The organism is Pseudonocardia xishanensis (genome assembly GCF_039541715.1).
In the GTDB taxonomy this organism is placed as follows: Bacteria; Actinomycetota; Actinomycetes; order Mycobacteriales; family Pseudonocardiaceae; genus Pseudonocardia; species Pseudonocardia xishanensis.
Map to the genome: position 1 here is coordinate 1 of NZ_BAABGT010000008.1, position 47240 is coordinate 47240.

Below are 47240 nucleotides of genomic sequence, written 5' to 3' on the forward strand. Positions count from 1 at the left end.
TCCCACAGCTCCAGTCTCCTTGCTAGATCAGGAGCCTCTCCACCGGCCAGGACGGTTCATGCCGACGTAGAGGGCCGAGGGGGCGGTGCGTGGGGTGACCACTGTGTGGCTGGTGTCGACCGTGGCCCCCTGGGCGGAGTGCACGGTCGACGCGTACGCGAGCGCAACGTTCTCCGCGACGTAGTCGGCAGGCAGCACTATTGGCTGCCCGTCTCGAGTGGTGACTTCGAGTGCGCCGTCGTCGCGGACGGCGGTGACTTGGTAGGTCTCGCGGTTGATCGGGCCGCGGCGGTTGCCCTCGACCCCGGCCAGGTGCCAGCCGTTCGCCCTCGCCTCGACCAGGTCCCCGACACCGGCGTAGGTGCCATGCAGCCCCAGCGGGACACCCTGCTCGGCGACCCGGCCCAGCCGGACCAGCTCGGCACGCAGCTGCGCCGACAGCCGGGCCGCTCGTTCATTTGTGTCGACCAGCAGCAGCGACCTTCGGCCAGCGAGGGTGTCGGCCAGCCAAGCTCGCGAGGCCGAGGCCTCGGCTTGCTCCGGGTTTCCAGAGTCCAGCAGCCTCCCGTGGCGGTGGTAGTCGGCCAGCACCCGCTCATCTCCAGCCCGCAGTCGCAGGGATGCGGCGCGTTCCCAGTCGGCGGTGAACCGGCGGGCGTCGGCGAGCTCGTAGCGCGCCCCGGCGCCAGCGAGGAGCTCCATCCCGCCGCCAGCGCCGACGGCGGCGAGCTGCTTGTGGTCCCCGACCAGCAGCAGCTTCGCCCCGGCGTTGTCCACATGGGTGTGGATCGCGGCCATCGCGGCGGTGTCGGTCATCGCGGACTCGTCCACCACGACCATGTCCCCGGCCCGCAGCCGCCACGCCGAGTCCTCAGAGTGAGCGCCAGCTTCGGCGGTGGGTGCGGCGAGCCGGCCCTGGGTGGCGAGCCAGCGGGCGACGTTGCGGGAGGTCAGACCTTCACCGGCGAGCACGTCGGTCGCCACCTGGGAGGTCGCCAGCCCGAACACCCGCCGCTCCCCCGCCTCCCCGTGCAGAGCGGGGTCGGTCCATGCCTTGGCAAGGGTGCCGACCACGAACGACTTCCCCGTCCCCGCCGGACCCACTAGGGACTCCAGCCGCGCCCCGGAGGTGAGGACTCCGCGGACGGCGGCGGCCTGGTCCACACCGAGCTCGATCCCCGACTCGCGCAGCCCCTCGAGGAAGCGGGCCGCCTGGTGCGGCGCGAGGGCAGGGCCGTCGCGATCTGCGGTGGCGGCGACAAGGATGCGTTCGGTGCGCAGCTGGTCCGGTGTCGCGAACAATTGCCCGCCGGGGGCCTGGTAGGCGGAGTCGCCGTTGGCGAGCTGCAGCTCGGCGGGGAGCGCCGAGGCGCCAGGGCGTTCGGCGTCGAGTGCGACGGCGTAGCGCAGGCCCTCGTCGGCCAGCTCGTCGAGCAGCTTCGCGACATCGCCACCGTCGGCGAGGCCGAGATGGTCGGGCAGGGCGGCGTTGATCGTCCTGGTGAGGTCTGAGCGGGTCCACCCCGACTTGCGGGACTGGACGTCGGCGAGCGCGGTCTCGATGACCGCCTGCGGCGACCACGACTCCGCCGACGGTCCCGGACCCCGCGCGTCCAGGGCCGAGCGGGCGACACCGGCAAGCCCATCGGCGACCTCCGACCTGAGGGTGATGTCGATGCGATCGAGGAGCTGGGCACGGGTCTCGCCGTCGTGGGTCTTCAGCCGCCGGGTCGCAAAGGTGGCCTGCCTCGACAGCCGGTCACGCTCCAGCCCGTTCGGGGCGCGCCCGAACCGTTCCTCGAACGCCGTGATCAGCTCGGCGGCCTTCGCGGTGACATCGCGGCGGCGTGACGAAATCAGGGCGGTCGCCTCCGGTGCCACCCCGACCACCTCTCGGGAGCGGCCGTCGGGGCGGGTGGCGAACCGAACCCCCAATGCGTGGCTGAGCCGTTCCTCGGTGGTGCGCTCGGCGACCGCCCCGGCGGCGCCACGCCATCGGAAGATCGAGCGGCCGTCGAGGGTCCGCCACTGCCCGTCCGGACCCTGGGCCCGGTTGAGGATCGGGTTGTGGATGTGCAGCTGCGGATCGTGATCGCGGGAGTCGTGCTGGAAGAACGACGCCCCGACCCAGTCATGCGCGTCCACGTAGCGGCCCGCGGCGCCGCCGTGATGCCCGATGCGGGAGTACCCGGCCTTCTTGGACAGGTACTCCAGCGCGGCGTTGTTGCCCGCCCAGATCGCATCCTCCACTGCACCGCGGAACCTGCCCCAGGCCTCGGCCGTCTCGACGTCGCCCGCTGTACGGGCCTTCTGCTCTTCGGCGTTGAACGCGGTGTGCAGCAGGGTCACCGACTTCTGAACGCTGAACGTCACGTCCAGGAACGCCACGTTCTGCCGCACCTTCTTGCCCGCCTCCACCCTCAGCTCGGCCCGGCGTTCAGGGGAGGCGTTCGGCTCCTGTTCAAGGGCCAGGCTGTACAGCTCCTCCTCGGTCTTGAACCTCCGGCCGGTGTGGCCCAGCGTGGCTACCTCGTCCCAGCGGGCCGGGTCGCGGAAGCCCTCGGCGCGGGGGTCGAGGAACCGCTCGAACACCGCCCGCATGTCCTGCGCGTCGACGAGCCCGGTCAAGCCGAGTTGCTCGGCGCCGCGACCCCACCAACGGCCCGGCGGCTCGCCGTCGGTGACCGCGCCGGTGTAGTAGTTCTCGCGTCCGGTGGCGACCTCCTTGAGCAGGTAGTCGGGGCTATAGCCGGGACCGATGGTCAGCACGCGAACCACCTCGAAACGATCATGAAGGGGGCGGCCAGAAGATCGACAATGACTGCTGCACCGACGCTCGCCCGTCCCGCGCGGCCAGAGGTCGGACGGCCCCTTCGGATCGTGATGCATAGGTGTGAGTCATTCGATCTTGGTCGTTGAGTAGTTCGTTTGGAGTAGTTGTGGTTGCTGTTGAGGTCGTTGGTCGTGGTCGTCATCGGTTGCTCTTCTTCTGGGAATCGGAGGAGCTGGAGTCGGGGTCGTGGAGGTGTTGGTCGCTCGTGGTGGTGATCAGGTGCAGGGCGATCGGCGTGGTTTCCGGGCCGCTGTGGTCGTCGCGCAGCGCCTTGAGCGCCGCGGAGGCGGTGCCGCGCGAGACCCCCGCGGTGTCCTGGAGCTCGGAGACCGTGGGCCACTCCCGATGTGCCGCCCGGTGGGCCAGCGCGACCTCTTGGGCGCGGTCCCGCGCAGGGGACGGAGCCGCCGCTGCTCGCTCAGCCGGGTCGCGTCCCTCGACGTGTTCACCGCCGCCGTCCAGGACAGCCGGAACCCCTGAACGCTCGACCTCGGCCACCGGCTCAACGCTGGGCCCGGGCACGTAGCCCAGCCCGCTGTTCAGCCCGGGCGAGACCGCCTGAACACCTGGTGCTGAACGCTGAACACTCGGCACCGCTGAACGCCCTCCCGCGGTGTCCGGGCGCTGTACGTGTTCAGGGGCGGCGAGCAGGTAGAGCAGGTGCGCGACGACCGCGGCGGCGATCGCGGGCCACGCGCCGATGGCGAACCGCAGCCACGGCGGCGCCGCCAACGCCCCCGCCTCACCAGCGAGGAACACGGCCTGCGCGAGCCCGGACATCCCGGCGGCGACCACGACGACGGTCCACGCGTAGCGGGCCGCCGAACCCTGCAGCCTGGCGGTGGCGGTGTAGGCCACGAGCGCGAGCCCGTCTGTGATCAACGGGTAGAGCCAGGCGATCGGGCCTGGCACCCGCGAGGCCATCGCGACCTCGTAGAGACCGTGGGCGGTCGCGACCGCGGCGCCGATCGCGACGGCGAGGCCGGGCAGCCACACGACTGATCGCTTCCAGCTCATCGCGCACCTCCCCGCAGCGCCGCGCCGACGCGGGCCTCCGGGGACGGCGGGGGCTCGGGAGCGGGTTCCTCGCGAGCCTCGGCCCACCACTGCCCGAGGCGGTCCAGGTCGGCCTCGGAGGGGACGCTGGGGGCGCCGGTGACTTGGTTCGGCCAGCCGGGGCGGGTCTGGTGGTTCTCCCGCGAGCACACCCCCGCCGCGGCCTTGATCCTCCGGACCACTCCGGGGCGTTGGCGGTCGTGCCAGTCCCCCGCCAACGCCACCGACGCCGCCGGGCCCTGATAGGCCGCGGCCCAGGCGTGCATCAGCCAGAGCAGCTCCTCCACGACGTGCGGGTGCCAGCACCAACAGTCCGGGAACGACTCGACCGCGTCCGGGTACCGCAGGTACACCTGTCCGAGCCAGCCCGCGAGCTCGTCGAGTAGCCGCCCGGTGACCTCGACATCGGTCGGGGCCATCAGCCACGACGGCGCCGGAGTCGACGGCTTCCGCGCAGCCAACGCGGCGACGGTCTCCCCAAGCTCGGCGACCAGGCCCGAGAGGGTGTCAACCCGCGCCGGGAGCGGGGTGACCAGTCGTCGGAGGCCGTCGACCTCGCGGGCGAGCCCGGCCGTCGCGGCGTCGGGCTTGGTGGGGTTGGGCGGGATCATGCCGACCGTCCGTCCTCGGCGCGCTCGGCCCACATCGCCGCCTGCTGGTCGGCGCGCGCGGTGTAGCCAGGGCTGTGCTCGCGATCGACCCCGGCCGCGGTCGCCGCCCATCCGGCGGCGTTGACCGCGGCCCGGGCGCGGGCGTCGGCGGGGTTCTCTCCGACCTCGTAGTCGATCCACTCGTAGTCGCGGCGGATCTCCGCGACGTCTCCGGAGTCGAGGCCCCAGCGGTGCACCGAGTAGCCCAGGCGGGCGCTGGTGTCGGCGAGGTAGTCGCGGACCATGGTCTCGGCGACCTCCCGGGAACGGCCGGTCTGCTCGGCGAGCAGCTCGACTGCCTCGCCGCGGGTCAGCGGCACCAAGTCCTGGCCGGGCTCGGGCCAGCCCTGCATCGAGAACGCGTTGTCGGACATGGGCTACTCCTCTCTCGCGGGGGTCGGGACGATCTCGCCGTCGACGACCAGCACGTCACCCGGAAGCGCGGGCGAGGCGGGTCGGGTGAACTGCGGGCCCGGCCAACCGGGCACGCAGCGCCGCAGCACCCAGCGGGCCGCGGGGACCTTGTCGACGCCCCGGACGACCAGGCCCGCGGTGCTCGGGCGGCGACGGGCGAGACGGGTCCAGCGCACGTCGCGGCGCCGCCACGCCATCTGGGCCCACCCGACCACCGGCGGCATGCCACGGCGGATCACCAGCACCTTCCCGGCGGGCAGGTTCGCGATCTGCGCCGGCGACAGCACCGAGGTCTTGCGGGTGCCGCGCGCGACGGTGTTCCCGCGCGGGTCGAGGGTGTCGGCAGGCTCGTCCCGCTCCCCGGTCAACGTGGACCAGAACTGCAGATCGTCGCGGTCTCGGGTCCCGCCGAACACCATCACCGCGCCGGCGTTGTTCAGGATCGTCGCCGCCCCATGGGCGCCGTAGCGGGCCAGCAGCTGGGCGCGGGACTGGACGACGACGAGGATCGTCACCCCACGCCCGCCCATGTCCGCAGTCCACGACTCCAGCGGAACGGGGCAGATCAAGGCGGCCTCGTCGAGCGCGAGCCGCAAACCCGGGTCAAGACGCCCGCCCGACCTGGTCGCGGCGATCCGGCGAGCCTCGCGGGCGATGAACCCGGTCAACGCACACACCAGTGGCGCGGTCGGAGACTCCTCCCCGCCGAGCAGGAACACCGTCCCTCGCACCGCGAGGAGGTCACCGACATCGAGGGGGCGCGCACCCTCGGGGCCGAGCGCGGCCGCGGCCCTGGCGGGTGCGGAGGTGAGCCAGCCGAGCGCGGGCATGATCGTCGAGGTGATCGAGGTCCGGGTGCGGTCGTTGGTGGTCACGAACTGCTCGAACGACACCCCGAACCCCGGCTCCGGCGACCGACGCAGCAACGCCGTCACCTCCTTACGCGCCGTTTCGGGGTCGGCGGTCCAGTCCATGACCTCCCGCATCGACCGATGCCCCAACGCCGCGGCGTGCAGCAGCGCCTCCAGCACCCGGCGGCCCTGCAACTCCCAGTACTCCCGATCCCCACCCCCCGACGACGAGACAGCCGAGAGCAGGTCCGCCGCGCGCTCGGCGGCGGAGACGGGGTCCTGGCAGCCGGTCAGCGGGTCGAAGGTGACCGTCGAGGCGAGCTCGCCGAGTCCGGCCGGGTTGAACACCAGGACCGGGCCCTTGCGCTCCCGGTACGGGGTGCACAGTTCGAGGAGGTCCAGGCGAGTACTCGTCGCGAGGACGGCGCCGGGGGCGTCGATGATCTGCCCGGCCAGCCACCCGGACTTCCCCGACCGCGGCCCACCCACCGAGACGACGACGTCCTCGTTGGACGCCCACACCCACTGCCCACCCGAGCGGCACAGCCGCACCGCCACCTCAGGCACTGGGAGGGTCATCAGCTCCCACCGAGACAACGTCTCCAGAGACGGGCGCACGGTGGGAGCGCGGCGCAACATCGCTGCGGACCCACCGAACCGCACGATGTCGACCGAGGAGGCCACCCCGGACTTCCGCCGGGACCGGGCTCCCCACCGGGAGACGACCGACGCCGATCGCGTCCAGCGATACCGCAGGAAGATCAGCAGCCCGAGGGCGGGCACGAGCAGCAGCGGCCACGGCAGCGCCCGCAGGATCGTCAACGCGGGCAGCAATGCGAACAGGCCTATTACGAGGGCGATGCCTCGAGCTCGGCGTGTCCAAGCCAGTGCGGCGGCTGCGACCAAACCAATCAGCAGGACCGCGGTCGGGCTCCACAACATGTCCATCGGTCAGTCCCATCCTGTGTCTGCGCGCCATCTCGCGAGCGCTGCTTGATGACGGGTGCAGGTCGTCGCGTGTCCGGATTCCTGGTCATCTGGGTGCGAGCTACCGATCGGCCCGTAGTCGGTCACGAGCTCGCCGCAGGATCTGCAGCGCCAGTAGGTCGATGGGGTCCGAAACGAGTGCCAAGTGGGCTCGGCTCGTCGACCCTCGACGACCTCGGCGAACGCCGCCTCGGCACGCGGGTCGTCGGTCGTACCGTCCGACAGCTCCAACGCCTCCCCGACCTCGTCCCACGAACGGCCAGCGGCGCGGGCGTCCCGGACCTGCTCGACGAGCAGACCGCGGGCGGCGCTCGCCAACGCCCGCGCGGCACGCACCCCAGGTAGCGGATCCACAAGGCGCTGACGTGTCAGCATCTGGTAGCCGGGAATCGGTTCGACCACGATCTCGCCGTCGAACTCTTCGGCTGCAATCTCGAAGGCCAGAGATTCCAGCCGACGGCCGACACCAATGGGCGCCATCACCGACCACTCCTCACGCAGCTCGCCCGCTCGTGGTTCTCGGCCCCTCGCTCCTTGTCCGACTGGGCGCGAACCTGCGCAGCCCACCGGGTCGCAGTCCGCCGTGTGACGGCGAACTGGGCGGCGACCTCGGCGGGACGCGCGCCACGCTGAATGGCTAGTCGTCCTGCGGCCGCAACCTCGCGCCGATCACCCAGGACGGGCGGCCCGAGCCGCCCACTCGGCTTCAGAACCTCCGCGGGAACCGGCAGCTCCCGTCGCTCGTCGGCGGTCAGACCGCCAGCGATGCCGTATGGAAGCGAGCGACGCGCCCAGGCCCTGCACCTCATGAGCACCGGGCACCGAGCGCAGACTTCCTTGGCCGCAGCGATCTCGGTGACCGCGTGTTCTCCCCGTTCGATCACGGGGAAGAAGAGCTCAGGGTCTTCATCGGCGCATGCGGCACTGTCGCGCCAGTCGACTTCGCTCACGGCTGCTCACCTCCGGGCTGATTGAGCACCGGAGTCGAGGCGCCGTCGAGCGTTGAGAAGAACGTGGCCGCAGCGTCAGGAATGGCCTGTCCGAGCGGCGTCGCGACGAGGACGAGGAAGGCGATGAGCGAGAAGGCGATCGCGGCTCCTGCCAGCCTCGCCCTGGCGCATAGGAAGGCTCCAAGGACCGCGAGGAAGATCAGCACCCCGGGGCTAGGCATGACGCTCCTCGCGCATCGCGGTGGCCTCGGCCGCCCACGCGGCGGCGTACTCCTCGACGACAACGGTTCTCCCAGCCAGCGCGTCGGCGATCAGCCGCTCAACGAAGGCCCGCGGCACCAATGCCTTCGAGCCGATCTTCACTGCGGGGAAGGCGCGCGCCTCGACCTTCCTGCGGATCGTCATGTCCGAGCAGCCGAGGGCGAGCGCGGCGGCATGGATCGTCATCAACGGGTGGGCGGTCGGTTCGTTCACGAGGTCGCCTCCTGGTTCTGGGAGGACCGTCGGGGCGGCGAGAGTCCGTTGCCCGTGAAGTCCTGGGAGTGACATCAGGAAACGACGGAACGTGAGTGCGAAACACCCTGCGTAGGCGCCAGCTTGATGGGCAGAATTTCCCCGCCAAACAGGGAAGGATCGTCTAGACTGACCTCAACCGCCGAGAGGGGGCAGGCGAGATGGCGGCACGGCCCCGAAGTCAGCGACAGCTTCAGATCCAGCGGTCGCGCGAGATGCGCAACGACGGCCACACGTGGACCGAGGTTGCCGCCGAGTTCCGCGAGACCTACCGGGTCAACGCGCGCGTAGCGCTGCGCGTCGCGCACGGATGGAGCCAGGGGGACGTCGCGGATCGTTGGAACGAGCTGTGGCCGGACGATCCCAAGACCTTCAAAAACATCTCGTATTGGGAGCGGTGGCCTGCGGAGTCTGGCTACGAGCCGTCGCTCGAAGTGCTCGCGAGGCTCGCGGAGATCTACGCCTGCCACCTCACAGACCTGCTCGTCGACGTCGGCGACCATCGCGCGGCCGACCCCGTGCAGCGGGCCCGAACCGAGCTGGCACGCTTGCCAGCAGTGGTGACCACAGGTGAGCAGGAGCTATCACAGGACACCAGCGACGACGTTGGTGCAGGCCGCGCTGCGCTCCGCGAACTCGCCGAGCGGCTTGAGCGCGCCCCCGCGCAGGACGTCGCCGAACAGCTCGCGATCTGGGTGAGCCAGCTCGATCCGGCCTTCGACCGGCGGTCTCTGCTGGTGAAGCTGGGATTCGCCTTCACCCTGGCCGCGGCTACGCCCACTGTCGATGCCCCACGGCCCGCCACAGCGGCCGTTCCCGGGACGCTCGACCTTTCCGGGGTCTGGAAGAGCGAGTACAGTTTCTACAGCGATGGGCGCGGGCAGGAGCTCGCGTCGACTCACTACGTCGTCATCCGGCAGCAGGGCAACGCGTTGAGCGTCGAGAGCCTGCCGCACAGCACCGGCTCGGAGCTGCGCATGGAACTCGCCCTCGACGGCATCAGCGCGACCGGTACGTGGGAGGAGAAGACCTCACCCACGGGCTACTACAAGGGCGCGGTCTACCGAGGCGCGATGCAACTGCTGATTGAGTCCGGTGGACAGATGACAGGCCGGTGGCTCGGCTTCGGAAAAAGGTTCCAGATCAACAACGGCACCTGGGAGCTTCGCCTCGAATCCAGGTCGCTCACCTCGGACAGCGTTGCCGAGTTAGTTCGCATCGCGCGCCTGACCAGGCGAACGTCTCCTAGTTCAGGCCTCTGGTGGACCGGTGACCACCGCGACGATGACTGACCCAGACGGGAACTGCCGCATCGAGACCATGTCGACGATGCCCGCCAACATCTTCGCGACATACGTCAGCTCAAGGTCTACGCCGTGCCTGACCTCGAAGTCCTGTGCGAACTCCCGCAGTTCGGCCGGGCGTCGAGCGAAGCCGCCGAAGTGATAGTCCAACTGCAGATCCCAGTTGTCGGTGACCTGCCCCGCTACTCCCTGAAGCCCACGCACATCATCGGCGAGAAACGCGCCGCCCTTGAGCGAGGAGAAGCCGAGCACCCGCACTCCGCTCGGGACAGCACACGCGAGGCCGGCCAATGTCCCTCCCGTACCGACCGGCGCGCAGAGGACGTCGTAGGGAAAGTCGATCTCAGCCGGCAGCTCAGCCACACCGCGTACAGCTGCTGCGTTGCTTCCACCCTCAGGGACGAGGAAGAACTCCCCGAACCGCTCGTGCAGCGGGCCGAGGACTTCGTCCGACGTCTTGATCCGGTATCGGTCCCTGTCGATGTAGGCCAGCGTCATGCCGCGGGTGGCGGCATAGGCCAGAATCGGATTGTGGGGCAGGTGCTCCTCGCCCCGGATGACGCCCACGGTCTCGAAGCCGAAGTAGTAGCCCGCGGCTGCAACTGCGCGGATGTGGTTGGAGTAGGCGCCGCCGAAGGTCAGGAGCTTGGTCTGGCCGGCTGCCTCGGCGTCTTTCAGGTTGTACTTGAGCTTGCGCCACTTGTTGCCGGGGATGTCGGTGTGAATGAGGTCGTCCCGCTTGAGAAGCAGCCGCACACCGTGGCGTTCGAGGCGCTCGTCGTGGATCTCCTGGACGGGAGAGGGCACGACGAGCTTCAGCTCGTCGAGGTGGCTCTCGACCGTCATGACGCCTCCGGACGTGCTCCCTTCGCGACGACCCAGCGGCTGCCGCTGCGTTCGATGATGCCCTCTTGGCCCAGGGACGTGACGGCGCGCTGGGCTGTGGAGCGGGCAAGGCCGAAGTGGGCGGCGATGTCGGGGACCGTTGGGAGCAGATCGCCCGGCGCGAGCTCATTGGCGCGGACGGCCATCCGGAGGGCCGAGGCAATCTCCAGGTACGTCGTCGCGTCGGGTCGGACGTAGTCGGCGAGGGGACGGCTCGTGCTGGCGAGACGACGACCCGCCCTGAGGCGCGCGACAGGTTCCGCGGCTGCTGCTTTCGCTCGCAGCGTCGTGAGGTCACCTGCCAAGAGCTCCGCAGCCCTCTGGTCGGCCGGCTTGGTCCAGCTCGCATAGACCCGCAGCGTGGTGGCGCCGCCGTCGCTGTGGCCGAGCCGGCCCGCAGTCGTCCTCAGGTCCACGCCTGCTGCGAGGAGCTGCGTCGCGTTGAAGTGCCGCAGGTTCTTCAGAGGCTCGGTGATGCCGAGTCCGTTCGCGACGTCCCGATAGGCGTGAGTGAAGTGGTCCGGGTGCCACGGGTTGGCACCCGCGGGATCCGGCGAGAAGAGGAAGGCGTCCGCGGCGAGTGTCAGCCCGACCGGTGCGAGGCCGGCCTCTCGCGTGACCCTGAACTGAGTCAGCAGCTCGACCGAGACCGAGTCGAGAGACAGCAGTCGCTCCTCGCCGGTCTTGGTCCCCTTGAGCCGGCGCTCCCCGGAACGGACGACGTAGCTCGAGCCGACACGCAACAGCCCGCGCTCCAGCTCGAAGTCCGACCAACGCAGCGCAACGAGCTCGCCACGGCGGGCTCCCGTGGTGACCGCGAGCCACAGGAAGACTCCGAGCTCCTCGTCAGCGGAACCCGCTGCGTTCAGAAGTGCAGCGACCTGTTCCGGACGCGGTGGGAGGGCCTGACGACGGGCGAGCTTGGGCGGGTGCGCGTGGTCAGCTGGGTTGCGCTCTATCCAGCCCCAGGACACGCCGTAGTTCAGAGAAGCCGAGAGGATCGCGTGCACACGGCGAACCGCCCCCGCGGACATCGGCTTGCACACATGGCCGGGCAACGGGCTCTTGCAGAGCTGGTTGCACCGGCGGAGGTGGGTGTAGAGCTTGTCAAGGATGTCCACCCGATGCTGGAGCTTCCGGATTGGCATGTCGCCGAGCGCGGGCTTGATCGTGCGCCGGATGTAGCCGGCGGACGTCTCAGCGGTGCTCAGCTCGTGATCGACGGTCTCCATCCAGCGATCCAAGAGAGTCGCGACGGTGCGCTTGAGTTCCACCTTCTCGCCCGTGTCGGCTAGCGCGAGGAGGCGCTCAATGTCCGCCTCGGCCTCCGCTCGGGTTCGTCGGTTCTCGCCCCGCAGGTATGTCTGCTGGTGCGTGACAGGGTCCTTGCCCGCGTAGACACGCGCGCGAAAACCGGACCTCCGCGTCTCGACTGAGCCCCTCGCCATGAGCAGAAGCTAAGCCAGAAACCCTCGGACATGCCCCTACTCATGCCCCGGGCGGATCAGATGTGGATCTTCTAGCGAGAGAAACAGGCTGCTGACCTGCTCCTTCTATGGAGCCGCCTTGGGGAGTCGAACCCCAGACCTACGCATTACGAGTGCGTCGCTCTAACCGACTGAGCTAAGGCGGCGTGGTGCGTTGCAAGGATACCTACCGGCTCCGCCACCACGACCGGCCCCCCTCCCGTCACCCGGATGGGTCCTCTTTAGCTGGTCCCGGCGTGTCGGTCTGGACCGTCGCGGCGATGCTTCGATCATGACGGTCGCCTCGGATCCGCGGATCGGTGACGTGCTGGTCGCCGAGGGGCTGGTCACCGCGGAGCGGCGGGACTGGGCGGTGGAGGTGGCCGCGCGGAACGGGGTGCGGGTGGGGTCCGTGCTGGTCGCGGCCGGGCTCGTCAAGCGGACCGAGCTGTACCGGTTGTTGGCGCGGACCTGGGAGAGCGGGTACGTCGACCTGGCCGCCACCTCGGTGGAGCGGGGTCTGTCCGAGGGGCTGGACCCGCAGGTGCTCGGGGCGGAGGGGTGGTTCCCGGTCCACACGGAGCCTGCGCCAGGCACGGTCGGGAGACCGTGCTCGTCGCGACCTCCGAGCGGCCCACCGAGGAGCGGCGCCACATCGAAGGCGTGCTGGGCAGGCCGGTCACCCTCGCCGTCACCACCGACTGGGACGTCCTGCAGGCCCTGCACGCAACTACCGGGAGGCGGTTGTCGAGCAGGCGACGCTGGGGTTGTGGGCACGGGACAGGGCACAGTCGGCGCGGCAGGTGCTGTTCCCGGCGCAGCACGTCGTGCTGTGGATCGTGGTCGCGGTGCTGGTCGGCGGGCTGGTGCAGGCGCCGCGGGCCACGCTGATCGCGCTGCTCGCGGTCGTCTCGCTCGCATTCCTGGTCAGCGTGACGTTCAAGTTCGTCGTCTGCATGGTCGGGGTGCGGCAGGAGAACCACGTCCAGGTCACCGACGACGAGGTCACCGCGCTCCGCGACCAGGACCTGCCGGTCTACACCGTGCTCGTGCCGGTGTTCCGGGAGGCGAACATCGTCGCGCAGCTGATCGACAACCTCGGCGGGCTGGACTACCCCCGCCGAGAAGCTGGAGATCCTGCTGCTGCTCGAGGAGTCCGACACCGAGACCATCGAAGCGGCGAAGGCTGCGAACCCGCCCCGCAACGTCACCTTCCTGATCATCCCGCCGGGCCACCCGCAGACGAAGCCCAAGGCCTGCAACGTCGGGTTGTTCCTGGCCCGCGGCGACTACCTCGTCATCCACGACGCCGAGGACAAGCCGGACGCCGACCAGCCCAAGAAGGCCGTGGTCGCCTTCGGACGCGGCGGCGAGCGGCTGGTCTGCGTCCAGGCCGCGCTGAACTAGTGGAACGCCGCGGACAACTGGCTGACCCGGATGTTCACCACCGAGTACTCGTTCTGGTCGACTTCATGCTGCCCGGGCTGGACCGGCTGGGCCTGCCCATCCCGCTCGGCGGCACGTCCAACCACTTCCGGACCGCCGCCCTACGACGGCTGGGTGGCTGGGACCCGTTCAACGTCACCGAGGACGCCGACCTCGGCATCCGGGCGGCGGCGCTCGGACACACCGTCGGCGTCATCAACTCGACGACGTTCGAGGAGGCCAACCGCGCCCCCGGCAACTGGGTCCGGCAGCGCTCCCGCTGGATCAAGGGCTACCTGCAGACGCTGCTGGTGCACCTGCGGCACCCGGTCCGGCGCGTGCGGACGGCGAGCCTGAAGCAGACCCTCGTGACCACCAACCCGGACGTCTTCGCCTTCCGTGACGGCGTGTGGCCCGGCCTGCTCGCGGCGGCCGGGACCGTCGACGAGACGCTGTGGCACGTCCTGCTCTTCCTGGCCGTAGCCATGCTCTACGCGATCCGCTTCCCGGCGGCGCTGATCGGCTACCTGGTGTCCGTCGTGGCGGTATGGATCGGCTGCGGTTCACGCCGGTGTCGGCGTACGTGCTGTTCACGCTGGTGGCGCTGATGTCGATCCCGCGGAACACGGACCGTCGGACGGGCCGGGTGCTCGCCGCCGTCGGGATGGTGCAGCTCGTGATCGCCTGGGTCCCGCCGCCGACGAGCCCCGGGTTCGAGCAGCGGTCGGCAGCCGTGCTGAGCTGACGGGTCAGTCCAGCAACAGCCGGTCGACGAGCTCCACCACCCAGTCCGCGTAGGCCTCGATGGTCCAGCCCCGGCCGCGGAGCAGCTTGTCGACGGCCTCGAAGCTCGCCAGCGCCCAGTAGAGGTCCACGGCGCGGGCGAGGTCCATGCGCAGCCACGGGCCGAACGACTCGACGACCGCGCGGTAGTCGGTGAACCGGCGGCGTTCGTACTCCGTCCACGCCTCGGCGATCTCCGGGTCCGCGCCGGCGGCCTCGCGGAAGACCCACATCATCGGGGCCGCCATCGGCAGCACCTCCAGCGCCACGCGACGCAGCTGCTCGAGCTTGGCCTCCCGGTCGGACTCCTCGACCAGCCTGCTGAAGCCCTCGCGGCGGGCGAGGGGCACCTCCACGTCGTCCCCGACGAGGCTGCGGTCGACGGCGGCGAGCAGCAGCGCGGACTTCGCGCCCTGGCTGAACACGGTCTGGACCGAGACGCCGGCCTCGGCGGCGATCGCCTTCATGGTGGTGGCCGCGTAGCCCTCGCGCAGGAAGCAGCGGCCCGCCGCGTCCAGCACCGCGGAGCGCGTCTGCCGGGCCTGCTCCTCGCGCAGTGCCGAGCGGTACGTCCTCACCACGGGGATTGACTCTACCACTGCTCAATTCATAATATCGGCGCTACAGCGAAAAGGAGACGCCATGACCACCCTGACCAAGAAGGACCAGCGCCTGACCGCGCTCATGCGGAGAATCGGCTCACTCCACACCGCCCTGCTGCGGAAGACGCGCGGGCGCGGACTGTGGCGGTTCCGGGGCGGAGACCTCGTCCTGCTCACCCACACCGGCCGCCGGAGCGGTCGCCGGTTCACCACACCCCTGCTGCACCTGCGGGACGGGGAGGACGTGCTGGTCGCGGCGTCGAACGGCGGAGTGGACGCGGAGCCGCAGTGGTGGCTCAACCTGCAGACCACGCCGTACGCGGAGGTCGAGATCCGCGGCGAGCGGTGGGCGGTCGTGGCCGAGGCGATCCCGGACGCCGAGCGGGCCGCGGTGTGGGAGCGGTTCCGGCAGGTCGGCGGCTACTTCGACGGCTACCAGGCCACCGTGTCCCGCACGATCACCCTGGTTCGGCTGCGTCCCTGGGGGCGCTGATCAACCCTGCTGGAGGCGGGTCATCATCGCCTCCACCGCGATCCGCGGCTTGACGTTGAGCTCCAGGGCCTCGCGGCAGGCGAGGACGGCCTCGAGCCTGCGCAGCGCGGACTCCGGGCTCCACTCGCGGGCGGCCTGCGCGACCTCCGACTCCCGGTCCGGGTTCATCAGCGCGACCGGCGACCCGCTGACCAGGACGTCCCGGTAGAAGCCCGCGAGATCGACCAGTGCGCGGTCCAGCGCGTCCCGCTGAGTGCGGGTGTTGCGGGACTTCTGGCGCTTCTCCAGCTCGCGCTCGGCGGCCTTCGCGCCCCGGGCGGCCTGGGCAGCGCCCTTCCCGGTGCCGCCGGCCCCCATCGCGACGGCGAGCTCCTCGCGCTCCGAGGCGTCTCGCGCCCCGCTCATGTCCGAGGCCTCGCTCTCGGCCTCGCGGACCAGGTCGTCCGCGAAGGCGAACGCGTCCCCGAGGTGCCGCAGCCGCAGCGGGACGCCGAGGATCCGCTCCCGGCGCTGCCGGGCATCCGCGTCTCGGGCCAGCCTGCGGGCGCGGCCGACGTGCCCGCCGGAGACCGACGCGGCCCAGTGCGCGGTCTCGGGCTCGATGCCGTCCCGCTCGACGAGTACCTCCGCGATGGCCTCCGGGGCCGGCGCGCGCAGGTAGACGACCCGGCAGCGGGAGCGGATGGTGACGGGCACGTCCTCCGGATGGTCCGACGGCGCGCACAGCAGGAAGACGGTCTGGTCCGCGGGCTCCTCCACCGCCTTGAGCAGCGCGTTCGAGGCGCCCTCGGTGAGCCGGTCCGCGTCGGTGATCACGAGGATCTGCCACTTGCCGGTGGAGGGCCTGCGCGCGGCGAGCTGCACGAGGTTGCGCATCTCCGCCACCGAGATGGACAGTCCCTCGGGCACGATCTCGCGGACGTCCGCGTGGGTGCCCGCCAACACGGTGTGGCAGGCGGTGCACTCGCCGCAGCCGCCGAACTCGCACTCCAGCGCGGCGGCGAAGGCCCGGGCGGCGTTGGATCGGCCGGAGCCGGGCGGGCCGGTGAACAGCCACGCGTGCGTCATCGAGGTGTCCAGTGCGGCCGCGCGGCTCAGCTCGGCGACCGCCTCGGGCTGCCCGACGACGTCTCCCCAGACGGTCATGTCCCGGAGACCCGCGGGAGGTCGGCGGGCTGCTCGGGGGCGGGCGGCAGGGACGGCTCGACGCCGGCGAAGACCCGCCCCGCGACCTCCTCCGGCGCTCCCTCGGCCTCGACGACGACGTAGGAGTGCGGCTCGGCCGCGACCAACCCGGCCAGCAGCCGCTGCACCCGCACGTGCTCCTCGCCCGCGATCGCGCCCGACCCGGCGGCGGCCTCCCGGTCCAGCAGGACCGAGACGTCCGGTCGCAGGCCGCCGGTGGACCACGCGGCCAGCCGCTCGAGCTCGCCGGGCTCCAGCTCGGCGTCCATCCGGTCCGCCGCGACCCCGAACTGCGCGATCGGGCTGGCCATGAACCGGTCCACGACGACGACCGCGCCCTCGGCGAGCGCGGGCCGGATGATCCGCTCCACGATGTCCGCGCGGATCGCCGCCGCCGCGAGGGCCTTGGCCCGTGCCCCGGACAGGTTCGCCTCGCGGGTGGCCGCGGCCCAGCGGGACGCGTCCCGCTCGCTGTCCTCCGACTCGACGACGACGTGTCCCTGCCCGCGCAGCGAGGCCGCCAGCCGGGCGGCCTGGTCCGCCGTCTCGGCCGGGGTGGCGCCCTCGACCGCGATCAGCGTGCCCGAGCCGCGCCGCGGCTTGCCCTGGCGCAGCACGGACAGCATGTCCCGCAGCAGCGGCTCGAACCGGCGCTCGTCCATCTGCCGGTAGGCCAGCGTGCCGACCACCGCCGCGACGAGCCCGCCGCCCGCCAGCACGAACCGCGTGCCGTCCACCGTGAAGGTGTGCGCGAACAGGGTGATCGAGCGGGTGCTGACCAGCCCGACCAGCACCGGGACCAGCGACATCGAGCCGAGCAGCACCAGCCGCACCAGCGACTGCACGAACGCGACGATCCGGCCGCGGATGTCGTCCGCCACCTGGGAGCCGATGATCGTGAGCCCGGTGAGGAACGCGATGCCCGCGAAGCCGCCGACCAGGGCCACGGCCAGGATCGCCATGAACAGGTACCCGGACACCGCCACGATGAGCAGCGCCGCGCCCGCCCCGACGATCGCGGTGCCGAACAGCCGGTTGTGCGGCAGCTTGTGCGCGAGCTTGGGCGCCACCGCCATGCCGCCCGCGAGCCCGACGAACACGGCCGTGAACAGCACGGAGTACGCCGCGTCCCCGCCGCCGAGGCTGGCCGCGTAGAGCTTGGCCGACGCGATCACCGCGCCACCGGCGGCGAACGCCCCGATGATGCCGAGCACCAGGCCGCGGATCAGCGGGGTGGTCGCCACGTACTGGAAGCCCTCGCGCAGCAGCGTGAGCAGCTTCGGCGGGGCCTCGGCGTCCTTGCGGTCGGTGTGCCCGGAGATCTCCGGGATGCGGAACCAGACGATGATCGCGCAGAGCAGGAAGGCGCAGCCGTCCAGCACCAGGGCGATGTAGACCGTGGTCAGCGCGGCGGAGCCGTCCTCCCCCGGCAGCAGGTGCCCGATGCTGGAGACCACGGTGAACAGCCCGGCCGCGATCAGCACGGACACGCCGTAGGTGACCACCAGCGCGAGCTGGTTCGCCGTCTCCACCTGGTCCTTGCGGCGGAGCAGGTTCGGGACCGACGCGTCCTTCGCCGGGATCCAGAACATCGCGCACATCTCGATCAGGAAGGTGGCGGCGAACAGCCACCACAGCGACCCGACGAGCGGGATGGAGACGAACAGGCAGAAGCGCAGGACGTCGCAGGTCACCATGACCTTGCGCCGGTCGAAGCGGTCGGCGAGGGCGCCCGCGAGGGGGCCGAGCAGCAGCGCGGGCAGCAGCTTGGTGGCCACGACCCCGCCGAGTGCGAAGCTCTGGGCCGCGTAGCCGGTGGTCAGCTGCGTGGCCAGCGAGGTCAGCGCGAGCAGCGACAGCCACTCGCCGGTCGCGGTGACGGCGGTGACGCCCCACAGCCTGCGGAAGGCCGGAATGGCCAGCACGCTGCGGACACGGTGCGCGGTGGGGGCCGGGTTGCTCGCGGCAGGGCCCACCCCCGGGATCTCGGCGCCGATCGAGGACCACCTCCACTCCCCGTGCGGCAACAGGCTGCGGACCGGGCCGAGGCTGCGGGGAGAGCGCCCGGACCGTCGACCAGGGTAGACGGGCGCACCGACACTCCGGTTCCGGTACCGGTCCGCGGCTCTCAGCCGTTCATCAGCACGTAGATCAGCTGCAGGACGATGAGCAGGTAGACGCCCAGGAAGAACAGCGCGAAGGCCCGTGAGCCGAGCCGCCCGCGCAGCCGCCGGGACAGCCCCAGCCCCTCGTCCGTCGTGATCGGCGGCCGGTGCTCGATCCCGTCGACGACCGCGCCGCGCGGCTCGGCGGCCCTGCCCCGCCGGGCGCCCCGCCCGACGAGCGTGGGTGCGGGGGTGATCCGGCCCAGGTCGGGGGCCCGGGGCGGCAGCGGTGGGGGCGCGGGGACGAGCGGGGGGAGCACCTCGACCGGCGGCGGTACGACGACCGCGGCCGACTCGACCACCGCGGCCGACCCGACGTCCTCGGCCGGACCGGCGGGCTCGACCGGCTGCTCCCGCGCCGGATCGTGTCGGCCCGTCTCCCACGGCCCGCCCTTCGGGCCCCGCGGGAACGGGAGCAGCCCGATCCACCGCGTGAGCACGTCGGCGCGGGGGACCTCGGACATGGTCAGCGATGGTAGGCCGCGAGGCGGTGCCCGGCCCGTCACGGACGCGGCGCGTCAGCCGCCGTCTCCGCCGTCCCCACCCTCGGCGGGCGGGGCTCCCTCGGCGGGCGGGGCGCCCTCGCCACCCTCACCCGGCGGGGCGGGCGGAGCGGGCACGGTGCCGCTGCTGACCTGCAGCACGATCTGCTCGCCGGGCAGCGCGGTGCCTCGCGGGCTCTGCCCCACGACGGTCCCCGCGGCGGCCAGGTTGTCCACCGTGGTGGTGCTGACCTGCCAGTTCGCCCGTTGCAGGATGGCGCGCGCGTCGTTCACCCCGCGCCCGACGACGTCCGGCACGCGGGTCTCGGCACCCCCGGTCAGGTACCGGTCCTCGGTCGGCGGGAGCGGCAGGACGGGCGTGCCCTCGACCATCGGCTTGACCGCGCCGAACCACGTCTCGGCCGGCGTCTTGCCGCCGAAGATGTTGCCGCTACGGCAGGCGAAGGGGGCACCCGCGCCGTCGCACAGCGGCTTGGGCGAGTTGGAGTTGTCGAAGGTGATCACCGAGCCCGACAGGTTCGGCAGGAACCCGACGAACGCCGCCGACTTGTGCTGCTGCGTGGTCCCGGTCTTGCCCCCCATCGGCCGGTTCCAGCCCACCTGCCGGGCGGCACCCGCGGCCGTGCCGGAGATGTCGTCCTTGGACAGGCCGGTGAACAGGGTGTTGGCCAGCCCGGGCTCGACGACCTGCTCGCACGGGGCGTCGGTGATCGCGACCGGCAGGCCCGCGGCGTCCGTGATCGACTCGATCGGGCTCGGCGGGCACCACTTGCCCGCGCTCGCGATGGTGGCGCCGACGTTGGCCAGCTCGAGCACCGACGTCGGGGTGACCCCGAGGGTGAACGACGCCTGCCGCTGCGCCTTGGTCACCTCGGCGATGGACCGGTCCGTGCGCCGCCCGGTGTTCGGGTCGACGAAGGGCGTCGTGGCCAGCGACTTCATCCCGAGCCGGACGGCCATGTCGACGACGTCCGGAACGCCGGTGAACTCCTCCAGCTTGACGAACGCGGTGTTCGGCGAGGTGGCGAGCGCGTCCTGCAGGCTCATCCGCTCCGGGTAGTTGCCGGCGTTCTGCACCGGGATCGGGCGCCCGCCGCCGTCGACGTAGATCGGCGACGCGTAGCCGCTGGGCGGGACCGACATCTGGTAGTTGATGCCGAGCCCCTTCTCCATCGCCGTGGCCGCGGTGAAGATCTTGTAGACCGAGCCCGCACCCAGGTTGACCGGCTCGTACGGCAGGCCGTAGCTGGTCTCCAGCGCCTCGGCGTCCAGCCCGAAGGTGCGGCTGGAGGCCATCGCCAGCACCCGGTGCTTGTCCTGACCGGGCTCGACGAGCGACATCACGTTGGCGACGGCGGGCTGGCTGGGCGGGACCTCGCCGTCCAGCGAGGCCTTGACCTGGGCGAGCTTCTGGCGGTCCAGCGTGGTCTTGATGGTGTAGCCGCCACGGGCGACCTGTTCGGGAGAGAACCCGTGCTCGGCCAGGTAGGTGCTGACGTACTTGCAGAAGAAGCCCGCGTCCCCGGCGCCGATGCAGCCGTTGGGCTGGGTGTTCAGCGGGGTGGCCAGGCCGAGCGGCTGGGCGGTCGCGGACCGGGCCTGGGCCTCGTCGATCATGCCCTGGTCCTCCATCTGGGCGATCACGACGTTGCGCCGGTCCAGCGCGGCCTGCGGGTTGTTGACCGGGTCGGTGGCCGAGATGTTGCGGACCATGCCCGCGAGCAGCGCGGCCTGCGCGACGGTGAGGTCCTTCGCCTGCACGCCGAAGTACGTGCGCGCGGCGCTCTCGATCCCGTACGCGCCGTTGCCCCAGAACACGATGTTGAGGTAGCGGGCGAGGATCTCGTCCTTCGGCAGCTGCCGCTCGAGCTGCAGCGCGACCCGCGCCTCGCGCAGCTTGCGGGCGGGGGTCTGCTCGGTGGCCTTGAGTCGCTCCGCCTCGGTCTGCGCCTCGACGTAGAGCGTGTAGTTCTTGACGTACTGCTGGGTCAGCGTGGACGCGCCCTGCACGACGTCCCCGGACGCCGAGTTGGCGATCACCGCGCGGATCGTGCCCTGCCAGTCCACGCCCTGGTGCTCGTAGAAGCGGCGGTCCTCGATGGCGACCATCGCGGCCTTCATGGCCGGGGAGATCTGCTCCGCACCGACCTGCTGCCGGTTCTGGTCGAAGATCCACGCGATGGGCAGGCCCTGGTTGTCCGTGAGCGTGGTGGTCAGCGGCAGGCCGCCCTCCACCAGGCTGGACGACGCCGAGTTGACGCTGTCCCCGGCGTCGTTGCTGACCAGCCCGATCCCCGCCGCGAACGGGAACGCCATCCCCGCCGCGACGACGCCGGCGAGCAGGCACAGGCCCAGCAGCAGACCGATCGGGCGCGCCAGATGACGGGGAGGAGCCACGGTGGGAGGGTACCGACCCGTTGGTGAAGCTTGAGTAGTTTCGCCGGGTGTCGGGCGGAACCGCCCGCTCCCAGAATCCGTCTCAGTTGCCGAACGCGGACCGCCCGGGTCCGCGCGGGGTGGAGGAGACGAAGCGTGACCACACCGCTGACCAGCTGGAACTGGCGGGCCGCGGCCCGCTGCCGGACCACGGACGCCGAGGGGCTGTTCGTCCGGGGCGCGGAGCAGCGCGAGGCCAGGGGCTTCTGCCGGGCCTGCCCGGTACGGACCGAGTGCCTCGCCCACGCCCTGGACCAGCGCGTGGAGTTCGGGATCTGGGGCGGGATGACCGAGCGGGAGCGCCGGGCGCTGCTGCGCTCCCGGCCGGACGTCGAGAACTGGGCGGACCTGCTGGGTGCCGCACGGCAGGCCTTCTATGAGGAGGAAGCCGCGGCGGGATAGGTAGATCGGCCCTGTAGGACGAGTACCCGTTGCCCATGTGCCGCCGGTCACGCCGCGGGACTCTTGCGGAGCACCGATGAATCAGGGCCGGGCCCCCGGTCTCCTCATCAGTGACCCACACCACACAGGAGGCCCGAGATGTTCACCCCGATCTGCTGCCCCGGTTGCACCGCCATCGTCATCGTCCCCGACTTCAGTGAGACGTTCGGCGCGCTCGGCCGCCAGTGCCCGTGCTGCGGCATCGACGTGACCGAGACACAGGACGCCGATCTGGTCCGAGTCCCCGCCAGGAGGAAGGAGGCGGCGTGATCAGGGCCGTGATCAGCGCAGGGAGCGCACGGTCCCGACCGGCGGCACGGGCGGGGCCTGGTCCGCCAGCCGCTCGCCCACCGCACGCAGCCCGTCCAGGTCGGAGATGTCCCCTGCCACCGCGGGGACCCGCACCACCGGCACGGACGGATGGGCACCGGTGAAGCGGGCCAGCAGCCGCTCCTCGCGCTCGGCCAGGTCCACCCGGTCGGCGTGCAGCCGCAGCACCGCGCTCGCCAGCCGCGAGGACCCCGCGTTCTCCGCCGCCGTGCGTGCCTTCGCCGCGGACAGCGGCGCGAGCACCGGATGGGTGCGGTTGAGCACCAGCCCGGCCAACGGCATCCCCTCGCCCGCCAGCCGGTCGACGAAGTAGGCGGCCTCGCGCAGGGCGTCCGGCTCCGGCGTCGCGACGACGAGGAACGCCGTGCCCCCCGACCGCAGCAGCTCGTAGGTCCGGGTCGCCCGCTCGCGGAACCCGCCGAACATGGTGTCGAACGCCGAGACGAAGGCCGACGCGTCGGTGAGCAGCTGGCCGCCGACGATCGTCGAGACCGCCTTGGCGAACAGCCCGAAACCCGCCCCGACGATCTTCCGCAGACCCTTGCCGCCCGCCCGCGCAGGCGAGCTGAGCAGCCGGATCATCCGGCCGTCGAGGAAGGTGGACATGCGCTGCGGTGCGTCGAGGAAGTCCAGCGCCGACCGCGACGGCGGGGTGTCGACCACGATCAGGTCCCACTCGCCGCGGGCGTGCAGCTGCCCCAGCTTCTCCATCGCCATGTACTCCTGCGTGCCGGAGAACGAGCTGGAGACGGTCTGGTAGAAGGGGTTGGCGATGATCTTCTCGGCCCGGTCCGGGGTCGAGTGCGCGTAGACCATGTCGTCGAACGTGCGGCGCATGTCCAGCATCATCGCGTCGAGCTCGCCCCCCTCCAGGGGGACCGCGCTCGGCTCGTTGGACAGCTCGTCCAGCCCCAGTGCCTGGGCCAGCCTGCGGGCCGGGTCGATGGTCAGCACGACGACTCGACGACCGCGCTCGGCCGCCCGGAGGGCCACCGCGGCCGCGGTGGTGGTCTTGCCGACCCCGCCGGAACCGCAGCAGACCAGGATCCGGGTCGCCGGGTCGTCGATCAGCGCGTCGATGTCGAAGTCGATGTCGATGTCGATGGTCGCACCCCCTGCTCGGTCAGCTCCGCGGCGAGCTCGTAGAGCCCACCGAGGTCCACGCCCGCGAGCAGCTGGGTCAGCTCCAGACGCGGCACGTCCGTCTCGGCGGACAGCCGCTCGCTCGCGGCGGCCTCGGCGGCCACCCGCACGGCGTGCTCGACGGTCTCGGCCACCAGCCCGTCCAGCACCAGCGGCGGGAGGTCGAGACCCGCGGCGGCGAGCCCGGTCCGGATCCGGCCCGCGTCCACCCGGCCGTGCGCGGCGGAGGCCACGGAGCGGTCCGGCAGCCACTGCTCGCGCACCCGGTTCACGATCACGGACCCGACGGGCAGGTTCGCCGCCTCGAGCTCCCGGATCGCGTCCAGCGTCTCGGTGACCGGGAGGTCCTCCAACAGCGTGACCAGGTGCACAGCCGTGCGCGGCGAGTGCAGCAACGCCACGACCCCCTCCGCCTGGCTGTGGATCGGCCCGGTGCGGGCGAGCTCGGCCATGGCCTTGGTGACGTCCAGGAACGTGACCAGCCTGCCGGTGGGCGGGGCGTCCAGCACGACGGCGTCGTACACCGGGCGGCCGTTCTCGGTGCGCGTCACGCACTCCTTGACCTTGCCGGTGAGCAGCACGTCCCGCAGACCGGGGGCGAGGGTGGTGGCGAACTCGACCGCGCCCATCCGCTTCAGGGTCCGCCCGGCCATGCCGAGCTTGTAGAACATCTCGAAGTACTCGAGCAGCGCGGCCTCGGCGTCCACGGCCAGGGCCCGGACCTCGCCGCCGCCGGGTGCGACGGCGATCCGGCGCTCCTCGTAGGGCAGCGGCGCGGTGTCGAACACCTGGGCGATGCCCTGCCTGCCCTCCACCTCGACGAGCAGGGTGCGCCGACCGCCCGCCGCGAGGGCGAGGGCCAGCGCGGCGGCGACGGTCGTCTTGCCGGTGCCGCCCTTGCCGGAGACCACGTGCAGACGCGCCGCCCACGGATCAGCAGAGGACGTCACCCCACCAGCGTACGGAGAGTCCGTCCGGCCGACCGCGTGCAGCCCGCCACTCGTCGCACGCTCCGCCCACCGGCCCACGTTCACGGGTCACCCCTTGGCTACAGTCCGACGCATGAGCTCCCCGGTCCCGACCAGGTGGGAATACCTGAACGCCCCCCTCCTGATCCACAACACCAAGGCGATCCTGGACAACTTCGGCCGTGACGGCTGGGAGCTGGTCTCGGTCGTGCCCGGCGCCACACCGGAGAACCTGATCGCGTTCTTCAAGCGGCCGGTGCAGTCGTGACGACCCCCTCGCAGCGGCTCGCGGAGCTGGGGCTGACCCTGCCCGCCGTCGCCGCGCCCGCCGGGTCGTACATCCCGGCCAAGGTCTCCGGGTCGCTGGTCTTCACGGCGGGTCAGGTGCCGTTCGTCGACGGGAAGCTCCCGCGGACCGGGAAGGTCGGCGCCGAGGTCACGCCCGAGGAGGCCGAGGACCTCGCGCGCATCTGCGTGCTGAACGCCCTCGCCGCGATCGACGCGCTGGTCGGGATCGACAACGTCAAGGGTGTCGTGAAGGTCGTCGGGTTCGTGGCGTCCGCGCCCGGGTTCGGCGGTCAGCCCGGTGTGGTGAACGGCGCGTCGGACCTGCTGGCCGAGGTGTTCGGGGAGTCCGGCGCGCACGCCCGGTCCGCGGTGGGCGTCGCGGAGCTGCCGATCGACGCCCCGGTGGAGGTCGAGCTGATCGTCGAGGTCGCGTAGTGGACGTCGCGGCGGCACACGAGCTGCTCGTCCGGCTGGCCGGGCGGCTGCCGGACGACGTCCTCTGGAGGCTCCGGGACTGGGTCGCGGCGGACGCCGCGGCGCCGGTCGGGGCGCTGCTGCCGCGGGCCCTGCTGCGCAACCGGGTCGGCCTCACGGACGGCGAGCGGTCCCTGCTGGCCGCCGCGGCCGGGGACTCCCGGCTGGTCGACGCCGTGCTCCCGCTCTCCGTCGACACCCCCGTGCCGGCCTTCACCCCCGGCCCCGAGCTGCCGGACCCGGCACTGATGGGCGCCATGGCGGTCGTCGCAGGCCACCCGGGTGTCGAGGAGCTGCGTGACTCCCGGCGGGGCCCGCAGCGGGTGCTCATCGTCTCCGGGGCCGATCGGCCCTGGGCCCTGACCGGCACGCTGCAGCGGCTGCTGCGCGTGCACGGCGACCGGACCCCCTGCGTCGAGGTGCTGCCCGCGGAGACGGAGCTTGCGAAGTCGACCATGGGCACCGGGACGGAGCTTGCGAAGTCGACCATGGGCACCGGGACCGAGCTCGCCGAGTCGACCGGCCGCCGCGGCTTCGAGCCGCCCGCCTACCACCAGGCCGCGATCGTCGGCTCCCGTCCGGTATGGACCGCTCCGACGCGACCGCGCGTGCTGTCCCCCACGAGCTGAGGAGGGCCGAGATGGCCCACACCCACCACCTTCTGCTGTCCCTCGCGGGCCGGGTCGACGACGACCTGCTGGCCACCGCGCGCGAGCTCGTCGCCGTCGGTGAGGAGCCGCAGGCCCTCGAGCTCCTGGTCGCGACGCTGATCGCCGACCGCACCACGCTGCCCGCCGAGGTGCGCGCGCAGGTGGTGGAGCTCGCCGCCGCACGGCAGATCGCACCGTCCGCCGAGGGCCTCGCCCCCGCGGGCGAGGGGATCGCGCCCGTGTTCGGCGCGGGGCCCGTCGAGGCCTCCGCGGCGCTGTCCGAGCGGGCATCCGGGGCGTTGCCGCCCGGGTCGTCGATGCGGCTCGCGTGGCGGTACACCCCCGCGGGCGGGGCACCGGGGCCGGTGCCGCACCCGGTGCTGCTGGTGGAGCTGGGCGAGTCCACGTTCGCGCCGGAGGTGGTGTCGTACCGGTTGGGGGCGCACCTGGGGCGCGGTGGGTCGCCGGTGTCGGTGGAGGCCTACGTGGCCTCTGACGACCTGCCCGCCTACCAGCGGGCCGCCCTCGCCGCGGCGGGGGTGAAACCCAGCCCGGTCCCGCGGATTCGGCAGGACGAGACGAGCCCGTCCGCGCCGGTGGGCGGAGTCGAGCCCAGGCCGATCCACGCTTCTGGGCAGGCGTTCGAGTCGGCGCAGGAGCTCGAGTCCGCCCAGACGACGCCCGCCGGGCTGGCGACGGTCGGGGTGGACGGATCGCACGATGCCGGGTCGGAGAACGGGACCGCGGCGGTCGACCGGCCCCGCGGCCCGGGCTCGGGGCTGGTCCCCGGGCAGCACCACGCCGCTGCCACCGAGGGTTCCGCGCCGGTGGTCGACCCCGGATCCGCCCGCCCGAGCTCCGCCCCGGAGCCGACGGCGGGGCCCGCCGTGTCCACCGAGCCCGAGTCCGGTAAGCCCGAGCACCGTCGTCCCGAGCGCCCGTCCGAGGCGGTCGGGATACCCGGGTCCGAACCGAGGGGACCCGTACCCGCGCCACCGCACGGCCCCGCGGGGGGACCCTCGCGACCGGCTCCGTCCCCGCGGCCCGTCATGCCGGCACTCGGGACCCCGGTGGCGCACGGCGAGCCCGTCGCGGGCCGTCCGCTGCGTCCGATGCCCTCCCCCGCCCGCGCGGAGTCCGGGCTGCCGGGCGCGGGCCACGCCGCGCCCGGATCGGCGGAGGCACCCACCTCGCCGCAGGGCAGGCGCCGATCGGGTCGGTCGCTCAGCGTCGTCCCGCCCGTGCCCGGCCAGGAGCAGGCATCCGGTCCCCGCCCGGCGCCGGTGACCCGCCCGACGCCCGTCGTGCCGCCTGCGGCCCGGCCCGCCCCGGTCCGTCCGTGGGAGGCCGCCACCGCGGACGCCGACACACCCGTCCTGGCCTCGATGCACGACCCCCTCAGCGGACCCCTCAGCCAGCCCCTGCTCGACGCGCAGCTGGACCGTGCCGACACCGGCCCGATCGCCGTCGTCGAGACCGACCGCGCCCCGGCCGCGCGCGAGGACGCCACCGAGGAGCGGGCCGCCGACACCGCCGCGCTCCCGGCCGGGCCCGAGGCTTCCTCCTCCGCGCCGCCGCCCCCGCACGCCGACCCGCGGTCCGACGTGGCGACGACGGCACCCGCGATGGCGCAGGTCACCCCCGCGATCCCCGATGCGGACATCGAGCGGGGAGAGCCCGAGCCGTCGTCGGACGACCCCACCGCGAACGTGTCCGGGGAGGACGCCGTCGCGTCGTCGGCCACCGTGGACGCACCGACCGACGCCGAGCCGGAGAGCACGGACTCCACCACACCGGTCACCACTCTCCGCGCACCGGACCAGGCATGGACGCGGGACTGGGCCTCGGGGGCCTGGGCCATGCCTGCCGGCGGTGTCGGCACCCGGCCGGAGCACGCCTCGGGCTCGCCGGGCGAGGCGCCCGACGCCCCCGCCGCGGTCGAGGACGACCCCTTCGCCGCCGACTTCCCGGCCCGCCTAGGCGATCTCCTCTCGGAGTGGCGCCCGGCGTCGGACACCGAACCTGCGGCGGACCTCGGCGAGCCTCATCAGGGCCCCGGGGACGAGCACGAGCCGTCCGACGCGGACGAGCCCTCTGCGCCTGCGGTTCCCGAGGCCTCGGACCCGACGGAGCGCGAGTCCCAGGCGTCCGCGCCGGAGACGCACGAGGACCGCGTCGCCGCGCGGATCGGGGACCCGTCCTCCGACATCTCGGTCGAGCCCGAGGAGACGCCGGTCCAGGCGGAGGTGCCGCCCACCGCCGGGCTCGTCGACGAGCCCGGCGCCTCGACGCTGCTCGCTCCCGAGGACGACGCGGACACCACGCCTGCCGAGGCGCTCGGGTCGCCGGGAACCGCGGACGACGAACCCCGCGTCGACGGCCCCGCGGAGGATCCGGCCGCGCTGCTCGGCGGGCTCGCCCCAGGTCGCCCGCGGGAAGGGGGCCGTCGACGGCGTGCCGAGCCGGACGAGACGGCGACGGACGGGCACGAGGACCGGATGCCCGGGCCCGGGCGGTCCGAGCCGGGGCCGTCGATCACCGAGGACCGGACCCACCCCGCCGCGGACGGGGAGCACGCGGATCCCGACCCGAGCGTCGCGGCCGACGACCCGCCGACCGGCCGTCGGGCGGCGGTGGACGGCGCCCCGACGGTCCGCCCCGTTGTCGGCGGTCGACGCCGCTCCCGGCACCGCCCGGACGAGCCCGGGCAGGACCCGTGGAGCTTCGCCTCCGAGCTGCCCCGCCCGTCCGGGGAGGACGGCCTCCCCTCGCCCCGCCCGGTCCCCCGCACGATCCCGCGTGTGCGGCGCGCCTCCGCGGAGGACGGCCCCGGCGGTCTGTTCGGCCCCGGCGAGGTGCCGCCCGCCCGTCCGGACGGGCCCTTCGGCATGGGGCCCCGCCCCGGGAACCCGGCGCCGGACGACGGGCCCGCCGGACAGCCGGATGTCTCCTCCCCCGAGGCGGTGTCCTCGCTGTCGAACCGGGAGCAGGAGCTCCTCCGGAGGCTGCACGAGGAACTGGCGGTCCGCGAGGACCTCCCGGACCGCCGCCGCAACGGCTCCTAGACCCGCGCCTCCACCTCGGCCAGCACCCGCTGCACGTGCAGGCTGCGGGCGGCCGAGTAGGGGCCGTCGAGACGGCGGGCGCGGATGTCGGCGAGGAGCTCGTCGAGCATCGCGCCGTAGCCCGCGCGCGGGTCGTCCGGGCGGGAGGTGAGGCGGTGGCTGCCCACCGAGCCGTAGGCCGTCACCTCCATGACGGTCGGGTCCACCGGGATGCCGCGGGAGAGCACGAGCGTGCTGCTCGCGCCGCCGACGTGCCGCAGCCCGATCCGCCACAGGTCCGGGTCGCCGCGATGGGCGAAGTCGACGGCGACGATCTCGCCCAGCGCCGCGTCGAGCAGGTCGACGAGGTGCGGGCCGACGTCCAGCAGCGCGCCCCGCTCCGCCCGCCACCGCGAGGCCGCGTACGGCCCGCCCAGGGCCGCGCCGGACAGCCAGCGCGCGGAGGCCGTCGTCGCGGCGTCGGCGGGCCCGGAGAACCCGGCCAGGAACTCCCGGACCGGCGGGTGGAAGCGGAGGGTGAACACCGTCGTCGAGGCGACGGCGGCCGCGGCGACCGCCGCGGCCACCCGCTCCCCCGCGGGCAGCGCGTCCGCCAGCGGCTTGTCGAGGATCAGGTGCCGCCCGGCCTCCGCCGCCTCCACGGCCAGCACCCCCTGCACCGACGGCGGCACCGCGAGCGCGACGGCGTCCACCTCCGCGAGCAGTGCGGCGAAGGTCGGGAAGGCGGTGGTCCCGTGCGCGTCGGCGAGGTCCGTCGGCCGCCGGGTCCACACCCCCGCGAAGTCGACGCCGGCGTGCGCGGCCAGCGCCGGTGCATGCACCGTGCGCGCCCACGGTCCCGCTCCGACCAGCCCGACGCGCAGTGCATCCACCGGCTCATCCTGCCCCGGTGGCGTGCTTCACCCTCACACCCCCACGGTGACGACGTAGGGTCCGAGCGTGAGTGTCGACGCCGACAAGCCGATCAGATCGGCCGCCACCGTCCTGTTGCTGCGGGACGACCCGGCCCCGCCCGCCGGCGTCGCGCCCCTGCAGGTCTTCCTGCAACGCCGGGTCAGGCAGATGGCCTTCGCGGGCGGGATGACCGTGTTCCCCGGGGGTAGCGTCGATCCGTCGGACGTCCCGGACACCGAGCGGTGGGCGGGCCCGGACCCCGCGGAGTGGGCGCAGCGGTTCGGCGTGACGCCGGAGGTGGCCGGTCAGGCGGTGTCCGCGGCCGTCCGGGAGGTGTTCGAGGAGTCCGGCGTGCTGCTCGCCGGGCCGCCCGGGGGCCAGCCCGGCTCGCTCACGGCGCAGGCCCCGCTGTGGCGCAAGCAGCTCACGGACCACTCGGTCTCGCTCACCGAGATCCTGGTCGAATCCGGGTACGTGCTGCGCTCCGACCTGCTCGCGCCCTGGGCGCACTGGGTCACCCCGCCGCACGAGCCGCGCCGCTACGACACGATGTTCTTCGTCGCCGCGCTGCCCGCGGGCCAGGCTGCGGACGCCCACACCACCGAGGCCGTCGAGGCCGACTGGTGGCACCCGTCGACCGCGCTCGCCGCCTTCGACGCGGGCGAGATGACCCTGATGCCGCCCACGCTGCTCTCGTTGCGGGACCTCAGCACGTTCGAGACGACCGCCGAGGTCCAGGCCTCCTGCGGCGCCCGCGACCTCACCGCCATCCACCCGCGCTTCCGGGACGAGGACGGGCGCACGCACGTGATACTGCCGGACGGCTCGACGCACCCGATCACCCGGGCGGCGTCGTGACGCCTGCGTACGGCGTCCTGCGCGAGGTCCATCCCGTCGTCTCGGTGCTGCTGCAGGAGAACCCGGGCCCGATGACCCTGCAGGGCACCAACACCTGGGTGCTGCGGGCGCCCGGCGAGCGCGAGTGCGTGATCGTCGACCCGGGCGAGGAGGCGGACGACGCGCACCTCGAGCGGATCACCGCGCACGGACCGGTCGCGCGCATCCTGATCACCCACCGGCACCGCGACCACGCCGGGTCCGCCCGGACGCTCGCCGCGCTGACCGGGGCCCCGGTCCATGCGCTGGACCCGACCGTGGGGTCGGAGACCCTGCGGGGCGGCGAGGTGGTCGCGGCCGCCGGACTGGAGTTCCACGTCGTCGAGACGCCGGGGCACACCACGGACTCGACGTCCTTCCTGGTCCACGGCGCGGACGGGCCGCCGCCGCTGCTCGCGGGGGACATGATCCTCGGCCACGGCACCACAGTGATCGCCCATCCGGACGGCGCGCTGGCGCCCTACCTGTCCAGCCTGGACTGGTACGCCGACCTGCCCCCCGCCACGCTGTGCCTCACCGGCCACGGTCCCGAGCTGCCGGACGCCGCGGAGATCGCCCGGCACTACCGCACCCACCGCCACCAGCGGCTCGAGCAGGTCCGCGAGGCGCTGCGGACCCTGCCCGAGGGCGCGACCCCGCGCCAGGTCGTCGAGACGGTGTACGCGGACGTCGACCAGACGCTCTGGGACGCCGCCGAGCTGTCAGTGAAGGCTCAGCTGGACTACATCCGGGGGTGACTCGATCGTGCGGCGGCGCAGCCACAGCACGATCCCGACCAGCACCCCGGCGAACCCGCCGACGGCGAAGGCGCCCGAGGCACCCCACGCCTCCACGACCGTGCCGGCGAGGGACTGCCCCACCGCGGCGCCGACCGTGATCGCGGTGACCACCCAGCCGAAGGCCTCGGTGGCGGTCCCCGGCTCCGCGACGGCGTCCACGACCAGGGACTGCCCGGTCGTCTGCGGCGTGATCAGCCCGCCCGCCAGCAGCATCGCGACGATCAGCAGCGGCAACGACGACGCCGTGGCCCACATGAGCAGGACCAGCACCCCGAACCCGGTGACCAGCACCGGCATCCGCAGGTGCAGGGCTCGGGGCCAGGGCCGCATCCCGTACAGCACGCCGACCAGCACGGACGTGACCGACCACGCGGACAGCAGCGCCCCGCCGAGCCACGGCTCACCGTGCTGGGTGGCCACCGCGGGCACGCCGAGCTCGACCGCCCCGACGACCAGGCCGAACCCGAGACCGGTGAGGGCGGCGGTGCGGATCCCGGGCGTGCCGATCGCGCCGAGCAGGGTGGGACGCCCGGCGGGCCGCATGGGCGGGGTGGCCCGCACGGCCGCCGTCAGGGCGAACCCGACGGCACCGACGACCGTCGCCAGCACGGCCACCGCGGTGCCCGTCCCCGGCCACGGACCGGAGGCCAGCAGCGCGGCCAGCCCGGGGCCGAGGATGAAGAACACCTCGAGGCTGATCGCCTCGTAGCTCAGCGCGGCCTCACGCAACCGCCCGGAGGGCACGAGGCGTTCCCAGAGCGCCCGGGTGGCGGCGGGCATCGCGGGCATGACGAGCCCGCTGAAGAACGCCAGCCCGACGATCAGCGGCAACGGCGCGCCGCTCTCGATCCCCGCGACCAGGGCCGCCGCAGCCACGGTGAACAGCGTGGACACGACGAGCAGGACGCCCGACGGACCGCGCCGGTCCATCAGCCTGCCCTGCGCCACCGACCCGATCGCGGCCCCGACCAACGATCCCGCCGACACCAGACCCGCCGTGGCGAACGAGCCCTCGACACGCTGCACGTAGAGCAGCGTGGCGAAGCTGTACATGGCGATCGGCAGGCGGCCGATGCCGGAGAAGACCACGGGCAGCGTGGCGCCGGGCACGGTCAGTGCGGAGCGGTAGTCGGCGAGCGAAACGGACACGCCGACCAGGATCGCACAGTCTGGTACGCCCGTACCAGTTTATTCGGGGAGACCCGGCTTACCGTGCGCGGCGGGCGAGCCGCTCGGGCTCCAGGATCAGCACGCTCTTGCCCTCCAGCCGCAGCCAGCCACGGTGGGCGAAGTCCGCCAGCGCCTTGTTCACGGTCTCCCGGGAGGCACCCACGAGCTGGGCGATCTCCTCCTGGGTGAGGTCGTGGGTGACCCGCAGCAGCCCGGACTCCTGGGAGCCGAACTGGCGCGCGAGCTGCAGCAGCGACTTGGCGACCCGGCCGGGGACGTCGGTGAAGATCAGGTCCGCGAGCATGTTGTTGGTCCGGCGCAGCCTGCGCGCCAGCACCCGCAGCAGCTGCTCCGCGATCTCGGGGCGCTTGCCGATCCACTCGCGCAGCGCGGCGCGGTCCATGCTGAACGCCCGCACCTCGGTGACGGTGGTGGCCGACGACGTGCGCGGGCCCGGGTCGAAGATGGACAGCTCACCGAACATGTCGGAGGGACCGGCCACCATCAGCAGGTTCTCCCGGCCGTCGGGGGACTTCCGGCCGATCTTCACCTTGCCGCTCGCGATGATGTAGAGCCGGTCGCCCGGCTCCCCCTCGCTGAAGATGACGTGCCCACGCGGGAAGTCGACGGGCTCCAGGGCCTGGGCAAGCACCTCGGCGGCGTGCGGCTCCACACCCTGGAAGATCCCAGCCCGAATCAGAACATCGTCCACAACACCTGCTCCTCGTCCACATCCCTCGCGGCGTCAGCGGGGATCATCGGCGCGCCAGTCTAGGGGGTCGATCCGCACAGTGTGACGCGAACATCATGCTCGAACGGAGCATTCGAGGTGCGGGGACGACCCTTCGGGCCCCCCACCCGGACGACCTGCGCAGGCCGAACGGGGTATTACGAGGACACCTTACTCCGCCGGGCGGAACGCCTCCCGCCCCGGTTGCGCAGCCGGAACAGCTCGAGGGCGCGACCCGTGCCCTGTCGGAACAACGCCCGCACCTCGTCCGGCCGGGGCCGTTCGAGCAGCTCGTCCAGCTCGTCCTGACGCAGCGTGGACTCCCGCAGCCGGGACTCGACGCGCTCCATGCCCAGCGCGAAGAACATCACCAGAAGCGGTACGAGAACAGCCAGCCACGCAGTCATATCGGGGTCGATGATGGCCTACCCGCGGCCCGCGGGTGGCACCGGGGTCCCGGCGTGTCGCAATCGTGATCGAGTGAGGTCCGCAGCCGGCTGCTCACTCTCCGTGGGTACCTCTCGGGTCGTCGGTGGCCGGACGTAGTCTCGCGGGCGTGACCACCACACTCCGGCGCCCCACGAGCCGCGAGGTCGCGAAGCTGTCCGCGCGGATCGCCGCCGGGGAGAGCAGCATCGGCCGCGCGCGCCGGGTCGGGCGCATCCTGCGGTCCCTCGCCGTCGCCTACCCCGAGGCGCACTGCGAGCTGGACTTCACGACCCCGCTCGAGCTCGCCGTCGCCACCATCCTGTCCGCGCAGTCCACGGACAAGAAGGTCAACGAGATCAGCCCGCCGCTGTTCGCCCGCTACCGCACCGCGGCGGACTACGCCGGGGCGGACCGCACGGAGCTGGAGGAGTACGTCCGCCAGACGGGCTTCTACCGCAACAAGGCGAACGCGCTGATGGGCCTGGGCGCAGCCCTGGTCGAGCGGTTCGGCGGCGAGGTCCCCGGCAACCTGGACGATCTCGTCACGCTGCCCGGAATCGGCCGGAAGACGGCCAACGTCATCCTGGGGAACGCGTTCGGCGTCCCCGGCATCACGGTGGACACCCACTTCGGGCGGCTGGTCCGGCGGTGGGGCTGGACCACCGAGGAGGACCCGGTCAAGGTCGAGCACGAGGTCGGGGCCCTGATCCCCAAGCGGGACTGGACGATGGCCTCGCACTACGTGATCTTCCACGGCCGCCGGGTCTGCCACGCCAAGAAGCCGGCTTGCGGGGCGTGCACGCTGGCGATGGAGTGCCCGTCGTTCGGGCTCGGCCCGGAGGACCCGGTCGCGGCGGCCAAGCTGGTCAAGGGTCCGGAGGCGCCGCACCTGCTCGCGTTGGCGGGGCTGGGCGAGGAGTGAGCGCACCGGATCCGGGTCGGGCGGGGCCGAGCGCGTGAGGGAGACCCTGCGGGGGCGGCGCGCGGAGATCGTCAGCTCGCTCGTGGTGCTGGTGCTCGTCGTCGTCGGCGTCGTCGCGCTGTGGCCGCGGGATTCGGCGCCCCGCGAACCCTCGCCCGCGCCGCCCACGGTCGCGGCGGACCTCGCCGGGCTCCGTGCGGCGGCCGCCCTGCCGCCCTGTCCGGCGGGACCCGGGCCCGCCGCGGGTCCGCTGGCCGGGCTGACGGTGCCGTGCCTGGGGGACGGCACCCCCGCGGACGTCGGCGCCGGGCTGGCGGGCGCGCCCGCGCTGGTCAACGTCTGGGCCTCGTGGTGCTTCCCCTGCCGCGCGGAGCTGCCCGCGCTCGCCGAGTACGCGGCACGCCCCGGCGCCGTCCCGGTCCTGCTGGTGGACATCCAGGACACCGATGCCGCCGCGCTGCGGATGCTCGCCGAGCTCGGCGTGCGGCTGCCCTCGGTCACCGATCCGGACGGGGCGGTCCGCGCCGCCCTCCAGGTCCCGCCCGCGATCCCGGCCAGCTACGTCGTCCGGGCGGACGGCTCGGTCGCCCGGGTCGACCCGCCGGTCCCGTTCGCGTCGGCGGACGAGGTGGCCGCCGCCGTCGGGCGGTCGGTCGGATGAGCGAGGTCCTGCGCCCCGACGCGGCGCCGCCGTTCCTCGAGGCCCTGTTGGAGGGCGTCTCGCGCGCGACGACCGGCGAGCTGAGCGGGCACCGGATGGCGCCCCCGCCGGACGCGACCCGCCGCGCCGCCGTGCTGATGCTGTTCGCCGAGCGGGGGGCCGGCCCGGAGGTGCTGCTCGTCGAGCGGGCGTCCACCCTGCGCAACCACGCGGGCCAGGTCGCGTTCCCCGGCGGCCGCCTGGACCCGGGCGACACCGGGCCGGTCGGCGCCGCGCTGCGCGAGGCGGAGGAGGAGACCGGGCTCGATCCCGCGGGCGTCGTGCCGCTGGCGCTGCTGCCCGAGCTGTTCATCCCGCCGTCGGGGTTCGTGGTCACGCCGGTGCTCGCGCACTGGGCGCGCCCGACCCCGGTCCGGGCCGTCGACAAGGCCGAGACCGCGCAGGTCCTGCGCGTGCCGCTGGCGGACCTCGCCGAGCCCGCCCACCGCATCACCACGGTGCACCCGAGCGGGCACCGCGGCGCGGCGTTCCTGGTGGCGGGGGTGCTCGTGTGGGGCTTCACCGGGGGCCTATTGTCCGCCCTGTTGGATCGTGGGGGATGGACACGACCCTGGGCCGAGGACCGCGTCCTCGAGCTGGGCGCGGCCTGGGCGGCCGCCCGGTCGGGGGACACCGGGCAGGAGGCCTCGGGCACGTGAGGGCGGGTTCAGTGGACGAGCGGCACGGCGCGGAGCGCGGCCGATGAGCTGGGTGGACGTCGTCGTGGTCGTCCTGGCCCTGGTCGCGGCCGTGTCCGGCTGGCGGCACGGGCTGGCGGTGGCGCTGCTGTCGTTCGTCGGAGTGCTGGGCGGCGCGATCCTCGGGGTGCGGCTCGCCCCGCTGCTCGTGGGCGGCATCCAGGCGCCCACCACCCGGATCATCGTGAGCATCGTCGTCGTGGTGCTGCTGGTGGCGCTCGGGGAGACGATCGGGGTGTTCTTCGGCCGCAAGATCCGGGACCGGATCCGCGGCGAGAGCGTGCTGACCATCGACTCCACGCTCGGCGCGGTCGTGCAGGCGATCACGGTCGTGGTGGCCGCGTGGCTGGTGGCGCTGCCGCTGGCGTCGGCGAGCTTCCCGGGGCTGGCGGCCAGCGTGCGCAGCTCCCAGGTGCTCAAGGGCGTGGACTCCGTGATGCCCGAGCAGGCCCGGACGCTGCCCGCCGAGCTGCGCACCCTGCTGGACCGCTCCGGCTTCCCGGACGTGCTCAGCCCGTTCCAGGCCACCCCGATCCAGCAGGTCGGCCCGCCGGACCCGGCGCTGCTCAACCTGCCGATCGTCGCGGAGGTGCGGGACCGGGTGCTCAAGGTGCACGGCCGCGCTCCGTCGTGTCAGCGGCAGCTGGAGGGCACCGGCTTCGTGGTCGCGCCGCAGCGGGTCATGACCAACGCGCACGTCGTCGCCGGGACGGACGACACCACCGTCGAGGTCCAGACCTCCCGCGGCATCCGGCAGCTGGACGCGCGGGTGGTCAGCTACGACCCCGAGGTGGACGTCGCGGTGCTCGCCGTCCCGGACCTGGACGTGGAGCCGCTGCGGTTCGCGCAGGCCCCGGCCTCGGCGGGGGACGACGCGATCATCCTCGGCTACCCCCTCGACGGGCCCTACACGATCTCGGCGGGCAAGGTGCGAGACCGCATCCAGCTCCGCGGCCCGGACATCTACGACGCCAACACGGTCACCCGGGACGTCTACACGGTCCGGGCGAAGGTCCAGTCCGGCAACTCCGGCGGCCCGATGATCGCGCCGGACGGCCAGGTCCTCGGCGTGGTCTTCGGCGCGGCGCTGGACGACTCCGAGACCGGCTTCGTCCTCACCGCGCCCCAGGTGGCGGCCGCACTCGCCCAGGCCCCCGCCGCGACCAGGGCCGCCGACACCGGCGTCTGCGCCGCGTGACGGGTCCTGCCGTGGCCGACGAGGTGCCCGCGGGCTTCGAGCCCATGGAGATGGCGCCGTTCATGACGTTCGTCGGCCCGCTGTACCGCGGGCCCGGGATCGGCCGCTTCGGGATGCGCGTGCTCCCCGAGCACGCGAACACCCACGGCAAGGCGCACGGCGGGTTCCTGGCCACGGTCGTGGACGTCGCCGTGTCGCGAGGCACCCGCATGAGCCTCGCCGACGGGTCCACCGTCAGCACGATCTCGATGACGCTGGACTACCTCGAGCCCGCGGACATCGGCGCGTGGCTCGAGATCGCGGCGACCGTGGACCGGGTCGGCGGGCGGACGGTCTTCACCTCGGCCCGGGTCACCGTCGGCGACCTGTGGGTCGCCAAGGCCTCGGCGATCCTCGCCCGCCACCGGCCCCGGTCCTGAGCCCTGCGGTCCGACTCGCGGGCTGGGGTGTCGGACACGCGGGCGGGGGTGGGGACTCGCGGGGCGCTCAGACCTCGCGGGTGATGGTCTGGTCGCGGCCCGGGCCGACGCCGATCGCCGAGACCGGGGCGCCCGTGAGCTCCTCGATGCGGTGGACGTAGGCCTGGGCGTTCGCCGGGAGGTCGTCGAAGGACCGGACGTGCGAGATGTCCTCGAACCAGCCCGGGAGCTCCTCGTAGACCGGGACGGCGTGGTGGACGTCCGTCTGCGTCATCGGCATGTCCTCCACCCGCTTGCCGTCCACCTCGTACGCGACGCACACCGGCACCCGCTCGAGCGAGGACAGCACGTCCAGCTTGGTGAGGAAGAAGTCCGTGATGCCGTTGACCCGCTGCGCGTAGCGGCCGATGACCGCGTCGAACCAGCCGCAGCGGCGCGGGCGGCCCGTGGTCACGCCCACCTCGCCGCCGGTCTTGCGCAGGTACTCACCCGAGGCGTCGAACAGCTCGGTCGGGAAGGGGCCGGAACCGACGCGCGTGGTGTACGCCTTGAGGATCCCGATGACCCTGTCGATCTTGTTCGGCCCGATGCCGGAGCCCACCGCGGCACCGCCTGCGGTGGGGTTCGAGCTGGTCACGTAGGGGTAGGTGCCGTGGTCGACGTCCAGCAGCGTGCCCTGCGACCCCTCGAGCAGGATCGTCTCGCCCGCCTCGAGGGCCTGGTTGAGCAGCAGCCGGGTGTCCGCGATCCGGTGCTTGAAGCCCTCGGCCTGCCGCAGGACCGTGTCGACGACCTCGACCGGGTCCAGCGCCCGCCGGTTGTAGACCTTGACCAGCACCTGGTTCTTGAAGTCGAGGGCCGCCTCGACCTTCTGGTGCAGGATCTTCTCGTCCAGCACGTCCGCCACCCGGACGCCGACGCGCGCCACCTTGTCCTGGTAGGCCGGGCCGATGCCGCGGCCCGTCGTGCCGATCTTGGACTTGCCCAGGAAGCGCTCGGTCACCTTGTCGATGGCCACGTGGTACGGCATGATCAAGTGTGCGTCCGCGCTGATCAGCAGGCCGGTGGTTTCCACGTCGCGCCTCTCGAGGCCCTCGAGCTCCTCGAGCAGCACCCCGGGGTCCACGACCACGCCGTTGCCGATCACGTTCTTGGCGCCCGGGGTCAGGATGCCGCTCGGGATGAGGTGCAGCGCGAAGTCCTGCCCGTCGGGCAGGACTACGGTGTGGCCGGCGTTGTTGCCGCCCTGGTAGCGCACCACCCACTGCACGGACCCGCCGAGCAGGTCGGTGGCCTTGCCCTTGCCCTCGTCGCCCCACTGGGCACCGATCAGCACGATCGCCGGCATGTGAAACTCCAGTCCTGGCTTGCGGCGGGAGGGTAACCGATCTAGTGGCTTCGATCGATCAGGAACTGGTGCTGTTGACCTGTGGCGACAGGCCGGTGCGCCGTTTCCCGTTCCACGGTAGCCGCCCGGCGGCGCGGCTCGGACGGGTGCCCGGCGTCCTGGCCCACGTACCCGCGGTCTCCCTGCCCGCGCGACCGGGCAGGGACGACGTCGACCCCGTGCTCAAGGAGCGCGAACCGACCCGCGTGATCGTGCACGGCGAGGACGCCGATCTGGCGTCCGTGCTGGTCAGACTATTGCGCCGGGACCGGCTGGACATCGAGGTGGCCTTCGTCCCCGCGACCCGGCGGTCCGCCGTCGCGCAGGCCTGGAACCTCCCGCGAGACGCCGCCGCGCTCGCGTTGGACGCCCCGGCGCGGCCCACCCCGTTGATCAGGGACGACTCCGGCGGCGTGCTGGTGGGCCGCGGTGTGGTCCGGGACGTCGAGGGCGAGGCCTACTGCGACGACGAGCTGGTCCTGCGGGGCCGGACCAGACAGCTCGTCGCCGTCCCCGGGCCGGACGGCGTCTCGTCCCTGCCGGGCAGGAACGTCCGTGCGGCCACCGGGCGGGCCCTGCAGATCGGTTGTGTGGAGGCGTTCGTCGAGGTCGAGGGCGTGCCGCACCCGCGACCGGTGCCCCGCTGGACCTGGTACCGGCACACCGCGGACTGGCTGTTCGTGCGCCCCTGACCTGCAGCGATGTGACTACGCAGGGTGAGCGGATATATGACCCCGCGAAACGGGGGCGAAACATGCGGGCCGTAGAACTGTCGCCATGCACCTGAGCCCTCAGGAGCGGGACAAGTTGCTCGTGCACGTCGCGGCCGACGTCGCCCGCGCCCGTCAGTCCCGTGGCCTGCGCCTGAACTACCCCGAGGCCGTGGCGTTGATCACCGATCACGTCGTGGAGGGCGCGCGGGACGGGCGCTCCGTCGTGGAGCTGATGAACTCCGGCCGCACCGTCCTCACCCGCGAGCAAGTGCTGGACGGCGTGCCCGAGATGATCGACTCCGTCCAGGTCGAGGCCACCTTCCCGGACGGGACGAAGCTCGTCACCGTCCACTCCCCGATCACGTGAGCGAGCGCGTGCGAGCGAACCATCGGACACAGGGCTTCCGCGAATGCGGCCGACGAGCGTCAGCGGGGAGGCGGCGGTGAGCGGCGGCAGCAGGTCCGGCGGCTGGGCGCCGGGACAGATCATCCCGGGGGACGAACCCGTGGAGCTCAACCCCGGCCGTCCCCGGACCACCCTCGTGGTGACCAACACCGCCGACCGGCCCGTGCAGGTCGGCTCGCACTACCACTTCGCGGCCGTGAACCCGGGCCTCGAGTTCGACCGCGAGGCGGCCTGGGGGACCCATCTCGACATCCCGGCGGGGACGTCGGTGCGGTTCGAGCCGGGCGTCGAGAAGGAGGTCGTGCTCGTGCCGCTGGCCGGCGCCCGCCGCGTGCCCGGCCTGCGCGCCGAGTGGGCGGGCGACCTCGACTCCAGGAGCAGCGAGTGACGAGCATCCAGCGCGGCCGCTACGCCGACCTCTTCGGCCCCACCACGGGCGACCGGATCCGGCTGGCGGACACCAACCTCCTGATCGAGGTCACCGAGGACCGCAGCCGCGGCGCCGCGTCCGGGGACGAGGTGATGTTCGGCGGCGGCAAGGTCATCCGCGAGTCGATGGGCCAGTCCACGGTGACCTCGGCCGAGGGCGCCCCGGACCTGGTCATCACCGGCGCGGTGATCCTGGACCACTGGGGCGTGGTCAAGGCGGACATCGGCATCACGGATGGCCGCATCACCGGGATCGGCAAGGCGGGCAACCCGGACACGATGGACGGCGTGGACTTCCCCATCGGCCCGTCCACCGAGGTCATCGCCGGGAACGGCAGGATCCTCACCGCGGGCGGGATCGACGTCCACGTCCACTTCATCACCCCCGGTCTCGTCGACACCGCGCTCGCCGCGGGGCTGACCACGCTGGGCGGCGGCGGGACGGGACCGGCGGACGGCACCAAGGCCACGACCGTCACGCCCGGCCCGCGCAACCTCCACCGGATGTTCCAGGCGCTCGACCACCTGCCGATCAACGTCCTGCTCATGGGCAAGGGCAACACCGTCTCCGCGGACGCGCTGTGGGAGCAGCTGCGCGCGGGCGCCGGTGGCTTCAAGCTGCACGAGGACTGGGGCACCACCCCCGCCGCGATCGACGCCTGCCTGCGGGTCTGCGAGGAATCCGGCGTCCAGGCCGCGATCCACACGGACACGCTGAACGAGGCCGGGTTCCTGGAGTCCACGCTGGCCGCGATCGCCGGGCGCTCGATCAACGCCTTCCACACCGAGGGCGCGGGCGGCGGGCACGCGCCGGACATCATCGAGGTGGTCGGGAAGGCGAACATCCTGCCGTCGTCGACCAACCCGACGCGCCCGCACACCGTCAACACGCTCGACGAGCACCTCGACATGCTGATGGTCTGCCACCACCTCAACGCCTCGGTCCCCGAGGACCTGGCGTTCGCCGAGAGCCGCATCCGGCCTACGACGATCGCGGCGGAGGACATCCTCCACGACCTGGGCGCCATCTCGATGATGAGCTCGGACAGCCAGGCGATGGGCCGCATCGGCGAGGTGATCATCCGGACGTGGCAGACCGCGCACGTGATGAAGTCCGCCCGCGGCGCCCTCCCCGGGGACGGCGCGGCCGACAACGCCCGAGCCCAGCGGTACGTCGCGAAGTACACGATCAACCCCGCGCTGGCCCACGGCATGGCCTCGCAGATCGGGTCGGTCGAGGTGGGCAAGCTGGCCGACCTGGTGCTGTGGGAGCCGAAGTTCTTCGGCGTGCGCCCGGACGTCGTGCTCAAGGGCGGGTTCATCGCCTGGTCCCAGATGGGGGACGCGAACGCCTCCATCCCGACGCCCCAGCCGGTGTTCGCGCGTCCGCAGTTCGGGGCCTCGCCGCTGGTGGCGTCGGCGACGTCGCTGAACTTCGTGGCGCCGGTCGCGCTGGAGTCCGGGTTCGGCGCGGGGCTGGCGAAGGGTGCCGTGGCCTGCGACGACACGCGCTCGGTGACCAAGGCGTCCATGCTGCACAACGACGCGACGCCTGAGGTCGAGGTGGACCCGGACAGCTTCGAGGTGCGGATCGACGGCGCGGTCGTCGAGCCCGCCCCGGTCTCGGAGCTGCCGATGGCGCAGCGGTACTTCCTGTTCTGATGGGGCTCGCTTCCCTGGTCCTCGCCGACGCCCGCTTCCCGGGCGGCGGGCACGTCCATTCCGGTGGGGTCGAGGAGGCGGTGGCGCGGGGGTTGGTGAGCGACGTGCCGACCCTGGAGTCCTTCCTGCGGGGCCGCCTGCAGACCGCGGGCCTGATCGGGGCGGCCTTCGCGGCTGCGGCAGCGCTCGTGGCCCGTGACGCTCGGGGACCCCAAGCACCGCTCACTGACGCTTGGGGACCCCGAGCACCGGGGGTCGCCGACGCCTGTGGTCCCCAAGCACCGCTCACTGACGCTTGGGGACCCCGAGTGGCGGCGTCGTGGTCCGAGCTGGACGCCGAGCTCGACGCGCGGACGCCCTCCGAAGCCCAGCGGGAGGCCTCGCGGGCTCAGGGCCGCGGAACCCTGCGCGCCGTGCGGGCGGCCTGGCCCTCCCCCGTGCTGGACGACCTCGTCGCCGTCCACCCCCGCCCCCACCACCCCCTGCTCGTCGGGGCGGTGTGCGGGATCGCGGGCGAACCCCCGGCCGAGGCCGCCCGCTGCGTCGCCTACCTCGCGGTCTCCGGTCCCGCCTCCGCCGCGGTGCGGCTGCTCGGGCTCGATCCCTTCGCGGTCAACGCCGCGCTCGTCCGCCTCGGCCCCGCGCTCGACTCCGTCGTCGCCGGAGTCGGCACGGGCCGCGACCTCCCCGCCCCCGGCGCACCCGTCCTCGACCTGATGGCGCAGACCCATGTCCACCAGCACGACCGGATGCGACTGTTCGCCTCCTGAAGTGGAGAGACCCATGAGCGGCGACCACGATCACGGCCACGGCCACCTGATCTCCTTCGACCCCACCGAGACCGACCACGACCACCACGAGCCGACGCCCACACTCGGCCGGGCGTTCCGGATCGGCATCGGCGGCCCCGTCGGCTCGGGCAAGACGGCGCTGGTCGCGGCCCTGGCGCGCAGCCTCGGCGAGCGTGTCCGGCTCGCCGTCGTCACCAACGACATCTACACCACCGAGGACGCGGACTTCCTGCGCCGCAACGCCGTCCTGCCCGCGGACCGGGTCGAGGCCGTGCAGACCGGCTGCTGCCCGCACACCGCGATCCGGGACGACATCACCGCCAACCTGGACGCCATCGACACCCTCGAGGAGCGCTTCGGGGACCTGGAGCTCGTCCTCGTGGAGTCCGGCGGCGACAACCTGACCGCGGTGTTCTCCCGCGGCCTGGTCGACGCCCAGATCTTCGTGGTCGACGTGGCCGGCGGCGACAAGGTGCCGCGCAAGGGCGGCCCCGGCGTCACCACCGCGGACCTGCTGGTGATCAACAAGACCGACCTCGCGCCCCTGGTCGGCGCGAACATGGAGGTCATGACGGGCGACGCCGCGCGCATCCGCGGCGAGCTCCCCGTGATCACCCAGTCGCTGGTCGAGGACCCGGCGGCCACCGACGTCGGCGCGTGGGTGCTCGCACAGCTGTCCGCCCGGGTGCCGGCGTAGTGCCCACCTCTGCGGCGGTGCGCTGATGCATGCCCGGGCGATCCTGACCGTCGAGCGGGTCGGTGACCGCAGTGTGGTGCGCGAGTTGCGTTCGCAGTCCCCGCTCTCCCTCGTCCCCCGCCGGGGCACCGCGGCCGCGTACGACAGCGCGGTGACGGTCCATCTCGTCGGCTCGGCGAGCACCCCTCTCCCGGGGGACGACGTGGAGCTGGACGTGCGCGTCGACCCCGGCGCCGACCTGGTCCTGACCGGGGTGGCCGCCGCGGTCGCCCTCGCGGGCCCGAGCACCCTGACGATGCGCTTCGCGATCGACGAGGCCGCGAGCGTGCAGTACCTGCCGGAACCCACCGTGATCACCGCGCGGGCCGACCACCACACCCTGTTCCACGCGGAGCTCCACGAGTCCGCGCGGCTGCGTGCCCGCGAGGTCCTCGTCGCGGGCCGGGCGAACGAGCCCAGCGGCCGCTACCGGGGCACCACCCGGCTCACCCAGGGCCACACGCCCCTGTTGCACCAGACCCAGGACCTCGGCGATCCCGTCCTGCAGGCCTCCCCGGCCCACCTCGCGGGCCGTCGCGTGCTCGGCACCGAGGTCCTGCTCTGGGGCCCGGACGGCGAGGCCGCCGCGGGTGAGTGGTGGTCGTTGACGCCACTGGCCCGCCGCGGGAGCCTCGCCACCGCCGTCGGACCGGACGCGGTGAGCACCCAGCGGGCACTCGCCGACGCTGTCGCCGCCCACCCCGGCTGGACCCGCCAGACCCTGCACGAAAGTGCCGTTCGTGCGGACCTACCGCACGAGAGTGCCGTTCGTGCGAACGCCGAGGAGGTACCGTGACCGAGCTCGACCTGGTCTTCCGCGCCCGCCGGGTGATCACGGCGTACGGCGAGGTGGACCGCTGCGTGGGCGTCAAGGACGGCACGATCGTCGCGATCGAGCCGTACGACTACGACCTGGCCGCGGACACCGTCGTCGAGCTGGGGGAGGACGAGGTGCTGCTCCCCGGCCTCGTCGACACCCACGTGCACGTCAACGAGCCCGGCCGCACCGAGTGGGAGGGCTTCGCCTCCGCCACGGCCGCGGCCGCGCTCGGCGGGGTCACCACCCTGATCGACATGCCGCTCAACTCGATCCCGCCGACGATCGACGTCGCCGCGCTCCAGGTGAAGCGCAAGGCGGCCGAGACCCAGTCCCATGTGGACGTCGGGTTCTGGGGCGGGGCCGTGCCCGGCAACGAGGACGAGCTGCGCGGCCTGCACGACGCCGGCGTCTTCGGCTTCAAGTGCTTCCTGCTGCACTCCGGTGTGGACGAGTTCCAGCCGCTCCCGCCCGAGGACCTCGAGGGCGTCCTGTCCCGGATCGCCGCGATGGGCTCGCAGCTCATCGTGCACGCCGAGGACTCGGACGCCATCGACCGCGCCGGGGTGGGCGGGCCTCTGCGCAGTGAGCTGTACGAGAGCTTCCTCGCCTCCCGGCCGCGCGGCGCGGAGAACCTGGCCATCGCCTGGCTGCTGGAGCGCGCCCGATGGACCGGCGCCCGCGTGCACGTCCTGCACCTGTCCAGCTCCGACGCCCTGCCGATGCTGGCCAGCGCGCGCCGCGACGGGGTGCGGGTGACCGTCGAGACGTGCCCGCACTACCTGACCTTCAACGCCGAGGAGGTCCCGGACGGCGCCACCCAGTTCAAGTGCTGCCCGCCGATCCGCGAGGCGGAGAACCGCGAGATCCTCTGGCGGGGACTGACCGACGGCGTGATCGACATCGTCGTCTCCGACCACTCGCCCTGCACCGCCGATCTCAAGCACCTCGACACCGGGGACTTCGGCACGGCCTGGGGCGGGATCGCGTCCCTGCAGGTCGGGCTGCCCGCCGTGTGGTCGGGGGCGCGGGTGCGCGGGCACGCGCTCACCGACGTCGTCGAGTGGATGGCGACCGGCCCCGCGCGGCTGGCGGGCCTGCCGCACAAGGGATCCGTCGCGCTGGGCAACGACGCGGACTTCTGCGTCTTCGCCCCGGACGCCGCCTTCGTGGTCGACGCCCGGCGCCTCGCCCACCGCAACCCCGTCACCCCCTACGACGGCCGCGCGCTCTCCGGGGTGGTGCGGCAGACCTGGCTGCGGGGGTCCAGGATCGACACCACCGGCACACCCGCCGGGAAGCTGCTGCGACGAGGAGACCGATGACCCGGCCCGAGACCCCCGCCCGCCCCCGGTCCCGTGAGGCCGCCCGCCTCGACGGGCCGGACATGGACGCGGACTTCGTGAGCCTGCCGGACCTCGCGGCGCGCAGGCTCGGCGGCGCCGTGGTGGCCGCCAACGACGACTTCTTCGCCGACCGCGCCGCGCTCGTCATGCCGGGCCCGGTGCAGCCCCGCACCGAGTTCGGCTACCGCGGCAAGGTCTACGACGGCTGGGAGACCCGCCGCCGCCGCGAGCCCGGCTCCGACCACGCGATCGTCCGGCTGGGGATCCCGGGGATCGTGCGCGGCGTCGTCGTCGACACCTCGTACTTCCGCGGGAACTACCCGCCGCAGATCTCGGTCGAGGCCACGGCCCTGGAGGACTACCCGGGCGAGGCCGAACTGGCCGCCGCCGAGTGGGAGACGATCGTGCCGCTGTCGCCCGCGAAGGGCGACCGGGCGAACGTCTACGAGGTCACCAGCACCCACCGGTGGACGCACGTCCGACTGACCATCCACCCCGACGGCGGGGTCGCACGCTTCCGGGTCCACGGCGAGGCGGTGGTGGACCCGCGGCTGCTGCACGGCACCGTCGACCTGGCGGCGCAGGACCGCGGCGGGCTCGTGGTGACCTGCTCGGACATGTTCTACTCGTCGCCCGCGAACCTGCTGCTCCCCGGCCCGGCACGGACCATGGGCGAGGGCTGGGAGACCGCGCGGCGCCGGGACAGCGGCAACGACTGGGTGATCGTCAAGCTGGCGGGGCTCAGCAAGCTGCGGGACATCGAGTTCGACACCAGCCACTTCGTGGGCAACGCCCCCGGCGAGGTGCAGATCTCCGGCGCCCGGGTGGAGGGCGACATCTCGCCGGAGGCGATCGTCTCTCGACTGTGGACACCGATCGTGCACCGCCGGACCGTGCGCCCGGACACCCCGCACCGCTTCCGGGTCGGCCCCGGCGCGGGCACCGTCACCCACCTGAAGATCGACATCTTCCCGGACGGCGGGTTCGCCCGGCTGCGCGCGAACGGCGAGCTGGTCGACAGCGCCGTCGAGAAGGCGGCCGCGGCCTGGCTGGACGCCCTGCCCCCGATGCACCTGCGGGACGCCCTGACCGGCGCCGCACTGGACCCGGCCCTGATCCGCGGCGCCCTGCGCGTGGCGGGCCAGCCGGGCATGCAGTGGCCCCAGGAGCTCCTGGACGCCTTCGCCCCCCGCCGCCTCTAGACGAGTAATTCCTAACGGCGTGGCTGCCGGGGATATGGCAGGAGGGTGTTGAAGG

At 72.9% G+C, this 47240-nt stretch carries 50 protein-coding genes, 1 tRNA gene and 1 pseudogene; 27 read left to right on the top strand and 25 right to left on the bottom strand.

Annotated features, from left to right (window positions below):
• Positions 1 to 27 precede the first annotated feature (27 nt).
• The 9 genes and pseudogenes from mobF to ABD993_RS02270 form a co-directional block, all read right to left on the bottom strand.
• Positions 28 to 2769 (bottom strand): MobF family relaxase, encoded by a 2742-nt coding sequence (gene mobF, locus ABD993_RS02230; protein ID WP_345412140.1) that lies wholly within the window; start codon positions 2767 to 2769, stop codon positions 28 to 30.
• A 202-nt stretch (positions 2770 to 2971) separates the two neighbouring features.
• A complete protein-coding gene (locus ABD993_RS02235) occupies positions 2972 to 3850 on the bottom strand; it encodes a hypothetical protein (protein WP_345412142.1) in 879 nt (292 codons plus the stop codon).
• Complete coding sequence (locus ABD993_RS02240) at positions 3847 to 4500, bottom strand: hypothetical protein (protein WP_345412144.1); 654 nt, start codon at positions 4498 to 4500, stop codon at positions 3847 to 3849. The genes ABD993_RS02235 and ABD993_RS02240 overlap by 4 nt, the downstream gene beginning before the upstream one ends.
• Positions 4497 to 4913, bottom strand: coding sequence for a hypothetical protein (locus tag ABD993_RS02245; RefSeq protein ID WP_345412146.1), 417 nt, complete (start codon positions 4911 to 4913; stop codon positions 4497 to 4499). The genes ABD993_RS02240 and ABD993_RS02245 overlap by 4 nt, the downstream gene beginning before the upstream one ends.
• A 3-nt stretch (positions 4914 to 4916) precedes the next feature.
• Positions 4917 to 6752 (bottom strand): type IV secretory system conjugative DNA transfer family protein, encoded by a 1836-nt coding sequence (locus tag ABD993_RS02250; RefSeq protein WP_345412148.1) that lies wholly within the window; start codon positions 6750 to 6752, stop codon positions 4917 to 4919.
• 3 nt (positions 6753 to 6755) lie between these two features.
• Positions 6756 to 7274: a hypothetical protein gene (locus tag ABD993_RS02255; RefSeq protein ID WP_345412150.1), complete on the bottom strand. Its 519-nt coding sequence runs from the start codon at positions 7272 to 7274 to the stop codon at positions 6756 to 6758.
• Positions 7275 to 7519: 245 nt separating this feature from the next.
• A pseudogene (locus ABD993_RS02260) lies at positions 7520 to 7741 on the bottom strand (WhiB family transcriptional regulator); the annotation flags it as partial.
• Positions 7738 to 7947 carry a hypothetical protein gene (locus ABD993_RS02265; protein WP_345412152.1) on the bottom strand — a complete coding sequence of 70 codons (210 nt, stop codon included), beginning with the start codon at positions 7945 to 7947 and terminating at the stop codon, positions 7738 to 7740. The pseudogene ABD993_RS02260 and the gene ABD993_RS02265, both read right to left, overlap by 4 nt.
• 7 nt (positions 7948 to 7954) lie before the next feature.
• The gene (locus ABD993_RS02270; RefSeq protein ID WP_345412153.1) at positions 7955 to 8215 is read right to left on the bottom strand and encodes an excisionase family DNA-binding protein; all 261 of its coding nucleotides are present in this window, start codon (positions 8213 to 8215) and stop codon (positions 7955 to 7957) included.
• Positions 8216 to 8469: 254 nt separating this feature from the next.
• On the opposite strand from ABD993_RS02270, the gene ABD993_RS02275 reads away from it, so the two are divergent.
• The gene (locus ABD993_RS02275; protein ID WP_345412155.1) at positions 8470 to 9546 is read left to right on the top strand and encodes a helix-turn-helix transcriptional regulator; all 1077 of its coding nucleotides are present in this window, start codon (positions 8470 to 8472) and stop codon (positions 9544 to 9546) included.
• Here ABD993_RS02275 and ABD993_RS02280 read toward each other — a convergent pair.
• The 4 genes from ABD993_RS02280 to ABD993_RS02295 form a co-directional block, all read right to left on the bottom strand.
• Complete coding sequence (locus ABD993_RS02280; RefSeq protein ID WP_345412157.1) at positions 9505 to 10404, bottom strand: 1-aminocyclopropane-1-carboxylate deaminase/D-cysteine desulfhydrase; 900 nt, start codon at positions 10402 to 10404, stop codon at positions 9505 to 9507. The genes ABD993_RS02275 and ABD993_RS02280 overlap by 42 nt on opposite strands.
• The gene (locus ABD993_RS02285; RefSeq protein ID WP_345412159.1) at positions 10401 to 11717 is read right to left on the bottom strand and encodes a tyrosine-type recombinase/integrase; all 1317 of its coding nucleotides are present in this window, start codon (positions 11715 to 11717) and stop codon (positions 10401 to 10403) included. Before ABD993_RS02285 ends, ABD993_RS02280 begins: the two co-directional genes overlap by 4 nt.
• 282 nt (positions 11718 to 11999) lie before the next feature.
• Positions 12000 to 12076, bottom strand: a tRNA-Thr gene (locus tag ABD993_RS02290).
• A 563-nt stretch (positions 12077 to 12639) separates the two neighbouring features.
• The gene (locus tag ABD993_RS02295) at positions 12640 to 12918 is read right to left on the bottom strand and encodes a hypothetical protein (RefSeq protein WP_345412160.1); all 279 of its coding nucleotides are present in this window, start codon (positions 12916 to 12918) and stop codon (positions 12640 to 12642) included.
• 119 nt (positions 12919 to 13037) lie between these two features.
• Here ABD993_RS02295 and ABD993_RS02300 point away from each other — a divergent pair, with 119 nt between their 5' ends.
• From ABD993_RS02300 to ABD993_RS02310, 3 genes are all read left to right on the top strand, one after another.
• The gene (locus tag ABD993_RS02300; RefSeq protein ID WP_345412216.1) at positions 13038 to 13316 is read left to right on the top strand and encodes a glycosyltransferase family protein; all 279 of its coding nucleotides are present in this window, start codon (positions 13038 to 13040) and stop codon (positions 13314 to 13316) included.
• Positions 13317 to 13381: 65 nt separating this feature from the next.
• A complete protein-coding gene (locus ABD993_RS02305) occupies positions 13382 to 13942 on the top strand; it encodes a glycosyltransferase family 2 protein (RefSeq protein WP_345412162.1) in 561 nt (186 codons plus the stop codon).
• The gene (locus ABD993_RS02310; protein WP_345412163.1) at positions 13906 to 14079 is read left to right on the top strand and encodes a hypothetical protein; all 174 of its coding nucleotides are present in this window, start codon (positions 13906 to 13908) and stop codon (positions 14077 to 14079) included. Before ABD993_RS02305 ends, ABD993_RS02310 begins: the two co-directional genes overlap by 37 nt.
• A 4-nt stretch (positions 14080 to 14083) precedes the next feature.
• On the opposite strand, the gene ABD993_RS02315 is transcribed toward ABD993_RS02310, so the two are convergent.
• Positions 14084 to 14698, bottom strand: a complete 615-nt coding sequence (locus ABD993_RS02315) for a TetR/AcrR family transcriptional regulator (RefSeq protein ID WP_345412164.1) — start codon at positions 14696 to 14698, stop codon at positions 14084 to 14086.
• A 61-nt stretch (positions 14699 to 14759) separates the two neighbouring features.
• Here ABD993_RS02315 and ABD993_RS02320 point away from each other — a divergent pair, with 61 nt between their 5' ends.
• Positions 14760 to 15212, top strand: a complete 453-nt coding sequence (locus tag ABD993_RS02320; protein WP_345412165.1) for a nitroreductase/quinone reductase family protein — start codon at positions 14760 to 14762, stop codon at positions 15210 to 15212.
• Here ABD993_RS02320 and ABD993_RS02325 read toward each other — a convergent pair whose 3' ends face one another.
• From ABD993_RS02325 to ABD993_RS02340, 4 genes are all read right to left on the bottom strand, one after another.
• Complete coding sequence (locus ABD993_RS02325; RefSeq protein WP_345412167.1) at positions 15213 to 16358, bottom strand: DNA polymerase III subunit delta'; 1146 nt, start codon at positions 16356 to 16358, stop codon at positions 15213 to 15215.
• Positions 16355 to 18322 carry a bifunctional MFS transporter/dTMP kinase gene (locus tag ABD993_RS02330; RefSeq protein ID WP_345412169.1) on the bottom strand — a complete coding sequence of 656 codons (1968 nt, stop codon included), beginning with the start codon at positions 18320 to 18322 and terminating at the stop codon, positions 16355 to 16357. The genes ABD993_RS02325 and ABD993_RS02330 overlap by 4 nt, the downstream gene beginning before the upstream one ends.
• Before the next feature lie 203 nt (positions 18323 to 18525).
• Entirely contained in the window at positions 18526 to 19026 is a 501-nt protein-coding gene (locus tag ABD993_RS02335; RefSeq protein WP_345412170.1) for a hypothetical protein, read from the bottom strand.
• Between the two features lie 54 nt (positions 19027 to 19080).
• Entirely contained in the window at positions 19081 to 21462 is a 2382-nt protein-coding gene (locus ABD993_RS02340) for a transglycosylase domain-containing protein (protein ID WP_345412172.1), read from the bottom strand.
• Between the two features lie 135 nt (positions 21463 to 21597).
• Here ABD993_RS02340 and ABD993_RS02345 point away from each other — a divergent pair, with 135 nt between their 5' ends.
• Both ABD993_RS02345 and ABD993_RS02350 read left to right on the top strand, forming a co-directional pair.
• Complete coding sequence (locus tag ABD993_RS02345; RefSeq protein ID WP_345412173.1) at positions 21598 to 21903, top strand: WhiB family transcriptional regulator; 306 nt, start codon at positions 21598 to 21600, stop codon at positions 21901 to 21903.
• Positions 21904 to 22041: 138 nt separating this feature from the next.
• Entirely contained in the window at positions 22042 to 22212 is a 171-nt protein-coding gene (locus ABD993_RS02350; RefSeq protein WP_345412175.1) for a hypothetical protein, read from the top strand.
• Positions 22213 to 22224: 12 nt separating this feature from the next.
• On the opposite strand, the gene bagB is transcribed toward ABD993_RS02350, so the two are convergent.
• Together bagB and bagA are read right to left on the bottom strand one after the other, a co-directional pair.
• Positions 22225 to 23370, bottom strand: a complete 1146-nt coding sequence (gene bagB, locus ABD993_RS02355; protein WP_345412218.1) for an ATPase BagB — start codon at positions 23368 to 23370, stop codon at positions 22225 to 22227.
• Positions 23340 to 24365 carry an ATPase BagA gene (gene bagA / locus ABD993_RS02360; RefSeq protein ID WP_345412177.1) on the bottom strand — a complete coding sequence of 342 codons (1026 nt, stop codon included), beginning with the start codon at positions 24363 to 24365 and terminating at the stop codon, positions 23340 to 23342. Before bagA ends, bagB begins: the two co-directional genes overlap by 31 nt.
• Positions 24366 to 24477: 112 nt before the next feature.
• Between bagA and sp36 the strand changes: the two genes are divergently transcribed.
• Genes sp36 through ABD993_RS02380 form a run of 4 tightly spaced genes read left to right on the top strand, consistent with a single transcriptional unit; the run spans position 24478 to position 28860 of the window.
• Complete coding sequence (sp36, locus tag ABD993_RS02365; RefSeq protein WP_345412179.1) at positions 24478 to 24651, top strand: Sp36 family protein; 174 nt, start codon at positions 24478 to 24480, stop codon at positions 24649 to 24651.
• The gene (locus ABD993_RS02370) at positions 24648 to 25106 is read left to right on the top strand and encodes a RidA family protein (protein WP_345412180.1); all 459 of its coding nucleotides are present in this window, start codon (positions 24648 to 24650) and stop codon (positions 25104 to 25106) included. The genes sp36 and ABD993_RS02370 overlap by 4 nt, the downstream gene beginning before the upstream one ends.
• The gene (locus ABD993_RS02375; RefSeq protein WP_345412182.1) at positions 25106 to 25774 is read left to right on the top strand and encodes a hypothetical protein; all 669 of its coding nucleotides are present in this window, start codon (positions 25106 to 25108) and stop codon (positions 25772 to 25774) included. The genes ABD993_RS02370 and ABD993_RS02375 overlap by 1 nt, the downstream gene beginning before the upstream one ends.
• A gap of 11 nt (positions 25775 to 25785) precedes the next feature.
• The gene (locus ABD993_RS02380) at positions 25786 to 28860 is read left to right on the top strand and encodes a hypothetical protein (protein WP_345412184.1); all 3075 of its coding nucleotides are present in this window, start codon (positions 25786 to 25788) and stop codon (positions 28858 to 28860) included.
• Here ABD993_RS02380 and ABD993_RS02385 read toward each other — a convergent pair.
• Entirely contained in the window at positions 28857 to 29732 is an 876-nt protein-coding gene (locus tag ABD993_RS02385) for a Gfo/Idh/MocA family protein (RefSeq protein ID WP_345412186.1), read from the bottom strand. The two genes, ABD993_RS02380 and ABD993_RS02385, sit on opposite strands and share 4 nt — an antisense overlap.
• Before the next feature lie 67 nt (positions 29733 to 29799).
• On the opposite strand from ABD993_RS02385, the gene ABD993_RS02390 reads away from it, so the two are divergent.
• Both ABD993_RS02390 and ABD993_RS02395 read left to right on the top strand, forming a co-directional pair.
• On the top strand, positions 29800 to 30612 hold the full coding sequence (locus ABD993_RS02390; RefSeq protein ID WP_345412188.1) for an NUDIX hydrolase: 813 nt from the start codon (positions 29800 to 29802) through the stop codon (positions 30610 to 30612).
• Positions 30609 to 31388, top strand: coding sequence for an MBL fold metallo-hydrolase (locus tag ABD993_RS02395; protein ID WP_345412190.1), 780 nt, complete (start codon positions 30609 to 30611; stop codon positions 31386 to 31388). The genes ABD993_RS02390 and ABD993_RS02395 overlap by 4 nt, the downstream gene beginning before the upstream one ends.
• Here the strand turns inward: ABD993_RS02395 and ABD993_RS02400 are convergent.
• From ABD993_RS02400 to ABD993_RS02410, 3 genes are all read right to left on the bottom strand, one after another.
• On the bottom strand, positions 31353 to 32579 hold the full coding sequence (locus tag ABD993_RS02400; protein WP_345412192.1) for an MFS transporter: 1227 nt from the start codon (positions 32577 to 32579) through the stop codon (positions 31353 to 31355). The two genes, ABD993_RS02395 and ABD993_RS02400, sit on opposite strands and share 36 nt — an antisense overlap.
• Before the next feature lie 58 nt (positions 32580 to 32637).
• Positions 32638 to 33312: a Crp/Fnr family transcriptional regulator gene (locus tag ABD993_RS02405; RefSeq protein WP_344418336.1), complete on the bottom strand. Its 675-nt coding sequence runs from the start codon at positions 33310 to 33312 to the stop codon at positions 32638 to 32640.
• A 176-nt stretch (positions 33313 to 33488) separates the two neighbouring features.
• On the bottom strand, positions 33489 to 33737 hold the full coding sequence (locus tag ABD993_RS02410) for a hypothetical protein (RefSeq protein WP_345412194.1): 249 nt from the start codon (positions 33735 to 33737) through the stop codon (positions 33489 to 33491).
• 149 nt (positions 33738 to 33886) lie between these two features.
• Between ABD993_RS02410 and nth the strand changes: the two genes are divergently transcribed.
• The 5 genes from nth to ABD993_RS02435 are packed head-to-tail and all read left to right on the top strand — an operon-like array spanning position 33887 to position 37696.
• Positions 33887 to 34681: an endonuclease III gene (gene nth / locus ABD993_RS02415; protein ID WP_425568880.1), complete on the top strand. Its 795-nt coding sequence runs from the start codon at positions 33887 to 33889 to the stop codon at positions 34679 to 34681.
• Positions 34682 to 34715: 34 nt separating this feature from the next.
• A complete protein-coding gene (locus ABD993_RS02420; protein ID WP_345412196.1) occupies positions 34716 to 35342 on the top strand; it encodes a TlpA family protein disulfide reductase in 627 nt (208 codons plus the stop codon).
• Entirely contained in the window at positions 35339 to 36040 is a 702-nt protein-coding gene (locus tag ABD993_RS02425; RefSeq protein ID WP_345412198.1) for an NUDIX hydrolase, read from the top strand. The genes ABD993_RS02420 and ABD993_RS02425 overlap by 4 nt, the downstream gene beginning before the upstream one ends.
• Positions 36041 to 36083: 43 nt before the next feature.
• A complete protein-coding gene (locus tag ABD993_RS02430) occupies positions 36084 to 37277 on the top strand; it encodes a MarP family serine protease (RefSeq protein WP_345412199.1) in 1194 nt (397 codons plus the stop codon).
• An 11-nt stretch (positions 37278 to 37288) separates the two neighbouring features.
• Positions 37289 to 37696 (top strand): PaaI family thioesterase, encoded by a 408-nt coding sequence (locus tag ABD993_RS02435; protein WP_345412201.1) that lies wholly within the window; start codon positions 37289 to 37291, stop codon positions 37694 to 37696.
• A 67-nt stretch (positions 37697 to 37763) separates the two neighbouring features.
• Here the strand turns inward: ABD993_RS02435 and ABD993_RS02440 are convergent, their stop codons facing one another.
• On the bottom strand, positions 37764 to 39044 hold the full coding sequence (locus ABD993_RS02440; RefSeq protein ID WP_345412203.1) for an adenylosuccinate synthase: 1281 nt from the start codon (positions 39042 to 39044) through the stop codon (positions 37764 to 37766).
• A gap of 146 nt (positions 39045 to 39190) precedes the next feature.
• Here ABD993_RS02440 and ABD993_RS02445 point away from each other — a divergent pair, with 146 nt between their 5' ends.
• The 9 genes from ABD993_RS02445 (at position 39191) to alc (ending at position 47185) form a co-directional block, all read left to right on the top strand.
• On the top strand, positions 39191 to 39775 hold the full coding sequence (locus ABD993_RS02445) for a hypothetical protein (RefSeq protein WP_345412204.1): 585 nt from the start codon (positions 39191 to 39193) through the stop codon (positions 39773 to 39775).
• A gap of 85 nt (positions 39776 to 39860) precedes the next feature.
• On the top strand, positions 39861 to 40163 hold the full coding sequence (locus ABD993_RS02450; protein WP_345412206.1) for an urease subunit gamma: 303 nt from the start codon (positions 39861 to 39863) through the stop codon (positions 40161 to 40163).
• Positions 40164 to 40239: 76 nt separating this feature from the next.
• Positions 40240 to 40590 (top strand): urease subunit beta, encoded by a 351-nt coding sequence (locus ABD993_RS02455; protein WP_345412207.1) that lies wholly within the window; start codon positions 40240 to 40242, stop codon positions 40588 to 40590.
• Positions 40587 to 42293 carry an urease subunit alpha gene (locus tag ABD993_RS02460; RefSeq protein WP_345412208.1) on the top strand — a complete coding sequence of 569 codons (1707 nt, stop codon included), beginning with the start codon at positions 40587 to 40589 and terminating at the stop codon, positions 42291 to 42293. The genes ABD993_RS02455 and ABD993_RS02460 overlap by 4 nt, the downstream gene beginning before the upstream one ends.
• The gene (locus tag ABD993_RS02465) at positions 42293 to 43063 is read left to right on the top strand and encodes an urease accessory protein UreF (protein ID WP_345412209.1); all 771 of its coding nucleotides are present in this window, start codon (positions 42293 to 42295) and stop codon (positions 43061 to 43063) included. Before ABD993_RS02460 ends, ABD993_RS02465 begins: the two co-directional genes overlap by 1 nt.
• A gap of 13 nt (positions 43064 to 43076) precedes the next feature.
• Positions 43077 to 43781, top strand: a complete 705-nt coding sequence (ureG, locus tag ABD993_RS02470; protein WP_345412211.1) for an urease accessory protein UreG — start codon at positions 43077 to 43079, stop codon at positions 43779 to 43781.
• Positions 43782 to 43806: 25 nt separating this feature from the next.
• A complete protein-coding gene (locus ABD993_RS02475) occupies positions 43807 to 44616 on the top strand; it encodes an urease accessory protein UreD (RefSeq protein ID WP_345412212.1) in 810 nt (269 codons plus the stop codon).
• Positions 44613 to 45962, top strand: a complete 1350-nt coding sequence (gene allB, locus ABD993_RS02480) for an allantoinase AllB (RefSeq protein ID WP_345412214.1) — start codon at positions 44613 to 44615, stop codon at positions 45960 to 45962. Before ABD993_RS02475 ends, allB begins: the two co-directional genes overlap by 4 nt.
• Positions 45959 to 47185, top strand: a complete 1227-nt coding sequence (alc, locus tag ABD993_RS02485; RefSeq protein ID WP_345412215.1) for an allantoicase — start codon at positions 45959 to 45961, stop codon at positions 47183 to 47185. The genes allB and alc overlap by 4 nt, the downstream gene beginning before the upstream one ends.
• The last annotated feature ends 55 nt before the right edge of the window (positions 47186 to 47240 follow it).

Coding starts and splice junctions, on each gene's coding strand:
- ABD993_RS02320 (WP_345412165.1), top strand. CDS start 14,760: ATGACCACCCTGACCAAGAAGGACCAGCGCCTGACCGCGCTCATGCGG.
- ABD993_RS02410 (WP_345412194.1), bottom strand. CDS start 33,737: ATGACTGCGTGGCTGGCTGTTCTCGTACCGCTTCTGGTGATGTTCTTC.
- ABD993_RS02450 (WP_345412206.1), top strand. CDS start 39,861: ATGCACCTGAGCCCTCAGGAGCGGGACAAGTTGCTCGTGCACGTCGCG.
- ABD993_RS02325 (WP_345412167.1), bottom strand. CDS start 16,358: ATGACCGTCTGGGGAGACGTCGTCGGGCAGCCCGAGGCGGTCGCCGAG.
- ABD993_RS02430 (WP_345412199.1), top strand. CDS start 36,084: ATGAGCTGGGTGGACGTCGTCGTGGTCGTCCTGGCCCTGGTCGCGGCC.
- ABD993_RS02235 (WP_345412142.1), bottom strand. CDS start 3,850: ATGAGCTGGAAGCGATCAGTCGTGTGGCTGCCCGGCCTCGCCGTCGCG.
- alc (WP_345412215.1), top strand. CDS start 45,959: ATGACCCGGCCCGAGACCCCCGCCCGCCCCCGGTCCCGTGAGGCCGCC.
- ABD993_RS02280 (WP_345412157.1), bottom strand. CDS start 10,404: ATGACGGTCGAGAGCCACCTCGACGAGCTGAAGCTCGTCGTGCCCTCT.
- ABD993_RS02350 (WP_345412175.1), top strand. CDS start 22,042: ATGTTCACCCCGATCTGCTGCCCCGGTTGCACCGCCATCGTCATCGTC.
- ABD993_RS02335 (WP_345412170.1), bottom strand. CDS start 19,026: ATGTCCGAGGTCCCCCGCGCCGACGTGCTCACGCGGTGGATCGGGCTG.
- ABD993_RS02425 (WP_345412198.1), top strand. CDS start 35,339: ATGAGCGAGGTCCTGCGCCCCGACGCGGCGCCGCCGTTCCTCGAGGCC.
- ABD993_RS02240 (WP_345412144.1), bottom strand. CDS start 4,500: ATGATCCCGCCCAACCCCACCAAGCCCGACGCCGCGACGGCCGGGCTC.
- ABD993_RS02380 (WP_345412184.1), top strand. CDS start 25,786: ATGGCCCACACCCACCACCTTCTGCTGTCCCTCGCGGGCCGGGTCGAC.
- ABD993_RS02245 (WP_345412146.1), bottom strand. CDS start 4,913: ATGTCCGACAACGCGTTCTCGATGCAGGGCTGGCCCGAGCCCGGCCAG.
- ABD993_RS02440 (WP_345412203.1), bottom strand. CDS start 39,044: ATGCCGGCGATCGTGCTGATCGGTGCCCAGTGGGGCGACGAGGGCAAG.
- ureG (WP_345412211.1), top strand. CDS start 43,077: ATGAGCGGCGACCACGATCACGGCCACGGCCACCTGATCTCCTTCGAC.
- ABD993_RS02250 (WP_345412148.1), bottom strand. CDS start 6,752: ATGGACATGTTGTGGAGCCCGACCGCGGTCCTGCTGATTGGTTTGGTC.
- sp36 (WP_345412179.1), top strand. CDS start 24,478: ATGAGCTCCCCGGTCCCGACCAGGTGGGAATACCTGAACGCCCCCCTC.
- ABD993_RS02275 (WP_345412155.1), top strand. CDS start 8,470: ATGCGCAACGACGGCCACACGTGGACCGAGGTTGCCGCCGAGTTCCGC.
- ABD993_RS02475 (WP_345412212.1), top strand. CDS start 43,807: ATGCATGCCCGGGCGATCCTGACCGTCGAGCGGGTCGGTGACCGCAGT.
- ABD993_RS02305 (WP_345412162.1), top strand. CDS start 13,382: ATGCTGCCCGGGCTGGACCGGCTGGGCCTGCCCATCCCGCTCGGCGGC.
- ABD993_RS02465 (WP_345412209.1), top strand. CDS start 42,293: ATGGGGCTCGCTTCCCTGGTCCTCGCCGACGCCCGCTTCCCGGGCGGC.